General features: G+C 74.8%; 53 protein-coding genes (2 of these 53 cut by a window edge). 34 read left to right on the forward strand and 19 right to left on the reverse strand.

Annotated features, from left to right (window positions below):
• The 3 genes in view from OG618_RS20110 to OG618_RS20120 are tightly spaced (at most 38 nt apart) and all read left to right on the forward strand, a layout consistent with a single transcriptional unit that may run on beyond the window.
• Positions 1-509: the end of a substrate-binding domain-containing protein gene (locus OG618_RS20110; protein ID WP_329488913.1), read on the forward strand. It extends 1,321 nt beyond the left edge of the window; only the last 509 of its 1,830 coding nucleotides appear in the window; the start codon falls outside the window, past its left edge; the stop codon is at positions 507-509.
• Positions 506-1,438 carry a class E sortase gene (locus OG618_RS20115; protein WP_329488914.1) on the forward strand — a complete coding sequence of 311 codons (933 nt, stop codon included), beginning with the start codon at positions 506-508 and terminating at the stop codon, positions 1,436-1,438. Before OG618_RS20110 ends, OG618_RS20115 begins: the two co-directional genes overlap by 4 nt.
• Before the next feature lie 38 nt (positions 1,439-1,476).
• Positions 1,477-2,364 (forward strand): phosphate ABC transporter ATP-binding protein, encoded by an 888-nt coding sequence (locus tag OG618_RS20120; protein ID WP_329488915.1) that lies wholly within the window; start codon positions 1,477-1,479, stop codon positions 2,362-2,364.
• 114 nt (positions 2,365-2,478) lie between these two features.
• On the opposite strand, the gene OG618_RS20125 is transcribed toward OG618_RS20120, so the two are convergent.
• From OG618_RS20125 to OG618_RS20135, 3 genes are all read right to left on the reverse strand, one after another.
• Positions 2,479-3,303, reverse strand: coding sequence for an HAD family hydrolase (locus OG618_RS20125; RefSeq protein WP_329488916.1), 825 nt, complete (start codon positions 3,301-3,303; stop codon positions 2,479-2,481).
• Between the two features lie 68 nt (positions 3,304-3,371).
• Positions 3,372-4,301: a hypothetical protein gene (locus OG618_RS20130; protein WP_329488917.1), complete on the reverse strand. Its 930-nt coding sequence runs from the start codon at positions 4,299-4,301 to the stop codon at positions 3,372-3,374.
• Positions 4,302-4,382: 81 nt separating this feature from the next.
• Positions 4,383-4,826, reverse strand: coding sequence for a hypothetical protein (locus OG618_RS20135; RefSeq protein ID WP_329488918.1), 444 nt, complete (start codon positions 4,824-4,826; stop codon positions 4,383-4,385).
• A gap of 168 nt (positions 4,827-4,994) precedes the next feature.
• On the opposite strand from OG618_RS20135, the gene OG618_RS20140 reads away from it, so the two are divergent.
• Positions 4,995-5,177, forward strand: a complete 183-nt coding sequence (locus OG618_RS20140) for a hypothetical protein (RefSeq protein ID WP_329488919.1) — start codon at positions 4,995-4,997, stop codon at positions 5,175-5,177.
• Positions 5,178-5,220: 43 nt separating this feature from the next.
• Here OG618_RS20140 and OG618_RS20145 read toward each other — a convergent pair whose 3' ends face one another.
• Entirely contained in the window at positions 5,221-6,108 is an 888-nt protein-coding gene (locus tag OG618_RS20145; protein WP_329488920.1) for an LLM class flavin-dependent oxidoreductase, read from the reverse strand.
• A 65-nt stretch (positions 6,109-6,173) separates the two neighbouring features.
• Between OG618_RS20145 and OG618_RS20150 the strand changes: the two genes are divergently transcribed.
• From OG618_RS20150 to OG618_RS20180, 7 genes are all read left to right on the forward strand, one after another.
• The gene (locus OG618_RS20150) at positions 6,174-6,455 is read left to right on the forward strand and encodes a hypothetical protein (protein WP_329488921.1); all 282 of its coding nucleotides are present in this window, start codon (positions 6,174-6,176) and stop codon (positions 6,453-6,455) included.
• Positions 6,452-6,844: a type II toxin-antitoxin system VapC family toxin gene (locus OG618_RS20155; protein WP_329488922.1), complete on the forward strand. Its 393-nt coding sequence runs from the start codon at positions 6,452-6,454 to the stop codon at positions 6,842-6,844. Before OG618_RS20150 ends, OG618_RS20155 begins: the two co-directional genes overlap by 4 nt.
• Before the next feature lie 131 nt (positions 6,845-6,975).
• A complete protein-coding gene (locus OG618_RS20160; protein WP_329488923.1) occupies positions 6,976-7,563 on the forward strand; it encodes a hypothetical protein in 588 nt (195 codons plus the stop codon).
• A gap of 381 nt (positions 7,564-7,944) precedes the next feature.
• A complete protein-coding gene (locus OG618_RS20165) occupies positions 7,945-8,739 on the forward strand; it encodes a hypothetical protein (RefSeq protein ID WP_329488924.1) in 795 nt (264 codons plus the stop codon).
• A gap of 52 nt (positions 8,740-8,791) precedes the next feature.
• Positions 8,792-9,664, forward strand: a complete 873-nt coding sequence (locus tag OG618_RS20170; protein WP_329488925.1) for a hypothetical protein — start codon at positions 8,792-8,794, stop codon at positions 9,662-9,664.
• 82 nt (positions 9,665-9,746) lie between these two features.
• Positions 9,747-10,625 (forward strand): hypothetical protein, encoded by an 879-nt coding sequence (locus tag OG618_RS20175; RefSeq protein ID WP_329488926.1) that lies wholly within the window; start codon positions 9,747-9,749, stop codon positions 10,623-10,625.
• Positions 10,622-11,728: a hypothetical protein gene (locus OG618_RS20180; protein WP_329488927.1), complete on the forward strand. Its 1,107-nt coding sequence runs from the start codon at positions 10,622-10,624 to the stop codon at positions 11,726-11,728. The genes OG618_RS20175 and OG618_RS20180 overlap by 4 nt, the downstream gene beginning before the upstream one ends.
• Before the next feature lie 93 nt (positions 11,729-11,821).
• Here OG618_RS20180 and OG618_RS20185 read toward each other — a convergent pair whose 3' ends face one another.
• Complete coding sequence (locus OG618_RS20185; RefSeq protein ID WP_329488928.1) at positions 11,822-14,098, reverse strand: hypothetical protein; 2,277 nt, start codon at positions 14,096-14,098, stop codon at positions 11,822-11,824.
• A 13-nt stretch (positions 14,099-14,111) separates the two neighbouring features.
• Positions 14,112-14,540 carry a hypothetical protein gene (locus tag OG618_RS20190; RefSeq protein ID WP_329488929.1) on the reverse strand — a complete coding sequence of 143 codons (429 nt, stop codon included), beginning with the start codon at positions 14,538-14,540 and terminating at the stop codon, positions 14,112-14,114.
• A gap of 190 nt (positions 14,541-14,730) precedes the next feature.
• Here OG618_RS20190 and OG618_RS20195 point away from each other — a divergent pair, with 190 nt between their 5' ends.
• Genes OG618_RS20195 through OG618_RS20210 form a run of 4 tightly spaced genes read left to right on the forward strand, consistent with a single transcriptional unit; the run spans position 14,731 to position 18,317 of the window.
• Positions 14,731-15,702 (forward strand): ABC transporter ATP-binding protein, encoded by a 972-nt coding sequence (locus OG618_RS20195; RefSeq protein ID WP_329488931.1) that lies wholly within the window; start codon positions 14,731-14,733, stop codon positions 15,700-15,702.
• A complete protein-coding gene (locus OG618_RS20200) occupies positions 15,686-16,588 on the forward strand; it encodes an ABC transporter permease (RefSeq protein ID WP_329488932.1) in 903 nt (300 codons plus the stop codon). Before OG618_RS20195 ends, OG618_RS20200 begins: the two co-directional genes overlap by 17 nt.
• A 24-nt stretch (positions 16,589-16,612) precedes the next feature.
• Positions 16,613-17,560: an ABC transporter ATP-binding protein gene (locus OG618_RS20205; RefSeq protein ID WP_329488933.1), complete on the forward strand. Its 948-nt coding sequence runs from the start codon at positions 16,613-16,615 to the stop codon at positions 17,558-17,560.
• Between the two features lie 40 nt (positions 17,561-17,600).
• Complete coding sequence (locus OG618_RS20210; protein ID WP_329488934.1) at positions 17,601-18,317, forward strand: ABC transporter permease; 717 nt, start codon at positions 17,601-17,603, stop codon at positions 18,315-18,317.
• Positions 18,318-18,341: 24 nt separating this feature from the next.
• Here OG618_RS20210 and OG618_RS20215 read toward each other — a convergent pair whose 3' ends face one another.
• Both OG618_RS20215 and OG618_RS20220 read right to left on the reverse strand, forming a co-directional pair.
• Positions 18,342-19,574: a CynX/NimT family MFS transporter gene (locus OG618_RS20215; RefSeq protein WP_329488935.1), complete on the reverse strand. Its 1,233-nt coding sequence runs from the start codon at positions 19,572-19,574 to the stop codon at positions 18,342-18,344.
• A 62-nt stretch (positions 19,575-19,636) separates the two neighbouring features.
• Positions 19,637-20,377, reverse strand: a complete 741-nt coding sequence (locus tag OG618_RS20220) for a FadR/GntR family transcriptional regulator (protein ID WP_329488936.1) — start codon at positions 20,375-20,377, stop codon at positions 19,637-19,639.
• 165 nt (positions 20,378-20,542) lie between these two features.
• On the opposite strand from OG618_RS20220, the gene OG618_RS20225 reads away from it, so the two are divergent.
• Positions 20,543-21,310 carry a sporulation protein gene (locus tag OG618_RS20225; protein ID WP_329488937.1) on the forward strand — a complete coding sequence of 256 codons (768 nt, stop codon included), beginning with the start codon at positions 20,543-20,545 and terminating at the stop codon, positions 21,308-21,310.
• A 54-nt stretch (positions 21,311-21,364) separates the two neighbouring features.
• Here OG618_RS20225 and OG618_RS20230 read toward each other — a convergent pair whose 3' ends face one another.
• The 10 genes from OG618_RS20230 to OG618_RS20275 form a co-directional block, all read right to left on the reverse strand.
• The gene (locus OG618_RS20230; protein ID WP_329488938.1) at positions 21,365-23,167 is read right to left on the reverse strand and encodes an LCP family protein; all 1,803 of its coding nucleotides are present in this window, start codon (positions 23,165-23,167) and stop codon (positions 21,365-21,367) included.
• Between the two features lie 178 nt (positions 23,168-23,345).
• Complete coding sequence (locus tag OG618_RS20235; RefSeq protein ID WP_329488939.1) at positions 23,346-24,194, reverse strand: HAD family hydrolase; 849 nt, start codon at positions 24,192-24,194, stop codon at positions 23,346-23,348.
• Between the two features lie 49 nt (positions 24,195-24,243).
• Positions 24,244-25,518 carry a serine--tRNA ligase gene (gene serS, locus OG618_RS20240; RefSeq protein ID WP_329488940.1) on the reverse strand — a complete coding sequence of 425 codons (1,275 nt, stop codon included), beginning with the start codon at positions 25,516-25,518 and terminating at the stop codon, positions 24,244-24,246.
• Positions 25,519-26,144: 626 nt separating this feature from the next.
• Entirely contained in the window at positions 26,145-27,080 is a 936-nt protein-coding gene (gene pheA, locus OG618_RS20245) for a prephenate dehydratase (RefSeq protein WP_329488941.1), read from the reverse strand.
• 140 nt (positions 27,081-27,220) lie between these two features.
• Positions 27,221-28,516: an iron uptake transporter deferrochelatase/peroxidase subunit gene (efeB, locus tag OG618_RS20250; RefSeq protein WP_329488942.1), complete on the reverse strand. Its 1,296-nt coding sequence runs from the start codon at positions 28,514-28,516 to the stop codon at positions 27,221-27,223.
• 5 nt (positions 28,517-28,521) lie between these two features.
• Positions 28,522-30,552 carry a copper resistance CopC/CopD family protein gene (locus OG618_RS20255; protein WP_329488943.1) on the reverse strand — a complete coding sequence of 677 codons (2,031 nt, stop codon included), beginning with the start codon at positions 30,550-30,552 and terminating at the stop codon, positions 28,522-28,524.
• Between the two features lie 12 nt (positions 30,553-30,564).
• Positions 30,565-31,065, reverse strand: coding sequence for a copper chaperone PCu(A)C (locus OG618_RS20260; RefSeq protein ID WP_329488944.1), 501 nt, complete (start codon positions 31,063-31,065; stop codon positions 30,565-30,567).
• Complete coding sequence (locus tag OG618_RS20265) at positions 31,062-31,727, reverse strand: SCO family protein (RefSeq protein ID WP_329488945.1); 666 nt, start codon at positions 31,725-31,727, stop codon at positions 31,062-31,064. The genes OG618_RS20260 and OG618_RS20265 overlap by 4 nt, the downstream gene beginning before the upstream one ends.
• A gap of 87 nt (positions 31,728-31,814) precedes the next feature.
• A complete protein-coding gene (locus tag OG618_RS20270) occupies positions 31,815-32,573 on the reverse strand; it encodes a YcnI family copper-binding membrane protein (protein WP_329488946.1) in 759 nt (252 codons plus the stop codon).
• Positions 32,574-32,761: 188 nt separating this feature from the next.
• The gene (locus tag OG618_RS20275) at positions 32,762-33,601 is read right to left on the reverse strand and encodes a hypothetical protein (RefSeq protein WP_329488947.1); all 840 of its coding nucleotides are present in this window, start codon (positions 33,599-33,601) and stop codon (positions 32,762-32,764) included.
• A gap of 228 nt (positions 33,602-33,829) precedes the next feature.
• On the opposite strand from OG618_RS20275, the gene OG618_RS20280 reads away from it, so the two are divergent.
• The 18 genes from OG618_RS20280 (at position 33,830) to OG618_RS20365 (ending at position 53,080) form a co-directional block, all read left to right on the forward strand.
• On the forward strand, positions 33,830-34,480 hold the full coding sequence (locus OG618_RS20280) for an ATP-binding protein (protein ID WP_329488948.1): 651 nt from the start codon (positions 33,830-33,832) through the stop codon (positions 34,478-34,480).
• 84 nt (positions 34,481-34,564) lie between these two features.
• Positions 34,565-35,473: a LysR family transcriptional regulator gene (locus tag OG618_RS20285; RefSeq protein ID WP_329492187.1), complete on the forward strand. Its 909-nt coding sequence runs from the start codon at positions 34,565-34,567 to the stop codon at positions 35,471-35,473.
• A 59-nt stretch (positions 35,474-35,532) separates the two neighbouring features.
• Complete coding sequence (gene alc / locus OG618_RS20290) at positions 35,533-36,645, forward strand: allantoicase (protein ID WP_329488949.1); 1,113 nt, start codon at positions 35,533-35,535, stop codon at positions 36,643-36,645.
• A gap of 74 nt (positions 36,646-36,719) precedes the next feature.
• A complete protein-coding gene (locus OG618_RS20295; RefSeq protein ID WP_329488950.1) occupies positions 36,720-36,950 on the forward strand; it encodes a hypothetical protein in 231 nt (76 codons plus the stop codon).
• 89 nt (positions 36,951-37,039) lie between these two features.
• Positions 37,040-38,368, forward strand: coding sequence for an amidase (locus OG618_RS20300; RefSeq protein ID WP_329488951.1), 1,329 nt, complete (start codon positions 37,040-37,042; stop codon positions 38,366-38,368).
• A 342-nt stretch (positions 38,369-38,710) separates the two neighbouring features.
• A complete protein-coding gene (locus tag OG618_RS20305) occupies positions 38,711-39,532 on the forward strand; it encodes an integrase (RefSeq protein WP_329488952.1) in 822 nt (273 codons plus the stop codon).
• 131 nt (positions 39,533-39,663) lie between these two features.
• Complete coding sequence (locus OG618_RS20310; protein ID WP_329488953.1) at positions 39,664-40,452, forward strand: thioesterase II family protein; 789 nt, start codon at positions 39,664-39,666, stop codon at positions 40,450-40,452.
• A 105-nt stretch (positions 40,453-40,557) separates the two neighbouring features.
• Entirely contained in the window at positions 40,558-42,309 is a 1,752-nt protein-coding gene (locus OG618_RS20315) for a fatty acyl-AMP ligase (RefSeq protein WP_329488954.1), read from the forward strand.
• Complete coding sequence (locus OG618_RS20320; protein ID WP_329488955.1) at positions 42,306-44,069, forward strand: acyl-CoA dehydrogenase family protein; 1,764 nt, start codon at positions 42,306-42,308, stop codon at positions 44,067-44,069. The genes OG618_RS20315 and OG618_RS20320 overlap by 4 nt, the downstream gene beginning before the upstream one ends.
• Complete coding sequence (locus tag OG618_RS20325) at positions 44,066-45,784, forward strand: acyl-CoA dehydrogenase (protein WP_329488956.1); 1,719 nt, start codon at positions 44,066-44,068, stop codon at positions 45,782-45,784. Before OG618_RS20320 ends, OG618_RS20325 begins: the two co-directional genes overlap by 4 nt.
• 77 nt (positions 45,785-45,861) lie before the next feature.
• A complete protein-coding gene (locus OG618_RS20330) occupies positions 45,862-46,635 on the forward strand; it encodes an enoyl-CoA hydratase/isomerase family protein (RefSeq protein WP_329488957.1) in 774 nt (257 codons plus the stop codon).
• 30 nt (positions 46,636-46,665) lie between these two features.
• Complete coding sequence (locus tag OG618_RS20335) at positions 46,666-48,075, forward strand: condensation domain-containing protein (protein ID WP_329488958.1); 1,410 nt, start codon at positions 46,666-46,668, stop codon at positions 48,073-48,075.
• Between the two features lie 37 nt (positions 48,076-48,112).
• Positions 48,113-49,024 (forward strand): alpha/beta fold hydrolase, encoded by a 912-nt coding sequence (locus tag OG618_RS20340; protein ID WP_329492188.1) that lies wholly within the window; start codon positions 48,113-48,115, stop codon positions 49,022-49,024.
• 54 nt (positions 49,025-49,078) lie between these two features.
• Complete coding sequence (locus OG618_RS20345) at positions 49,079-49,351, forward strand: acyl carrier protein (protein ID WP_329488959.1); 273 nt, start codon at positions 49,079-49,081, stop codon at positions 49,349-49,351.
• A gap of 28 nt (positions 49,352-49,379) precedes the next feature.
• Entirely contained in the window at positions 49,380-50,468 is a 1,089-nt protein-coding gene (locus tag OG618_RS20350; RefSeq protein ID WP_329488960.1) for a zinc-binding dehydrogenase, read from the forward strand.
• A gap of 26 nt (positions 50,469-50,494) precedes the next feature.
• On the forward strand, positions 50,495-51,043 hold the full coding sequence (locus OG618_RS20355; RefSeq protein WP_329488961.1) for a YbaK/EbsC family protein: 549 nt from the start codon (positions 50,495-50,497) through the stop codon (positions 51,041-51,043).
• 115 nt (positions 51,044-51,158) lie between these two features.
• A complete protein-coding gene (locus tag OG618_RS20360; RefSeq protein ID WP_329488962.1) occupies positions 51,159-52,445 on the forward strand; it encodes a sensor histidine kinase in 1,287 nt (428 codons plus the stop codon).
• On the forward strand, positions 52,433-53,080 hold the full coding sequence (locus OG618_RS20365; RefSeq protein ID WP_329488963.1) for a response regulator transcription factor: 648 nt from the start codon (positions 52,433-52,435) through the stop codon (positions 53,078-53,080). The genes OG618_RS20360 and OG618_RS20365 overlap by 13 nt, the downstream gene beginning before the upstream one ends.
• A 151-nt stretch (positions 53,081-53,231) precedes the next feature.
• On the opposite strand, the gene OG618_RS20370 is transcribed toward OG618_RS20365, so the two are convergent.
• A protein-coding gene (locus tag OG618_RS20370) for a non-ribosomal peptide synthetase (protein ID WP_329492189.1) crosses the window boundary here: on the reverse strand, positions 53,232-56,318 show its final stretch. Its footprint extends 3,396 nt past the window's final position; the window shows 3,087 of its 6,483 coding nt (coding positions 3,397-6,483); its start codon lies off the right edge, out of view; its stop codon occupies positions 53,232-53,234.

Genomic DNA, 56,318 nt, shown 5'->3' on the forward strand with positions numbered 1-56,318 from the left:
AGGGCGGCCAGGCGGTCAAGTCCGGGTCCGGCTCGGGCTCCGGCACCGGCGGCTCCGCCACCGGGGGCTCCGGCTCCGCCACCGGCGGGACGGGCGGCGGCGCGAGCGGCGGGGCGGGGAAGACCCCCTCGGCGAGCGGCACCGGCAGCGGATCGTCCGGCACCGGGGGCACCGGTGGCGCGGCGGGGGCCGGGGGGACCGCCGGGGGCGGCACCGGCGGCACGGCCGACCAGCCCGGCGCGGTCGACCCGGCCGCGGGCACCGGCACCGAGGGCGACCAGGCCGCGGCCGAGGACGTCGTCGACCCGCAGACCGGCCAGGTGGTCGCGCGCGGCCGCGCCGCCGCCGCCGGCGAGGTCACGGCCAACGTGGTCGCCGTCGACGGGCGGCCGGACGACTGGATGCTGTCCACCCTGACCGCGCTCGAACTGCTCGCCGTCGTGCTCGTCCCGCCGCTGCTCGGCCGCCGTCTGATGCGGCGCCGCAACTCCGCCGGCGGCCGGTCGTGACCGCCCCGGCGCTGGAGAAGCCGGCGCCCCCCGCCCCCGGCACCCCGGCCGCGCCGGCCGCCGCGACGCCCGCCCCGGACCCGAGGGCGGCCGGGGCGGGCCCCGGCGCCGCCCGGCCGGCCCGGCGGCGGTTCCTCCAGGGGGCCTGGGCGGTCAGCCTGCTGGCGGCGCTCACGATGGGATTCGTCGGGTACCTCTTCACGCTCTCGCACCTCCAGCAGCGGCACTACCAGTCGACCGCGTACAAGACCTTCCGGGACCAGCTGGCCAAGGCGGTCGCGCCGACCGGCGGCGCCGCCGACGGGGACCCGGTCGCGCTGCTCGACATCCCGGCGATCGGCCTGCACGGGGCCGTCGTGGTGGAGGGCACCACCGGCCGGGACCTGATGCGCGGGCCCGGCCACCGCCGGGACACCGCGCTGCCCGGGCAGAGCGGGGTCGCGGTGGTGTTCGGCCGCGGGGCGACCTTCGGGGCGCCGTTCGCCGAGCTGTCCAGGCTCCGGGTCGGCGACCGGATCGAGGCGACCACCGGGCAGGGCAGGTTCACCTACACCGTCAACGTCTACGGGGACGGCGACCACCCGATCAGCGACCCGGTCCGCAACCGGCTGGTGCTGGTCACCGGGGACTCCGACTGGATCCCCGGCTCGACGGTGATGATCGGCGCCCGGCTGGACGGCGACCCGGAGGTCAATCCCGGCGGGCGCCCCGCCACCGTGCCGTACGACAAGGCGCTGGCCGCCGACAAGGGCGCGCTGGCCACGCTGCAGCTGTGGTCGCTCGGGCTGCTGGGCGCGGTGGTCGCCGCGATCCTGCTGGCCCGGATCTGGCGCCGCTCGGCCGCCTGGCTCAGCATCGCGCCGGTGATCGCCGCGATCCTCTGGGCCGTGTACGAGAACGCCGCCGCCCTGCTGCCCAACCTCTACTGAAGCGCGCCCGGAGGACCGTACCGATGACGGATGCACCGATGACCGACGTACCCCCGCTCGACCCGTTCGCCCCGCTCGACCGGGGCGGCTCCGCGAGCGAGACCACGCTGACCCTGCCGCCCGTCCACCCGGCGGACGCCGCCGGCGCCCCGCTGGCCGGCCTGGAGACCAGGGACGTCTCCGCCTGGTTCGGCTCGCACAAGGTGCTGGAGCGGGTCTCGCTCGGCATGCCCGCCGGGGAGGTCACCGCGCTGATCGGCCCCTCCGGCTGCGGCAAGTCCACCTACCTGCGGATCCTCAACCGGATGCACGAGATGGTCCGCGGCGCGCAGCTCGCCGGGGAGGTGCTGCTGGACGGCGACGACGTGTACCGGCCCGGCCGGCGGCCCGCCGAGGTCCGGCGGCGGATCGGGATGGTGTTCCAGCGGCCCAACCCGTTCCCGGCGATGTCCATCCAGGACAACGTCTCCAGCGGGCTGAAGCTGGCCGGCATCAAGGTCTCCAAGGAGGAGCGCGAGCACCTGGTGGAGAGCAGCCTGCGGCGGGCCGGCCTCTGGGACGAGGTCGCCACCCGGCTGCACACCCCGGGCGGCGCGCTCTCCGGTGGGCAGCAGCAACGCCTGTGCATCGCCCGGTCGTTGGCCGTCTCGCCGGACATCCTGCTGATGGACGAGCCGTGCTCGGCGCTCGACCCCACCTCGACCCGCCGGGTGGAGGAGACCATCGCGGAGCTGCGGGGGCGGCTCACCATCGTGATCGTGACCCACAACATGCAGCAGGCGCAGCGCGTTTCGCAGTCCTGCGCGTTCTTCCTGGCCACCCACGACACCCCGGGGCGGATCGTCGAGGCCGGACCGACCGAGCAGCTGTTCACCGATCCGCGGGACCAGCGGACCGCGGACTACGTCAACGGCCGCTTCGGGTAGCCGGACCGCCCGGCCGGGCCCGGCCGGGTCGGAGCGGCGGGAGGCCGGTCCGGCCCGGCCTCCGCGCGTTCCCGGCCTCCTCGCGGCCCCTTCGCGGCGCCTTCGTGTTTCGGCTCAGTGGCCGAGCAGCCGCTCCAGCACCGCCGCGACGCCGTCCAGCTCATTGCTCACCGTGTGCAGCGGCACCGCCGCCAGCACCTGCGGGTGCGCGTTGGCCACGGCGTACGCGGTACCGGCCCAGGCCAGCATCTCCAGGTCGTTCGGCATGTCGCCGAAGGCCACCACCTCGCTCCGGTCGATCCCGCGCCCGGCGCACCAGCGGGCCAGCGTGCTCGCCTTGGTGACGCCGGGCGCGCTGATCTCCAGCAGCGGGATCGGCGCGGACCGGGTGATCTCGGCGAGGTGCCCGGCCGCCTCGCGGGCCACCGAGAGCAGCTTGTCGGGGTCGAGGTCCGGGTGCTTCGCCAGCAGCTTGAACAGGCCCGTGACCGGCCCCCCGGCGCCGAGCAGCTCCTCGGCCGGGCCGATCGGGTGGTTCTCGTCCTGGCCCCACATCCGCACCTCGTAGCCGGGCTCGCGGGCGAACCCGGCCGGGTACTCGAAGGCGAAGGCGGTACCGGGCAGCTTCGCCCGCAGCGCCGTCACCACCGCCAGCGCGGCCTCCGCGCCGAGCGGGAAAGACTCCAGCAGCTCGCCGCGCCGCACGTCGACCACCGCGCCGCCGTTGGAGCAGATCGCCACGCCGTGGCCGCCGATGTGGCTGCTGACCTGCTGCATCCAGCGCGGCGGCCGACCGGTCACGAAGACCACCTGGACCCCGGCCGCCTCGGCGGCGGCCAGCGCGGCGGCGGTCCGCTCGGAGACGGTGCCGCCGGCGCACAGCAGCGTGCCGTCCAGGTCGGTGGCGATCAGGCGGGGGGCGGTGCGGGGAGTGGTCACCGCTCCATCTTCGCCTACCGCCGTCGGGAGGTCACCGCCGCGACGGCGACCTCCCGACGGCAGCACCCTTAGCCGACCCGCAGGGTCAGCGCGGCGGTGTGCAGCGTGCCGCCGGTCATGAACTGGAGGAAGAGCCGCCAGTCCCCGCCGGCCGGCAGTTCGGCGTGGAAGGACAGCGTCGGGCCGCCGGTGCTGCCCGCCTCGGCCCGCGCCTGCGGGTGCAGGTGCGCGAAGGCCTGGTCGCCGGCGTGGAAGGCGGTCAGGTGGGCGAAGGTCTCCAGGTACGGCTGGAGGTCGGTGACCGGCCTGCCGTCCCTGGCGACGGTGACCTTCAGCTCGCCCGCCCGCCCGGCCGCCGGGGCGCCCTCGACGGTGACGGTGTACCCGTCCACGGTCGTGGTGCCGGTGGCGGCGGGCAGCGGTGCGTCGGCCGCCGCACCCTCGCCCGGGACGTCCACCGTCCGGCTGAGCACCAGGCCGGCGCCCTTTCCGGCGCCGCTGTCCGGGACGAACGAGGCGTAGACCCGCCAGGTGCCGGCGGCGGGCGCGGCCAGCGGGGCGGTCCAGGTGCCGTCGGCGGCCATCTCGGGGTGCAGGTGCTGGAACCCGGTCAGGTCGGAGCGGATCGCGTAGAAGTGCATCCGCTTGGTCTGGTCGGTCTCGTACGCGGTGACCGGGGCGCCGTCCGGGCCGGTCACGGTGAACCGGTACTCGGCGGGAGCCCCGGCCGGGAGCGTGTCGACGGCCGAGGTGAGGCGGTAGCCGTTGCGCTCGGCGGCGGGGGCCCCGGCGGCGGGGGCGGCCGTGGTGGCCGCGGCGCTCGCGGCGCCGTGGTCCATCCCGGCCATGCCGTGGCCGCCGGTCATGCCGTCGGCGCGGTCCGTGCCGCCCGTGCCGCCCGTCGCGGCGGAGCCGCAGGCGGTCAGGGCGAGGGCGAGGACGGCGGCGCCTGCGGTGAGCGCCAGGGTGCGGGTACGGGTACGGGTGCTGAGGGACATCTGGTCGGTTCTCTTCCGGTGGGTGCGAGCAGGACGCGGCGCGCCCGGAGCCCCTGCCCGGGGTCTCCGGCGCGGGCCCGGTCACGTCCGTGCGACGCACACCCGGAGCAGCAGCCGGCGTCCGGCGTCGGGCGGTGCCCGCGGCCCGGTGGTCCGCCGCTCCCGCGGGGCCGAGGGCATCCGGACGGCGGGGAGCACGGCCGCGGCCCCGGCCGCGAGCGGGGCGGCCGCCGGGAGGCCGGCGCCCTCCCGGTCCCGGGCCGACACGCAGGGGACGGCCTGCGGAGCCGCGTCCGGCGCCGGCCGCCCGTCCAGCCTCGGGGCGTCCGCGGGGGCGGCGTGGTGGGTGACCGGTGCGCGGTGGCCCGCCGAGCCCGCGACCGCGACGGCCGCGGGCCGGTGGCAACTGCCCGGCGCCGTGGGCGAGCCGTGCATCAGGAAGAGTCCGGCGAGCAGCGCGCAGAGCAGCAGCGGCCGGGCCGCCGCCCGGCCGCGTCCCCCGCTGCGCTGTTCGCCCGCCGCCACGGGCGAGACAATACCCCCGGCCGGTATCCGATCGGCGTAAGCGCCCGCCGCCGCACCGTATTTCGGCCCCCGAGCCGTTCTTTCCGGCCGTTCCCGCACCGTGCCGGGTGTCCTGCTTCCTCTTCCCGGGCATGACTGATCCCGGCCACCCCGTCGGCAGGAAGAGCCATGCGAACTCGCCACGCCCGAGACGAGCGCCCACCGACCACCCCGCCGGACGCCCCGCGCGAGACGCGCGACCCGGTCCTGATCGGCGACTTCATCTTCGACACCCTCGCCGAGCTGGCCCGGCGCACCACCCCGGACGCGACCCCGCACGTCCCCACCCAGCGCACCCGCCCGCACCCGTGACGGCCACCGGCCGGCCACCGCACCCGCGGTGGCCGGCTCCGGTTCACCCCAGCTGGGCGAGGCCCTCGGTGGCGATCTTCTCGAAGACGGCCAGGTCGTTCTCGAAGATCGAGCCCGGCACCGGCCAGTGGATCACCAGCTCGGTGATCCCCAGCTCCCGGTAGGTGCCCGCCCAGTCCACGAACGCGTCCAGCGAGGCGAGCGGCTTCTCCGCCGTCGAGCCCTGGAGCAGCACCTTCTCCAGCTCCGCCGCGTCCCGGCCGCGCGCCTCGCAGGCGGCGGTCAGCTTCGCGATCTGCGCGGCGATCACGGCGGGCGCCTGCGCCACCGGCACGTCCGCCGGCCCCTTCGGATCCCCGTACGTCACCCAGCCCTGCCCGTGCTCCGCCGCCAGCCGCAGCCCGCGCGGTCCGGTCGCGGCGACGTAGAACGGCACCCGCGGCCGCTGCACGCAGCCGGGGATGTTCCGTGCCTCGACCGCGGAGTAGTACGTGCCCTCGCGGGTCGTGGCGTCCTCGCGCAGCAGCTCGTCCAGCAGCGGCAGGAACTCCCCGAACCGGTCCGCCCGCTCCTTCGGCGACCAGGCCTCCTGGCCCATCGCCGTCGCGTCGAACCCCGTCCCGCCGGCCCCGATCCCGAGGGTGAGGCGCCCGCCGGACACGTCGTCCAGCGACACGATCTCCTTCGCCAGCGTGACCGGGTGCCGGAAGTTGGGCGAGGTCACCAGCGTGCCCAGCCGCAGGCGTTCGGTCGCCGTCGCGGCCGCCGTCAGCGTCGGCACCGCCCCGAACCACGGCTCGTCCCGGAACGACCGCCAGGACAGGTGGTCGTAGGTGTAGGCGGCATGGAACCCGAGGTCCTCGGCCCGCCGCCAGATCTTCTGCCCCTCGCTCCACCGGTGGATGGGGAGGATCACCGTGCTCAGTCGCATACGGGCGACCCTACGCGCAGGGCCGATCGCCAGCAGCCTCACACACTATGTACTACAGTTTTCCCATGACTACACCGCGTCCCGGCAAGACACGAGTCACCAGCGTTTCCCTGCGCGCTGAGACGCTGGAAGCCATTCGCGTCCGCGCCGGCAAGCAGGGCATCTCCTCCTACATCGAGGAGGCCGTGCAACGCCAGCTCCAACGCGAAGCCATCGACGAGTGCATCGAGGCCGCCGAAGCCGATCACGGGCCGGTGGATCCGGCGGAGGTCACGGCCAAGGCCGAGCGCGTCCGCGCGCACCATGCCGCTCATCGCGCAGACTCCGCCCCGGCGAACGCCGCGTGAGCGGCACGCTTGTTCTCGACAGCGAGGCTCTCTCCAAGCTGTCCCGGCGGCACCGCGACATGACTGTGTGGCTGGACGTCGCCCGCACGCTGGATCTTCTGGTGGTGACGAGTGCGGCCACTCTGGTGGAGGCGCGTGACCCCGAGGTGCCGCAGACGGCGTTCGACCACGCGGTCTCCCTCGCCAAAGTGCGGCCAGTCACCGAGGAGATCGCACGTGGGGCGAGCAGGTTGCTGGCAGCCGAGGGACTTCCCGGCCACAAGTACGCCATCGACGCGATGCTCGCAGCCACCGCGCACGCGGAACACGGCGACGTGACCGTGGTAACCGGCGATGTCGATGATCTGCGCCGCCTGTGTCACCGCCGCGTCGCAGTCGAACCGATCTGACCCACCCGGCACGGTGGCGCCGGCCCTGTGGCGCGTTCTCGCAGGCTCCCCGGAGTAGTCCGTGGGAGGGGCTAGTCTTTCCGCCGCACGCCTCACAATCTGATCATGCGTCAAACGGGGGTTCTTTCGGCATGCCCATTTTCCGGAGAGTATGCGGCGTCGGCCTGGTCGCGGTCGCCGCGCTGGGGCTCACGGCCTGCGGGCCCGACAACGCGTCGGACCAGGCGGGCGGCGGCCCGGTGGCCACCTCGCCCGCCGTCGCGCCCGCCACCTCGTCCGCCGCCGCGCCGACGGGTGCCGCGCCGACGGGCGGCAAGAGCGCCAAGCCGTCGGCCGGTGCGAGTGACGAGCCGGAGGGGTTCTGCGACGCCGCGCCGCTGCCCGCCGGGCAGAAGTGGGTCTACCCGGTCAAGGGGACCACCACGACCACGCTGGTCTACAAGGACACCAAGACCGCGTGCGGGGTCAACGACGTGGTCTTCGAGCCGGTCGGTGCCGAGAAGAGCGCGCCGTTCGCGCCCGCCGCCAAGGGCCACCTGAACTCGGTCCTGGCCCCGTCCAAGGACGTCAACGTCGCCGATCTGGTGAAGCACATCGGTGAGTGCCTCACCGATCCCACCAGCACCAAGGGCTTCTACCCGTGCTCCGCCGGGGACTACAAGGTCGCGATCGACTCCGCCGGCAAGGTCGTCGAGCTGACCGAGCGCGCCCACTCCTGATCCGTCCCGCCGATCGGCCCGCCCGGTGGTCTCCCACCGGGCGGGCCGACGCGGTCTCCGGGTGCCGATTGCGGTTCGGTCACGGGATGTCCGATTGATTGATCATTGGGTGGGAGTGCGGTGATTGATTTTGTTGGCACACCTCCCGGGCGGCTCTCATAATTCCTGGTGATACGCGTGACGGTCGGCCTGGAGAGCCACGGGGGGTGGCCCGCGAGGGGCCCGTGCGCGACATTCCACATTCCCCGGGGGAGCTCCTTGTCCGCGCCCGAAAACGTGCCGTCCGCCGCCGAACCGGCGAACGGTGCGTCGTCCGAAACCCCTGCCGATCCCGCGGCCGAAGCCGCTGCCGTACCCGCGCCCGTACCCGCCGCTGATCCCGTGGCCGCCGCGCCGGTGGCCGCCTCCGGGCGGAAGCTGCCGCGCGCCGTCGGCGTGGCCCTGGCCACCGCCGGGCTGCTCGCCGTGACGGCGACCAGCGCCGCCGTCACCGTGGCCGTCGGGAAGCCCGACGACCGGCCGGCCGTCGTGGCCGCCCCGGCCAAGGCCGCGCCGACCGCGACCGCCGGCGCGAGTGCGAGCACCACCGCGTCGGCCTCGCCCACGGCGGTGCCGACCACCGCCGCGCCGACCACCGTCGCACCCGTCCCCCGGCCGGTGAGCACCCTCAAGGGCACCGTCAGCGGGGGCCGGCACGAAGGCGACCTGCGGTACTTCCTGCTCCCGATCCCCGACGCCGGCGAGTCCTACGGGCCGCCGGACGGGATGAAGCTGACCGACGACGAGGTGGCCGACCTCTTCGACAACCAGGACGGCATCATGCGCATCCTGGGCTCCTACGGGTACAAGGAGGCCGCCGCCCGGACGTACCGCACGGCGGACGGCAAGGCCGAGGTGACGGTCACCCTGATGCGCTTCGGTTCGACCGCGATGGCGAGCGAGTTCGTCCAGGGCTACACGATGAAGCTGGACCCGATCGCGATCGACGGCGATCCCGCCGCCCACGGCTACGTCCGCAAGCCCAAGCAGCAGGCGTACACCGGCTCGATGACCGGCATCTCCAGCCAGGGCGACGTCCAGTACACGCTCGACGTCGAGGTGAAGGGGACCCCGGACAAGGCGCTGCTGAGCGAGCTGATGAAGCGCCAGCGCGAGCGGCTCTCCTCCGGCGGCTGAACCGCTCCGCCGCCCACGCCCGACGTCACCTTTCCCCTCCTGGAGCCACTCCGTGACCACCCGTCCCGTGGAGCCGTCGCCCGCCGACGGCCCCGCGCCCGAGGCGCCCGCCGAACCGGCCGCCCCCGCCGCACCGCCCGCCGAACCGGTCGCCCCCGCTGACGGACCCGCGCCCGACGCGCCGCCCGCCGTGGTCTTCGCCGACGGGTTCGCGCCCACCGCCGCCGTCCTGCCGCCGAACCGCCCGCGTCGGCCCCGGCCGGTGCTGCTGCTGACCTGCGGACTGCTGCTGGGCACCCTGCTCGGCGGCGCCGTCGGCTACGCCGTGCAGGCGAACCGTCCGCCGACCCCGTTGCCGCCGATCCAGGTCGCCCGGCCGTCCTACCCGGCCGAGGTGGTGGACCCGGCGGCCGTCGCCGCGGCGGCGCCCAGGCCGCCGGCCGTCGACGGCGACCTGCGGAAGCTGCTGGTGACGGCGCCGGCCGGCAGCACGGCCTGGGCCGACTTCCCCGACACGCCCAGCTGGATCACCATCGGCGAGCTCGCCGAGCACACCGGCCGGTCGGCGGAGGTCTTCCGCGCCCTGAACGTCGCGGAGTTCCGCCGCGCCGTCGAGGTGGACTGGAAGAAGGACGACCTGAAGGTCCGGGTCTCGCTGATCCAGTACGGCCCCGACCACGCCGCCTCGGCGAAGTACGCCGCCGCCGCCTACCGGCTCCAGCCGTTCGCGGACGACGCCAACGGCGGCTTCCACGTCGACAGCGAGCCCTCGCACTGGGCGGAGTCCACCGAGCAGTACTACCTGGGCACCGCGCTGGCGCAACGCGGCACGCTGGTGATGAAGGTCGAGGCCTTCGGCACGCGGCCGGTGAACCCCGATGTCGTGAAGGACATCGCCAAGCAGCAGTGGGAGCGGCTGGTATGAGCGACAGCACCGTGACCGTGACAGAGGCCGCGAACCCCGATGTCGTGAAGGACATCGCCAAGCAGCAGTGGGAGCGGCTGGTATGAGCGACAGCACCGTGACCGTGACCGAGGCCGCGAACCCCGCGCCGGTCCCCGTCGAGCCGTTCGGGCCGCCCGGGCCGGTCGAGCAGGCACCCGCGCCCGGGCCGGCCGCCGCCGGCCCGGAGCGGCCCGCGCCCACCGGCCGCCGGCTCCTCCGGGCCACCGGCGCGACCGTGGCGGCCGCGCTGGTCGGCGTGGTCATCGGCGTCGGCGTCATCGAGACCCGGTACGACGACCCCGCGCCCGCCAGCGCCGCCGCCGCACCGACGGCGGCGGCGCCCGCCCCGACCGCCACGCCCACCCCCTTCGGCGCCAAGGCCAACGGCAACCACTTCGGTTCGCTGCGCGACCTGCTGCTGCCCGTCCCGGCCGGCTACGCGCTCGGCCCGGACGACGGCGGCTACGGCAACGACGTCGAGCTGTCGGCGGACCAGCTCTCCGCCGAGATGGACAGCGACCTCCAGCAGATCCCCAAGGAGAAGCGGGACAAGCTCCGCCAGTACTGGGAGGGCCTGCACGTCAAGGCCACCGGGGTGCGCACCTACAAGACCGGTACGGACGACCTGGTGATCGGTCTGAGGCTGCGGCAGTTCAACCAGCAGGAGGTGCAGAAGGCCAACGAGTACACGGCCGTCTTCACCGGTGACACCGGGCTCTTCCGGATCGGCCCCGGGATCCCCGGGCACCCCGAGGCGCACTGCTACCTGATGCCCGCTCCGCCGTCCGCGCCGATCGACTACCTGGAGTGCTCGGCCGCCGAGGGCGACCTCCTGGTGATCATGAGCGCCGAGGGTGCGGCACCGCTCCCCAAGGACAAGATCGTCACCCTCTTCAGCCAGCAGCTCGACCGCCTCGCCAGCCCGGGAGCGTCCGCATGACCGACCACGCCACCCCGCACGACAGCGCGGCCCCGGCCGGGGCCGACGCGCCCCCGGCGCCCCCCGCACCGTTCGCGCCCCCCGCCGCTCCGGCCGGCCCGCCCGCCGAGGCGGCCCTGGGGGCCGACCCCTGGGCCGTGGCCCCCGGGGCCGGGACCCTGCCGTCGCTCCCGCCGCCGAGCCCCGAGGAGCTCGCGGCCCGCCGCACCCGCCGGCGCAACGCGGCGCTGCGCTGGGGCGCGGCCGCCCTGGTCTGCGTGCTGGCCGGTACCGGCGCCGCGCTGGCCGTCACCACGCCCGAGCGCACCGACATCCCGGGCCTGGCCACCCGGGGCGACGGCCGCTACACCTTCCCCGCGCTGGCCCTGCCGCCGCTGCCGTCCGGCCAGGCGGCGCCCGGTGAGAACAAGAGCCGGCACGCCGCCGACCTGCGGTACCTGCTCCTGCCCGCCCCGAAGGAAGCCGGCGGTTCGTCGGTCCCGGCGGTCTTCCCGACCCCGACCGCGACCCCGACCGCGACCCCCACTGCGGCATCGACCGCGGCACCGACCGCGAGCCCGGCCGCGTCGTCGCCCGCCGCGCCCGACGGCGCCCCCGCGAGCGCCCCGGCGGCCACCGGCGGGTCGGCCGCCCCGACCCCGGCCGCCGGCACGGCCCCGGCGGACTGGGTCGCCTGTGACGCGATGGCCGCCGAGCAGAAGGAGCCGGCGAAGCTGCGGGCCCTGCTGCTGCGCGACGTCTGCCGCGCCGCCACCGTCCGGGAGTGGACCGCCTCCGACGGCACCCGCACCCAGATCCGGCTGCTCCGCTTCGGCTCCTCCGTCGAGGCCTGGGACGTCTTCGCCGACCTGCGCGGCGACGGCGAACCGAAGGACCTGCCGGGTCTGCGGCCCGCCTCCGTCATCGGCTGGGACAGCGTCTCCGGCGTCGACCTCGCCACCCGCGAGAGCACGACGCTGGCCGGGGAGGGCCGGACCACCGGGTATCTGGCCTACCTGAGCGCCGGCGACATCGTCGGCGTCATCACGATGACCAACGCCCGGGGCGTCCAGCCGCCCGCGTTCCGCCAGGTCGTCACGCTCCAGTCCGACCTGCTGGCCTGATCCGGCGCCACCCGGTGGGCGGTGTGCCTCGCGGCACGCCGCCCACCGGTCGCCCCGCGCCGCGGCGGCGACCGCCGCGGCGCGGGGCGACCCTCAGCCGCCGGAGCTCTGGCTGCCGGAGGAGCCGTCGGTGTAGCCGTCGAGGGCCCGGTCCCCGGCGCTGTCGGCCAGCCGCTGGATGTCCTCCGGGCTGAGCTTGGTGCCGTTGGCGGCGTCGATGACGGCCTGCTTCGCCCCGACCGCCGCGCCCTCGCGCCCCTCGGCGACGAAGTCGCGCCCCTCCTGGTTGCCGTCCTCGGTGGTGTCGCGCTCGTTGGCCTTCACCACGCTGTCGGTGATCTGCTCGACGAGGAAGTCGGCCGCCTCGCCCGCCAGCGGGACCCGCTCGGTGGCCAGGCCGATGGTGGTGCTGAACGCCGTCTGCGCGTACCCGGCGTTCTTCTCCAGGGCCTCGTTGTACTCCTTGTCGGAGGACGCGTGCTCCTGGTGGACCTCGTCGATCCGGGCCTCGTTGAGGATGCCGCTGATGACGCCGCCGGCCCGGGAGGTGGAGTCGATCTCCGACTCCAGCCGGGCGAAGTCGGTCTGCCCGCTGTCGATGTGGCCGCGCACCACCGCGGTCGAGTACGCCTGGTTGGCGTTGACCACGGCGCCGTACGCGTCCGGGTCGCGGCCGAGCGCGTCGAGCAGGCCGCGGACCGGTGCCTCCTTGAGCCCGGCCGGGGCCCCGTTGACCGGCAGGTCGTCCTTGTGCGGGGAGAGCGCGCGCTGGGTGTCGCCCATGTAGTCGGCGGTCATGTGCCCGAGGCTGTCCCGCAGCGGCGCGAACTTGGCGTCCTCGCCCTTGAGGTCGTCGAGCACGCCGCCGTTGCCGTGGGTGCCGAAGGTCTGCACGACCCGGTTCATGACCTCGGCCTGGTCGGCGGTGTGCTTGGGCGCGACCCCCGAGTGGTCGTCGTACGGCCGGCCGGTGGTGGCCGCCTCCAGGGCGTGGCCGAGGGCGTCCGGACCGCTGCGCATGCCCTGCTGACGCAGTTCGTTCTTCTGCGAGACGGTGTCCGGCGTGTACTCCTTGTCGTGCGTGAAGTACGTCAGGTAGTCCGAGGGCTTGACCTTGCCGTTCGGGTTGACCGAGCCGTCGGTGTTGTACGCGGTCGGCTGGTCGTGGAAGAACTTGGTGGCCGCCTCCGGGCTGTGGCCGAGCGCCTCCAGTACGGCGGTGGTCGGCTCCCAGCCCGAACCGCCCTCCTGGCCGAGGAGGTTGTAGCCGCGCCGGTCGCTGCGCGGGCCCATCACCGGGGCCGGCCAGTACTTGTCGTCGGTGTCCAGCTGGGTGATGTGCTCGGCGATCGGGTTGAGGAAGTGCGGGTCGTAGTCGCCGGTCCGCAGGATGCCGGAGAGCACCTGGTAGCCGTAGGGCGAGTAGTCCAGGCCGCTCTGGCGGTACGGCTTGTCCCACATCGTCTCGGAGCCGGCCTTGCGCAGGTCGGCGGCCCACTGGTCGGACAGGTGGGGCTCGTTGGTGGTGCGGGTGGCGGTGGCCAGGTTGAGGCCGAGGTTCTTCTGCAGCTCCTGGTACTGCTTCCACCGGGCGTCGCTGGCGCCGTTGAACTGCTGCTCGTCGCCGACCATGCTGTTCCAGGCCTGCAGCGTCCCCTTCGGGCCGAGGTCCTGGTAGAAGCGGGTGGAGAACTTCGGGTCGTTCGCGTTGGCGGCCAGCAGCGAGTTGAGCTCGGTGAGTTCGGTGTCCGAGATCTTCCCGCCCTTGCCGGCGAGCTGGGCGGCCCGGATGCCGTCCGCCTCCGGTCCGCCGCCGACGGCCTTGGCGTTGAAGGACTTCACCTCGTCGGCGGAGGCGTCCGAGCGCAGCGCCCAGGCGGCGCGCTCGTCGGCGGCGGTGGCCTCCTGGACGGCCGCGTCGATCGCCTTGCGGGCCGCTTCGGCCTTGGTGCGGTTCTCGTCGTTGTAGGCGCGGCTGGCGTCCGGGTCGTGCCGGGTGGCGTTGTCGGCCGGCGGCCAGCTCACGGTGCCGTCGTCGGTGACGGTCAGCCCGGCGCCGCGGGCGTCCGCGACGGCCTTGTCCAGCTTGGCCTTGGCCGCCTGGAAGTCGTTCCCGGCGTCCTTGAGGATCGAGCCGATCGCGGTGGCCTCGGTGACGGCGGCGGTCAGCTGCTCGTTGGCCCGCTGGAGCTTGGGCCGGGCCTGGTCGGCGGTGGGGCCGCTCCAGTTGGCGGAGTTGACCTTGGCGATGACCGTGTTGTCCCAGTCCTCGTCCATCGCCTTCAGCTTCTTGGCGACGTCCTCCCAGGCGGTGGCGGCGGTGCCGAGGACGTCCAGCTTGGCGGTGCTCAGTTCGTGGAAGTCGACCATGTCGTCCGCCCCCTCAGCCCTTCATGTCGTGCTTGACGGCGGTTTCGTTGTTCCGGTAGTTCGTGGCGCTGTCCCGCAGGGCCTGGGTGAGCTCGCCGATGGTGCTGTTCAGGGCGGCGATCTGCTGGTCCCAGGTGGCGGCGGTCTGCGCGGCCGCCTTGCCGGTGCTCCAGTTGGCCAGCGAGGTGGCCACCTGGGTGGTCTCGTCGTCGGCGGCCCGGCCGTCCCCGTTGAGCCGGCCGTGGATCTGGTCCGACGAGTTGGCGGCGGACTCCAGCGCCGCGGGGTCGACCCCGACGGTGCCGCCGTCGCCGGGGGCGTTCGCCGAGTTGATCCGGGTGCGGGCACCCTCCTGCTGCCTGGCCGCGGTGGTCAGGTTCCCGTCGGCGTCGTACGCCCAGGGGTTCATCATCCGGTCAAATGCGGTCGCGCGATCCGACATGGTGCTCTCGTCCCTCCCTGCCGGGCACTCTCCCCGGCGGCCCCCGTGTTAGGAATTCGCAAAGAATACAAGGGCGGTGGAGGGCCGGAACCCCTAGGGGATCATCGGGCGGATGTCATACCGCAGCAGCACGGGGCGTCGTCATTCGAGCTCATGGCCCGGACGGTCCGGCCGCACTACGGTGAGGGACGTGTCCACTGTCATCAAGACGGACGGCCTCACCAAGAGGTTCCCCCGGGTCACCGCCCTCGATCAGCTCACCGTAGAGGTGGAGCCCGGGGTGGTCGGCCTGGTGGGGGCGAATGGCGCGGGCAAGTCCACACTCATCAAGATCCTGCTCGGGCTGGCCCCGGCGACCTCCGGTACGGGGCGGGTCCTCGGCCTCGACATCGCCACCCAGGGCTGGCAGATCCGTGAGCAGGTCGGCTACATGCCCGAGCACGACTGCCTGCCGCCGGACGTCTCGGCGACGGAGTTCGTGGTGCACATGGCGCGGATGGCCGGGCTCCCGGCCGCCGCGGCCCGCGAGCGGACGGCCGACACGCTGCGGCATGTCGGGCTGTACGAGGAGCGGTACCGGCCGATGGGCGGGTACTCGACGGGCATGAAGCAGCGGGTCAAGCTGGCCCAGGCGCTGGTCCACGACCCGAAGCTGGTGCTGCTGGACGAGCCCACCAACGGGCTGGACCCGGTCGGCCGGGACGACATGCTGGCGCTGATCCGCCGGGTGCACACCGACTTCGGCATCTCGGTGCTGGTCACCACCCACCTGCTCGGCGAGCTGGAGCGGACCTGCGACCACCTGGTCATCATCGACGGGGGCAAGCTGCTGCGCTCCTCGTCGACCGCGTCGTTCACCGGAGTGACGGCGACCCTCGCGGTCGAGGTGACGGACTTCCCCGACGACCACACCCGCGACGCGAGCGCCGCCGTACGCGAGCGGCTGACCGCCGCCGGGCTCGCGGTCGAGCCGGAGGGCGCGCGGCTCCTGCTGGTGCGCCTGGCCGGCGACGACACCTACGACACCATCCGCGACGCGGTCGCGGACCTCGGCCTCGGGCTGGTCCGGCTGGAGCAGCGCCGCCACCGGGTCGCCGAGCTGTTCACGGAGACCAGCGGTCAGCAGAGCAAGGGAGGTCCCGCAGATGGCACTGCCCTCTGAGGCCAGGTCGCTCGACACCGGCGTCATCCACGACATCGGGTACCGCGGCTACGCCGGCCCCCGGCTCGGCCGGGCCTACGCCACCCGTTCGCTGTTCACCCAGAGCCTGCGCGCCGCGTACGGCCTCGGGCGCTCGGGCCGGTCCAAGGTGCTGCCGATGCTGCTGCTCGGTCTGGTCACCGCGCCGGCCGCGATCATGGTGGCGATCGCCCTCGTCCAGCGCCAGGACGAACTGCCGGTCGACTACCCGGAGTACCTGGGGATCGTGGGCCTGCTGGTCTCGATCTTCCTGGCCTCGCAGACGCCCGTGCTGCTCTCCCGGGACCTCCGCCACCACACCGTCCCGCTGTACTTCTCCCGCCCGATCACCCGGGCCGACTACGTCCGGGCCAAGTACGCCGCGATGGCCTGCGCCCAGCTGCTGCTGATGACGGCCCCGCTGCTGGTGCTCTACGTCGGCGCGCTGCTCGGCGGGCTGGACTTCGGGCACAACACCGCGCACGTCCTCTACGGCCTGGTCACCGCCGTGCTGTACGCCCTGGTGCCCACCTCGGTCGCGCTGGTGATCGCCGCCACCACGCCGCGCCGCGGCTTCGGGGTGGCCGCGATCATGGGCTACCTGGCGATCAGCACCGCCGTGGTCGGCGTCGTCAGCGGCATCAGCTCGGAAGGCCGGGCCGGCCTGCCGGACTCCGCGCAGTGGACGGCCCTGCTCGCGCCGAACGAGCTGGTGGAGAGCCTGGTGAACCAGCTCTTCGACCTCGGCAGCGGGCCGGACCGGCTGCACGCGCCCGGCGCCCTCGGCGTGGTGGTCTTCGCCGCCACCGCCGCCGCGATGGTGGCCGGCTCGTACGCGCTGCTGCTGCGCCGCTACCGCAACATCTGACAACGCAGGATCTGAGAGGGCGCCATGGCCACCATCACCATCGACAAGGTCTCCCGCTGGTTCGGCAACGTGGTCGCCGTCAACGACGTCAGCATGGCGATCGGTCCCGGCGTCACCGGCCTGCTGGGGCCCAACGGCGCGGGCAAGTCGACCCTCATCCACATGATGAGCGGCTTCCTCGCCCCCTCCACCGGAGCGGTCACCCTGGACGGCGCGCCGATCTGGCGCAACCAGCAGGTGTACCGGCAGATCGGGCTGGTCCCCGAGCGGGAGTCGATGTACGACTACCTGACCGGTTGGGAGTTCGTGCTGGCCAATGCCGAGCTCCACGGCCTCGCCGACCCGGCCGCGGCGGCCCGGCGGGCGCTGTCCCTGGTGGAGATGGAGTACGCCCAGGACCGGAAGACCGGGACGTACTCCAAGGGCATGAAGCAGCGCGTCAAGATGGCCTCGGCGCTGGTCCACGACCCCGCCGTGCTGCTGCTCGACGAGCCGTTCAACGGCATGGACCCGCGCCAGCGGCTGCAGCTGATGGAGCTGCTGCGCCGGTTCGGCGCCGACGGCCGCACGGTGCTCTTCTCCTCGCACATCCTGGAGGAGGTCGAGCAGCTGGCCCGGCACATCGAGGTCGTGGTGGCCGGCCGGCACGCCGCCTCCGGGGACTTCCGCCGGATCCGCCGGCTGATGACCGACCGGCCGCACCGCTACCTGGTCCGCTCCAGCGACGACCGCCGGCTGGCCGCCGCGCTGATCGCGGACCCGTCGACGGCCGGCATCGAGCTGGACGTGCCGGGCCCGGACACCAGGGCGGCGGCGGGCGAGGCGGGCGGGCTGCGGATCCAGGCGGTCAACTTCCAGGGCTTCACCACCCTGCTGCCCAAGGTCGCCCAGCAGGCCGGCGTCCGGCTGTACACCGTCGCCCCGGCCGACGAGTCGCTGGAGAGCGTCTTCTCCTACCTCGTCTCCGCGTAGCCCCACCCCCGGAACCGGACCCCAGGAAGGCCGACCAACCATGAACCCGACCGTCGCCAGGCTGACGCTGCGCGGCCTGCTGGGCCGCCGCCGCGGCATCCTGCTGCTGGTGGTCCCCGCCCTGCTGCTGCTCGTCTCGGCGATCGCCAGCGGCTCCAGCGGGGACAAGCACGACCTGACCGTCAAGATCCTCGGACAGCTGGGCCTCGGCACGCTGCTGCCGATCCTCGGCCTGGTCGTCGGCACCGGCGCCATCGCCACCGAGATCGACGACGGCTCGATCGTCTACCTGCTGGCCAAGCCGCTGCCCCGCTGGAAGATCATCACCACCAAGCTGGCGGTGGCGGTCGGCACCACCTGGGTGTTCTCGGCGGTCCCGATCCTGCTGGCCGGCCTGCTGCTGTACGGCACCGAGGACGGCCTGGCGCTCGGTTACACCGTCGCCGCGCTGGTGGCCGGTGCCGCGTACAGCGCGCTGTTCCTGCTGCTCGGCGTCGTCACCCGGCACGCCGTGGTGGCCGGGCTGGTCTACGCGCTGATCTGGGAGTCCCTGATCGGCAACTTCGTGAAGGGCGCCAAGACGCTCAGCGTCCAGCAGTGGGGGCTGTCGGTGGCCGAGGCGGTGGCCGGCGAGGGCGCGATCACCGCGGACGTCGCGCTCGGGGTGGCCGTCCCGCTGCTGCTGGTCCTCACCGTGGCGGCGACGCTGCTCGCCTCGGTGAAGCTGGCCGGTCTGACCCTGGCCGCCGAGGAGTAGCGGGCCCGCGGCCGGCACCGGGCCTCAGAGCGTCCGGTCGCGGCCCGCGCCCCAGCCGGCCACGGCGGCGACCGCCGCCAGCACCAGCATCAGCAGCAGCGGGACGTTCCAGCCGCCGGTCAGCTGGTGCAGGGCCCCGGCGCCGACCGGTCCGGCCGCGGCCACCAGGTAGCCGACCGCCTGCGACATGCCGCCCAGCTGGGCGGCGCCGGCCGCGCTGTCGGTGCGCAGCACGATGAAGGCGAGCGCGAGGCCGAGCGAGCCGCCCTGGGCGATGCCCAGGATGGTGGCCGACACCCAGGCCCCGGGCACCGGCGAGACCAGCAGGATCGTGATGCCGACCGCGTTCAGCACGGCCATCACCACGGCCAGCGTCCGCTGCCGGGTCATCCGGCCGGCCATCAGCGGCACCAGGAAGGCCCCGGCCACCTGGACCAGGTTGGAGAAGGCGAAGACCAGACCGGCCTCGCTCCGGTCCATCCCGTGGTCGGCCAGGATGGTCGGCATCCAGGCCACCAGGGTGTAGACCAGCAGCGACGAGATGCCCATGAAGAGGCTGATCTGCCAGGCCAGCGGCGAGCGCCAGACCCCCTCGATCGGCCGGCCGGCGGGGGCCGCCGCCACCGCCGCCTTCTCCTGGCGCGAGCGCAGCACCTGCGGCAGCCAGGCGACGGCGGCGATCAGGGCCAGCAGCGACCAGGCGCCCAGCGAGGCCCGCCAGCCGCCGCCGAGGGCGTGCTCCAGGGGCACCGAGGTGCCCGCCGCGAGGGTGGCGCCGACCAGCATGGTGGTCGAGTAGACGCCGGTCATGGTCGCCGCCCGGCCCGGGAACTCGCGCTTGACCAGGCCCGGCATCGAGACGTTCAGCACCGCGATCGCGACCCCGATCACCACGCAGCCGGCGTACAGCGCGGCCACCGAGGGCAGCACCCGCAGCAGCACGCCCGCGCCGAGCACCAGCACCGCGCCCAGCACCACCCGCTCGGTGCCGAACCGCCTGGTCAGCCGGGGGGTGAGCGGGGCGCCGGCGCCCTGGAAGAGCACCGGGACGGTGGTGATCAGACCGCTCGCCGTCGCGGAGAGCCCGAAGGTGTGCTGGATCTCGCCGACCATCGGCGAGATCGCCGCCAGGCAGGCCCGCATGTTGAGGGCGACCAGCACGATGCCGGTCAGCAGCAGGGCGGGGTGGGCCAGCCGGGTGCGGACGGGGAGCGGGGCGGGAACGAGGACCGGCTGCTGGGCACGGGTGACGGCCATGGGACGTGCTGCTCTTTCGTGAAAACGGGGGACGGACGCGGGAGGGCGGCGGCGGGTGCCGCCTACTTCCGGGCCGCGATGGCGGCGAGGAGCTGCTCGACGGCCGCGGTCGGCTCGGCGAGCAGCGTCCGACACGCGGCCTCGGCGCGGTCCGGGTCACCGCTCTCGATCGCGTCCACCAGCGCCGCGTGGGTGGCCACGACCACCTCGGGCATCTCGTGGTCCCCGAAGGCCGTCCGCATCGACTCCCGCACCGAGGCGCCGAAGTAGCGGTACACCTCGGTCAGCGCGGGGTTGTGCGCGGCCTCGACCACGGCGGTGTGGAACTCCAGGTCGTGCTCGACGGTCGCCTCGCGGCCGGCCCGCTCCGGGTGCGCCGCGATCACCTCCGCCTCGCGGGCCAGCGCGGCCCGCATCCGGACGATGTCCTCGGGCGTGTGCCGCAGCGCCGCCAGCCGGGCGCCCTCGGCCTCCAGCGCCGCCCGGACCTCCAGGACGTCCCGGACGCCGGAGCGCTGCACGCCCCGCAGGACGGAGGCCGGGTCGCTGGTGCTGCGCACGAAGGTGCCCTCACCCTGCCGGGTGGCCAGCATCCCGGCGTGCACCAGCACCCGGATGGCCTCCCGCACGGTGTTCCGTCCGACCTGAAGCCGCTCGGCCAGCTCGTGCTCGGTGGGGATCCGCGAGCCGACCGGCCAGCTGCCGGCGGCGAGCTGCTCGCGCAGCTGGTCGATGGCGGTGTCCACCAGGGAGCGCCGGCCGGCGGCCTGCAAGGTGTCCTCGCTGTGGCCGGATGCGGTCATGGCGGAGCTCCCCTCTGCGCGTCGATCTGCGGTCATCGGTCATCCTACAACCGCTTGCCCGGTCATCCTACAACTGGCTCGCACCTGCGTGGGGGAACCGTCCGGGCCGTCCTGGCGTTCCTCCCGACGACTTCGGTCCACCCCTATTTCGAGGAGAGCGCCCCCATGGTGTTCAAGAAGCTGCTCGGTGCCCTGGGCGTCGGCGGTCCCGGCGTCGACACCGTCCTGACCACGCCGGTCGTGCAGCCCGGCGGCACCCTGCACGGAACGGTCGAGCTGACCGGCGGGACGGTCGAGGCGGACATCCGGGGGATCACGCTGACCCTGGTCGCCCGGGTGGAGATCGAGCACGAGGAGGGGGAGAGCACCGGCCTCTACCCGTTCGCGCGGTTCTCCGTCACCGCGCCGCTGGTGCTGGCGCCCGGCGAGAACCGGTCGATCCCGTTCGCCGTCCAGGTGCCGTTCGAGGCCCCGGTCACCGTCGTCGCCGGGCAGCACCTGCACGGCATGCAGCTCGGCGTGCGGACGGAGGTCGACATCGCGGGCGCGCTCGACAAGGGCGACTCCGACCCGCTGGAGATCGAGCCGCTGGCGGTGCAGCGCCGGATCCTGGACTCGCTGCTGCAGCTCGGCTTCCGGTTCCGCTCGGCCGACCTGGAGGCCGGCCACATCCGGGGCACCGGCCAGACGCTGCCGTTCTACCAGGAGATCGAGTTCTCCGCCGCGCCGCAGTACGCGCACGTCTGCAACTCGCTGGAGGTCAGCTTCGTCACCACCGCGCAGCGGGTCGAGGTGGTGCTGGAGGCGGACAAGCGCGGCGGCCTCTTCGGCCACGGCGGCGGCGACGTCATCCGTACCCACGTGGTCGAGCACGGCCAGGCCGACCAGGACCTCACCGCGCTGGTCGACGGCTGGATCCGGGCCGCGCTCTGACGGCCGCGCCGCCGGCCCCGGGGCGTCCGGGGGCCGGCGGCGGGTCCGCGGCGGCTAGCCGTAGGAGACGTTGCTGCAGATGTCGTCGTCGGCCGAGCGGGCCTCGTTGACCACCTCGGTGGGCAGCGGGGCCGGCACGTTGGGCGTGGCGCCGGTCGCGGCCGGGTTGGCCGCGGCGTAGTCCTTGCCGAGGACGAGGCTGATGCCGGCCGCCGAGGTGGGCGTCAGCTGGGCGCCCGGGAACATCGCCGCAATCCGCTCCGCGTTGGCCTTCTGCCCGGAGCCGTACTCCACCGTGGTGGTCGCCTTGTTGGTGTTCTTGGCGGTGGTGGTGCCGGTGACGGTGACCTTGTTGGTCTTGAGCGTCTCGGCCGCCTTGGCGGCCAGCCCGGTGACGGTGGTGCCGTTGTAGACCGCGACCTTCACCGGCGGGCCGTCCACGGCGGTCGGCGAGGGCGCGGCCGGCGTGGTCTCGGCGGGGGCCGGGGTCTGCGGCGCGTCCTCCTGCTTGCCGGTAGCGTCCTCGCCGTCGATGGTGCGGTCGGCCTGGAGGGTCTTCCAGAGGTTGTCGACGGCCGGGTGGACCAGGTCGATCCGGGGGCCGTTGTAGCGCCACGGCGTGGTCAGGAACTTGACGTCGTGCAGGTCGATGTTCTTCATCGACAGCGCGAAGTCCATCAGCTTCTTGGCCGAGTCCAGCCCGGGGTCGACCGTCATCGACTTGGTGGCCGCGTCGGCCAGCGGCAGCAGCGTGGTCGGGTTCAGTCCCTCGCCCTTGACCTTGGCCATCAGCGAGGAAAGGAAGGCCTGCTGGCGCTTCATCCGGCCGACGTCGGACTCGTCGCCGATGCCGTGCCGCAGCCGGACGTAGTCCAGCGCCTTCTGGCCGGAGAGCTTCTGCTTCCCCTTGGGCAGGACGACCTTGCCCTTCTTGCCCAGGTTGGGGTTGAGGTGCCCCTCGTAGATGTCGTTCGGCAGGCAGACGTCGACGCCGCCGACGGCCTCGGTCATCGCCGCGAAGCCCTCGAAGTTCACCTCGATGGTGTGGTCGACCCGGATGCCGGTGAGCTTCTCCACGGTGTTCTGGGTGCAGGCCGGGTTGCCGGCCTCGCTGTTGCCCACCGAGAACGCCGAGTTGAACATCTGCCCCGGCGACTCCTTGGTCCACTTGCCGTTCGGCAGCTTGCAGGCCGGGATGGTCACCAGCGCGTCGCGCGGGATCGAGATGCCCACCGCGTGCTTGTGGTCCGCGTAGACGTGCAACAGGATCGTGGTGTCCGAGCGGGCGCCGTCCTCGTTGCCGCCGCCGAGGTCGCTGTTCTTGCCGGCCCGCGAGTCGGAGCCGATCAGCAGGATGTTGACGGGCTTGTTGCCGTTGGCGTCGGCGACCGCCTCGGGCGGGCGGTCGGTGGAGATCGCGTCCGCGTCGAAGGACTTGATGTTGCCGTTCAGCTTGTAGTAGATCGCGCCGCCGGTGCCCGCCAGCGCCACCAGGACGCCGGCCACCGACCAGGCCACGATCTTCTTGGTGTTCCGCTTCGGCTTGCGGCTGTTGCGCGCGGCCGCGCGGCCGCCCGTCGCGGTGCCCTCGGCCTTCCCGTCCTCGGACCGCCCGCCGTCGCCCTTGCCGCGGCCGCCGCCCTTGCCCTGGGCGGCCCGCCGGGCCTCCGCCCGGCCGCCGGGCCGGGGCGCGGGCACCCGGGCGTCGTCCGCCGGTCCGTCGGTGCCGGCGCCGCCGCGTGAACCGCCGGTCCGCGGGGTGCCGGCCGCGCGTGCGGCGCCGGTGCCGCGGGGGCCGTTCGCGGCGCGCCGCCGGCCTTCCGCCCCCGACGTGCTCTCGTCCCACTGGCCTGACATGCGCGTACCTCTCAGCGGCGGAAGCAGCAATCCTGTACGTGTCCGGCGGGCACGGCCCGGGTGGGCCGGGACAACCGCACAGGAGCACCGCACCGGGAGACGCGGAGCTTCAGCGGAGCATACAAACTCTTTCTTTCACGGTCAGCATCCGGGTGCCGTCGGGCGGCCCGGCCGGTGCTCAGTGCCGCGGGTAGAGCCGCTCCAGGACGACGGCGACGCCGTCCTCGTCGTTGCCGACGGTGACCTCGTCGGCGACCGCCAGCAGCTCCGGGTGCGCGTTGGCCATCGCGACGCCGTGCGCGGCCCAGCCGAACATCGGCACGTCATTGGGCATGTCGCCGAAGGCGATGGTGTCGGCGGCCCGCAGGCCCAGGCGGCGGGCGGCGACGGCCAGGCCGGTGGCCTTGGAGAGGCCCAGCGGGAGCAGTTCGACGATGCCGGCGCCGGACATCACCACGCCGACCAGGTCGCCGGCGACGCGGCGGGCGGTCTCGGCGAGCGCGTCGTCGGTGAGCCCGCGGCACTGGATGTAGAGCTTGCTGAGCGGGGCGGCGAGCAGCTCGCCCTTGTCGACCCGGACCACCGGCAGGTCGGAGCCGATCAGGAGTTCGTAGCCGGGACCGGCCAGGACGTCGCCCTCCAGGCCGTCCTGGTTGGCGGCGACGGCCAGCGGGCCGGTCTCCGCCTCTATCTTGGCGATGGCCAGCGCGGCCAGCCTGCGGTCCAGGGTGAGCGAGGTGAGCAGCTTGTGCGCCCCCGCGTCGTAGACCTGCGCGCCCTGGCCGCAGACCGCTATGCCCCGGTAGCCGATCTCGTCGAAGACCGGCCGGGCCCAGGCGGCCGAGCGGCCGGTGACGACGATGTGCACCGCTCCGGCGCCGGTGGCGGCGGCCAGCGCGGTGCGGGTGCGCGCGGAGACGGTCTCCTCGCTGGTGAGCAGGGTGCCGTCGAGGTCGGTGGCGACCAGCCGGAAGGGCAGGTCGCCACCGGCGCCGGGGGAGACGGGGCTGGGGCTGGTACTGCTCATGGGCCGTGCGTCTCCCGGGAGTTGCATTCGGGCGGTGGTGCGGTGGGCGTTACTTGACCGGGGGCAGGACGGAACGCCCGCCGAGGAACGGCCGCAGCGCCTCCGGGACCACCACCGAGCCGTCGGCCTGCTGGTGGTTCTCCAGGATCGCCACGATGGTGCGCGGAACGGCGACCAGGGTGCCGTTCAGCGTGGCCAGCGGGCGGACCTTGCCCTCCTCGCGCATCCGGATGGAGAGCCGGCGCGACTGGTACTCGGTCGTGTTGGAGGTCGAGGTGACCTCGCGGTACTTGCCCTGGGTCGGGATCCACGCCTCGATGTCGAACTTGCGCGCGGCCGAGGAGCCGAGGTCGCCGGAGGCGACGTCGATCACCCGGTAGGGCAGCTCCAGGGCGTTCAGGAAGTCCTTCTCCCACTGCAGCAGCCGGCGGTGCTCCTGCTCGGCGTCCTCGGGCGTGGTGAAGACGAACATCTCCACCTTCTCGAACTGGTGGACGCGGATGATGCCGCGGGTGTCCTTGCCGTAGGTGCCGGCCTCGCGGCGGAAGCAGGACGAGTAGCCGGCGTAGCGCAGCGGCAGCTTGTCCGCGTCGATGATCTCGTCCATGTGGTACGCCGCGAGCGGGACCTCGCTGGTGCCGACGAGGTAGCGCTCCTCCTCTTCGAGGAAGTACACGTTCTCGGCGGCCTGGCCGAGGAAGCCGGTGCCGTCCATGGCGGCCGGGCGGACCAGGGCCGGGGTGATCATCGGGGTGAAGCCGGCCGCGGTGGCCTGGGTGATCGCCATGTTGACCAGGGCGAGCTCCAGCAGCGCGCCGACACCGGTCAGGTAGTAGGACCGAGCGCCGGCGACCTTGGCGCCGCGCTCGGTGTCGATCGCGCCGAGGATCTGCCCCAGCTCGACGTGGTCACGGGGCTCGAAGCCCTCGGCGGCGAAGTCGCGCGGAGTGCCGATCTCCTCCAGCGTGACGAAGTCCTCCTCGCCGCCGACCGGGGCGGCCGGGTCGATGAGGTTCGCCAGCGAGCGGAGCAGGCGTTCGGCCTCCTCCTTGGCCACGCCCTGTTCGGCGTCGGCGGCCTTGACCTCCTCGGCGAGCGCCTTGGTGCGCTGCAGCAGGGCGGTCTTCTCCTCGCCCTGGGCCTTGGCGACCTGCTTGCCGAGCGTCTTCTGCTCGTTGCGGAGCTCGTCGAAGCGACTGCCCGAGGACCGCCGCCGTTCGTCGGCGGAGAGGAGGGCGTCGACCAGGTCGACGTCCTCGCCACGGACGCGCTGCGAGGCGCGCACTCGGTCAGGGTCCTCACGGAGCAGGCGAAGGTCAATCACGGGGCCAAGCCTACCGGGCGGGGGCCCGTCCACCGGTAGCGGATTTCCCCTGGGGATAACTCACCCCATCCTGTGGATAACTCCTGTGGGCAAGCGCCGGGGGGTGAGTTATCCACAGGTGGATCGGGTGGGCTGTGGATGGCCGGGATCCGGGTGGGGAGAGAGGCCGCAACCTAGGAATTGAGGTTTCAAACCTCATTTGACCTTCCCGGGTGAGGGAATTGAAGCACTCAGACGGGTGATTTGCTGGCACACGGGTGACTCTGGTCCGATTAGTCATCTCTGCGCCGCTAACCGGTGTTCCGACCGAAACGGCCGATGGCTATACCGGTTTGTCGACTCGTCCCCAGGTCTGTGGATAACTTTCGGCTGTGGACAGCCGCCGGGCCTGTGGACAGCCGGTTCCGCCGCTGTGGAGCCTGTGGACGACGGGTGCGGTCACCTGCCCCGGTGGCTGAGTTCAGTCGAAAACAGTCAAGAAAGAACAGGAAAACGAAAGCCGGCGATCAATGTCCGGGCGGCCGGGGTCACCCGGATGCCGCAGCCGGCCGCGCCGCCCCGCAGGCCCGGGACACCCGGAGCCGGGTACCCCGGTCGCCCCATTCGCCCCGGCGGCCCCGCGCGCCTCAGATGTCGCCGCGCCCGTCGAGGCAGCGGGAGAGCCAGTCGGCCGCCGCGCCGAAGTCGGCGTCCGAGGTGCCCGGCCGCCGGTGCTTGGTGACCTGCCGGTCGGCGCGCGGGTAGGAGCCGAGGAAGCGCACCTGCGGGCAGATCCGCTTGAGGCCCATCAGCGCCTCGCTCACCCGGCGGTCGGCGAGGTGGCCCTCGCAGTCGATCAGGAAGCAGTAGCTGCCGAGCCCCTCACCGGTCGGGCGGGACTCGATCCGCATCAGGTTGACCCCGCGCACCGCGAACTCCTGGAGCAGCTCCAGCAGCGCGCCCGGGTGGTCGTCCGGCAGCCAGACCACCATCGAGGTCTTGTCCGCCCCGGTCGGCGAGGAGACCCGACCCGGCCGGCCCACCAGGATGAAGCGGGTGGTCGCGTTCTGCGCGTCGGCGATGTCCTTGACCAGCGGGTCCAGGCCGTAGATCGGCGCCGCGAACTCGCCCGCGAAGGCGCCGTCGAACCGCTCCTCGGCGACCAGCCGGGCGCCGTCGGCGTTGGAGGCCGAGGACTCCCAGCGGGCGTCCGGCAGGTTGGCGGCCAGCCAGCGGCGCACCTGCGGCTGGGCGACGGGGTGGCTGGTGACGGTCTTGATGTCGCCCAGTTCGGTGCCGGGCCGCACCAGCAGCGCGAAGGAGATCGGCAGCAGCACCTCCCGGTAGATCATCAGCGGGGTGCCGGCGGCCAGTTCGTCGTTGGTCGCGGTGACGGCGCCCTCGACGGAGTTCTCGATCGGCACGAACGCGCCCGAGGCCTCGCCCGCGCGCACCGCGTCCAGCACCAGCGGCACCGAGGCCAGCGGCACCAGCTCCCGGGTCGCCGCCTCCGGCAGGGTGCGCAGGGCCGCCTCCGTGAAGGTGCCCGCCGGGCCGAGGTAGGTGTAGCGGGTGGCCGACATGCCGCCTCCATGCGAAAGGGTTACCGAGCAGATCACCTTAGTCACTTCGCCCGCCTCCCACCGCCGCGTTCCGGTCCGTGGGAATCCCGGGCGGGGGGCCGGCCCGGGCGCGGGGAGGTGCCCCGGCCCCCGGCCGGCCGCTACTCCAGCAGCGTCTGCCCCACGTAGCCGCCCTCCGGCGCGCCGGGCGGCACGGCGTACAGCCCGCTCGCCTCGTGCCGCAGGAAGCGGGAGAGGCCGTCGCCCCGGGAGAGCTTGCGCTGCACCGGGGTGAAGCCCCGGCCCGGGTCGGCCTGGAACGCGAGGAAGAGCAGCCCGGCGTCCGGCGAGCCGTCGGCCAGCAGGCCGTCGTGGTAGGAGAAGCCCCGCCGCAGCATCGCCGCCCCGCCGTTGGCGGCCGGTGCGGCGACCCGGATGTGCGCGTCGGCGGGGACGGCCAGCGTGCCGTCCGCCCTCTGCGCCGTGAGGTCCACCGGCGTGGTCTCGCCGGCGGAGGCGGGCGCGGAGAGCGGCGCGCCGTCCGTCTTGCGGCGGCCGATCACCCGCTCCTGGCGGTCCACCGGCAGTGCCTCCCAGGAGTCCAGCAGCATCCGGATCCGCCGGAACACCAGGTACGAGCCGCCGTTCAGCCAGGCGCTCCGCTCGTCACCGGCGGCGCAGAACACCTTGCCGGCGAAGCCGTCGTCACCGGGCCGGGGGTTGTTGGTGCCGTCGATCTGGCCCATCAGGTTGCGCCCGGTCATCGGCCGCGCGGTGGCGCCGGGCGTCCGGGCGAAGCCGGCCGCCTGCCAGCGCAGTGCCGCGGTGCCGGCCGCCCGGCGCTGGAGCACCCGCAGGGCGTGCACCGCGACCAGCGCGTCGTCGGCGCCGATCTGGACGAAGAGGTCGCCGTCACCGCGGGCCGGGTCCAGCGCGTCCGCCGGGAAGGCGGGCAGCGGCTCCAGCGCCGCCGGGCGGCGGTCGGCCAGTCCGGCCCGGTCGAACAGGGTGGCGCCGAAGCCGAAGGTGACGGTCAGCGAGCAGGGGCCGGCGTCCAGCGCCACCTGGTTCTCGAACGCGTCGGCCGGCTCGCCGGCGGCCAGCAGCGCGGCCGTCCGGGACCAGTCGCGCAGCAGCGTCCGCAGCCCGTCCCGGCCGACGCCGGCGGCCAGGTCGAAGGCGGCCAGCTGGACCCGGGCCTGCTGCGGTTCGAGGATGCCGGCCTGGTGCTCGCCGTGGAACGGCACCCGTCCGGCGCCGAGCGCGCCGCTCGGCCCCGCGGCGGCGGGTACGGCCGCGGGCGCCCGGTCCAGGGCGACCGCCCCGGCCGCGCCCGCGCTCGCACCGGCCACCAGCCCGGCCCCGGCGGTGCCCAGCAGGGCCCGCCGGGTGACGCCGGCGCGCGGGCCGGGCTCCGCGCCGCCGGGCGGCCGGCCGGTGTCCGTGGTGCTGCCCATCGCGCTCACCCGATCTTCAGCTGCTTGATCTCGGTGGTCTGGTCGATCTCCGAGGAGCGGACCTGCACCGACACCACCCAGTTCCCGGCCAGCGGGAGCTGCGCGGTACCGCTCCAGCGGCCCGGGCCCTCGGCGGTCAGCGGCACCGGCAGCGGGCCGAGGTCGCGGTCCGGCAGGGTGAAGGCGAGCTCCACCTCGGGGACCTCGACCGGCTTGCCGTCCGCCCCGTCCAGGCTCAGGTGGACTTCGTTGGGGCCGGTCCGGGCCGGGTTGAGGGTGACGGTCGCGGTGCCCTTGGCGTTCGGCGTCCGGCCCTTGGTGTCGTACGGGAGCTTGAGCTCCATGGTCTGGCCGGGCACCGTCTGCGGGGCGGGCACGCCCGGCGCGGGCGCGGTGGCGCCGTTGGCGGTGCCGGCCGCCGCGATCTCGCTCGCCACCCGGCCGGGCGGGGAGTTGGTCAGCATCGTGGTGACCGCCAGCACGGCCACCGCCGCCACCGACTCGATCAGCACCGAGCGGCGCAGCCCGGCCCGGGTCGGGGTGAGTCCGCGGTCGCGGCCGGCGCTCGCCCGGGCGGCCCGCTGGCGGTCCAGCTGGGCCTGCCGGACCGGGTCGTCGGAGTGGGCCGCGACGGCGACCGGCTCCGGTGCCTCGACCGGCCGGGCCGCCTCGGCCTCCGCCGGAGCGGCCCGCAGCCGGGCCAGCCAGGCCCGGGAGATCCAGGCGACGCCGAGCATCGCGACCACGCAGCCGGTCTTCACCAGCAGCAGCCGCCCGTACTCGGTGTCGGTCAGCGCGCTCCAGCTGCCGAGGCCGCGCCAGGACTGGTAGACCCCGGTGGCGGTGAGCACCGCCACCGAGCCGAAGGCGACCTTGGAGAACCGCTCGGCGGCCGCCGCGCCGATCCCGTGCCGCAGCCCGACCGCCATCGCGGCCAGGCCGCCGAGCCAGAGCGCCATCGCGATCAGGTGCAGCATGCCGAGCGGCAGTGCCAGCCAGACCTGGATGCCGACCGAGGCGTGGTCGGCGCCCACCCAGGTCGCCGAGAGGGCGATGGCCAGCACCAGTCCGGCCACCCCGAGGCCCAGCCGGGTCTCGTGCTGCGGGCGCTCGGCGGCGCGCCGCTCCAGCTGCCGCAGCTCGGCCTCCTCCGCCTCCTCGGCGGTCCGTGCGTCGCCGCTCGCCCGCGCGTCGTCCGCCTCCTCCGGGCGGGCGGCCGGCGCGGGCTGTCCGAGCTGGCCGACCAGCAACGACAGGAAGACCCCGCTCGCCGCGAGCAGCAGCAGCCGGGCGGCCAGCGCGGTGCCGATCCGCTCGTCGAGGGTGGCGCGCACCAGCGACAGGTCGAAGGCCTGCCCGACGCCCGAACCGCGCTCGTACGGGCCGCGCAGCATCAGCACCGCGACGGTGGAGACCAGCAGCGCCACCCATCCGGTCATCAGCAGCCGCTGCACGGCGCGCTGCGCCGCCCCGGCCGGCCAGCAGGCCAGCACGAACGCGGCCGCGCCGACGAGCAGCGCGAACGCCCCGTAGGCGACGGTCCGGCCGGTGCCGTACAGCGCGGCGACCACGCCGTCGGCCTCGGCGCCGCTCAGCGCGGTGGTGGAGACGGAGGTGTCCGAGGGCGCGCCGATCGAGAAGGTGAACGCCCCGCCGATCGGGTGCGAGTCCTCGGAGACCGCGCGCCAGGCCACCGTGTAGGTGCCGTTGGCCAGGCCGCTGTTCAGCCCGACCCGGGCGGTGTTGTCCTTGCCGTCCGCGTGCGCGGGGTTGCCGCCGTCGACCGCCTTGCCGGCCGGGTCGAGGACCCGGACCGAGTCCCCGGAGAGCGACACCGACTCGCTGAAGGTCAGCGTGACGGCCTGCGGCGCGGTCGCGACGACCGAGTTCTGCGCGGGGTCGGTCGACTGCAGGGTGGCGTGCGCGGAGGCGGGGCCGGCGCCGGCGAGCAGCAGCGCGAGCACCGCGCCGAGCAGGCCCAGCAGCCCGACGATCCGGCGGCGGGTGGTGGGGTTCGGCAACGCGGCCGTCAGCATCTCCTGGATCCCTTACTGCTGGCCGGGGCGGTAGGTGAGTTCCCGGACCGGCACCTTGACCGAGACGGTGCCGGTCCGGGCGAAGGTCAGGTCGAGTTCGAGCTCGTCACCGAGGGCGGGGGCCTTCCGCCATCCCATGATCATGAGGTGGTTGCCGCCCCGGGCGAGCTCCAACGCGCCGTGCGCGGGGACGTCCAGCCGCTCGACCTGCTCCATGGTGGAGGCGGTGGAGCGGTGCATGGTGACCGACTGCGCGGCCGGGCTGGAGACCTTGACCAGCTGGTCCTCGCCGCCGTCGTTGCGCACGGTGAGGTAGCCGGCCGCCATCCCGCCCGCCGGGGGCAGCGGGATGTAGGAGTCGGCGACGCTCAGCAGGGCCGGACCGTCGGCCCGGGCCTCGCCGTCGCCCGCGCCGCAGGCGACCAGGATGGCGCCGGCGCCCAGTGCCGTCGCCAGCACCGCCCCCGCGAGCGCGGTCCGCCGGAACCCGCGCGGCCCGCCGGCGCCGTTCATGCCGCGACCCCCTGGGCGAGCAGCGGGAGGTCGTGCTCGTAGGTCTTCTCCTCGGTGCCGCTGAGGTAGAGGACGTGCGCCTTGTCGTCCGAGGGCAGGAACGCCAGCACCTGCGCGCCGTGGGTGGAGGTGACCGTGCCGTCCGCGTTGACCACCGGGTCCTCGATCAGGATGCCGAGGGACTTGGCCGCGGCCTTCACCTTGGCCAGGTCCCCGGTGAGGCCTATGAAGTCCTTGCCCATCGAGTCCAGCCAGGTGCGCAGGACCTGCGGGGTGTCGCGCTGGGGGTCGGTGGAGACGAAGACGATGTCGACCTTCTGGCGCTCCTCGGGGGAGAGCTTGGTCATCGCCACGCCGATGTCGCCCATCGTGGTCGGGCAGACGTCCGGGCAGCTGGTGTAGCCGAAGAACAGTAGGGTGCTCCGGCCGTTGGTCTTCTGCCGCAGGTCGAAGGGCTGGCCGGCGGTGTCGGTCAGCTGGAGGTCGGGCTTGTCGAAGTGCTTGCCGAGCACGGTGCCCTGGTACGGGGAGTCGGCCTTCTGCTGGGTGACCTTGGCGGGGCCGGTGGAGCCGTCGGAGCCGCAGGCGGTCAGGGTGAGGGCCGCGGCGAGCGCGACGGCGGCGGCGCCGGCCAGCCGGGCGGTGCGGAGGGTGCGGGACATGGGCGATCCGATCGTGCGCGGTGGATCACCGGCGGGGCCGCGCCCGGGCCCGGGTGCGGTACGGGCGCGGCCCCGCCGGTGCGGGGGTCAGGAGGCGGAGCCGCCGTTCTTGCGGCGCAGGCCGAGCACGCCGAACGCCGCGCCGACCAGGCCGACGACGATGCCGACCACGGCGAGGACGCGGGCGGTGGAGTCGCTGCCCTTGTCCGAGGAGGCGGCGGCCTGGGTGGTGGCGTCGCCGTGCCCGTGGCTGTCGGCGGTGGCCGTGGGGGCGGCGGTCGCGCCGTGCTCGCCGCCGGCCGCGGCCTTGTCGAGGGCCAGCACGGGGGCGGGCTTGGCCGGCTCGGGCTGGCCGTCCTTGGCCTCGTCGATCCAGCGCACGACGTCGCCGTTGTCGTAGCTCTGCAGCGCCTTGAAGACCAGCTTGTCGGTGTCGGTCGGCAGCGGGCCGATCGAGACGCGGAACTCCTGGAACTGGCCGGGGGCGATCTTGGTGCCCGCGTCGGCGGTCCAGGTGATCTTGGAGACGGCCTCGTTGACGTCGTTGCCGTGCACCTTGATCGGCTTGTCGAGCTTGGACTTCTCGACGGTCGTGGTCCAGCCCGGCATCGGCAGGGTGCGGACGGAGGCCAGCGGGTGGTCCAGCGGGAGGTTGACCTCCAGCTTCACCGTGGACGCGTTGTCGTTCTCGTTCGGCACCCGGAAGTCCACGGCGGTGTAGCCGCCCTGCTGGGCGTTGCCCGGGTTCACGGTCACGTGCGCGAAGGCGGGGCCGGCCAGGGCCACGACCGACGCGGCGGCGGTGAGGGCGACGGCGGCGATACGGCGGGTGGGGAGGGAACGCATGATTCGGGTCTCCGTTCGGAGGCTCGGCGGCAGGACCGCTCCCGGACACGGTGATCCGTGCCTCGGCGGGGCCGCGCGGCGTGGGGACGAGTGGGGGCCGCACGCCGCGGGGGTGCGGCGGGTACGGCGCGGTCGCCGCGTACACCCGGACCCGGTACGGGGCCTTGCCGGCACTCCGTCGGGGCGGGTCAGTACGCGAGGGCCCCGAACGGGGGACCGCGCCGCACCACGCTGTGCCGCAGCGCGGCACGGGCCGGCGGCCGGCTGTCCCCGGCCCGCGCGCCGGAGCGGCGGGCGGGACCGGCGGGCGTGCCGAGCAGGCCGCGCAGCAGCGCCACGGCCAGCGCGAACGCCGTTCGCAGCGGGGTGGTCCAGTGCTCCCGGGCGGCCGTGGCGGTGATCCTGACCAGCCGCCAGAGCGCCGCCTCGCCGCGCCGCAGCCACCAGCCGACCGCCAGGGCGGCGGCCAGGTGGCCCGCGAGCATCGACGGCGTCATCCCGAACAGGCCGTCCTGCCACCAGGGCGCGACGGCGAACGCCCGCGGGTCCAGCCCCGCGCCGGCGACCAGCTGCTCGGCCGACGGGCTGCCGGGCAGGCCGGCCAGCGTGCCCGGACTGGCCTCGTTGCAGATCAGCCGGCCGGCCACCTGGGGCAGCGTCAGCGGGCCGGAGCCGCCGTGGTGCATCCCGGCCATCGCGCCGGCCGCCGCGGTGGCGTGCCCGCCGAAGGCGTGGAACAGGCAGTGCAGCCCGAGCTGGCCCGCACCGAGCGCGCCGGCGATGGCACCGAGCGAGCGCTCCCGCCCGCCGAAGGCCACCGCGAGCACCAGGACGGCCGCGAAGCCGGTCGCGAGCGCGGGCAGGGCCACGTTCCCGCCGCCGGCCAGGGCGTGCCCGGCGGCCGCGATCAGCGCGCAGACCAGGCCGAACGGGACGGCCCGCGCAAGCCGCAGGTCCCAGGCGGCGGCCCCCACCGGTGCGTCCGGTACGGGGGCGCCCGGGTGCGGGGCGGCGGCGAGGGCAGTCATGGCCGGGCCATCATCTCATCGCCCCCCGCGCCACCGAGGGCAGGGTGGGAAATCCCTACGAATGCCCCGTTCGGCCCGGCGTGCGGCCCCCGGTGTGCGCCGCTCGGCACACACCCCGGCCCCAGTCCATCCGCCGAACGGGCGGTAGCCGACCCCCTGCACGGTTCACCGCATGATCGCCCGGAGATACCTAGTTGTATGTGGAGCCGCAGCCAGGAGGGACCTCCCGTGGACATCTGGTGGACTCTGCACCTCAAGCGCGACCCGGCCAGCGTTCCGCTGGCCCGGCGCATCCTGCTCGGTGCCATGGCGACGGCGGGCGTCGACCCGCAGATCGCCGACGACCTCGGGGTCGCCCTCAGCGAGGCCTGCGCCAACGCCGTGGAGCACGGCGCCTGCGGCCGCTCGGACGACGGCTTCCAGGTCACCGCGTCGATCAGCGGGGACCTCCTGCGGATCGAGGTCACGGACTCCGGCCCCGGCCTCGCCGCGACCGCCGCCCCCGCCCCGTTCCCGCCGCGCCGGCCGGCCGCCCCGCCGGCCCGCCCGGCCGCGACCGGCCGCGGCGCCCGCCGCCCCCGGCGCGGCCGCGCCAGCGTCCCCGGCCCGGTCCTGACCACCCGCCGCCCCCGCCGCGACGACCGCCCCTACGACACCCACGTGCTGCCCCCCTGCCACGCCGGTGCCCCGGCCCCCACCCTGCGCCCGGTCGACCTGGACACCCTCCCCGACCTCACCGCCGAGTCCGGCCGCGGCCTCTTCCTGATCCACGCCCTGACCGACCACGTCCAGCTCCGCAACCACCCCCTGCGCGGCGCGATCGTCAGCTTCGACAAGATCCTCAAGTGGCAGGACGGTGCCTTGCTGCGGGCCTGCTGACCACCGCGGACACCCCGCCCGGCGCCGGGCCGGGCGCGCCCTCCGGGGCGGCCGGGACGGAACTACGCTGGCGCGATGGGTGCGGTGGGTGAGTGGGATCTGCGGCGGCTGCGGGTGCTGTGGGCGGTCGGTGAGTGCGGGACGGTGACGGCCGCGGCGGAGCGGCTGCGGCTCTCGCCGTCGGCGGTCTCGCAGCAGGTGTCGGCGCTGGCCAGGCAGGTGGGCGCGCCGATGCTGGAGCCGTACGGGCGGCGGGTCCGGCTGACCAGTGCGGCGCGGCTGGTGCTGCGCCACGCCGAGGTGGTGTTCGGGCAGCTGGAGCGGGCCGAGGCGGAGCTGGCGGGGTACCTGCACGGCGAGGCGGGCGAGGTGCGGGTGGGCGCCTTCGCCACCGCGATCGGCGGGCTGCTCGTCCCGGCGATCGCCCGGCTGCGGGCGGACGCGCCGCGGCTGGCGGTGCGGGTGGTGGAGACGGAGGCGGCCGGGGCCTACGGGCTGCTGGCGGCGGGGGACGTCGACCTGGCGCTCTCGCTCGCGGTGCGGCCGGCCGGCGGCGATCCCCGCTTCGTCGAGTCCGTCCTGCTCAGCGACCCGCTGGACGTGGCGCTGCCGCCCGGGCACCCGTGGGCCGACGCCCCGGGCCTGCGGCTCGCGGACCTCGCCGACGAGCCGTGGATCTACGGCGCCGCCGGCCCCTGGCGGGAGATCACCCTGACGGCGTGCGCGGACGCCGGGTTCGTGCCCGAGCGCGCGCACACCGCCGCGGACTGGTCGGCGATCCTGGCGATGGTCGCGGCCGGTCTCGGGGTGGCGCTGGTGCCCCGGCTGGCCTCGGCGGGGCGGGTCGGCGGGGCGGTGGTCCGGGCGCTGCCCGCCGACCTGCCGACCCGCCGGGTGGTCGCCGCGGTCCGCGCGGGGACGGAGGGGACGCCGCCGCTGCGCCGGGTGCTCGCGGCCCTGGCCGAGGCCGCCCGGGACGTTCAGTCCGGCTGAACGTTCTGGTCAGATCTTTGTGATGGACCTGACGGGTGTGCCGGGGTGACCGTGGAGGCATGACCACCGACGCGACCGCCCCCGAGACCGCCGCCCCCGAGACCGCCGCCACCGAGACCGCCGACGCGCTGCCCTACGCGGGCGGCAACCCCTACGCCGACTACCGCTCCGGCAGCTTCGCCTTCACCGCCCTCACCGACCTGGCCGACCGCCGGCTCGGCGGCGCCGTGATCGCCGCCAACGACGAGCTCTTCGCCGAGCGGGAGAACCTGCTGCTGCCCGAGCCCGCCGAGTTCCGCCCGCACACCTTCGGCAACAAGGGCCAGATCATGGACGGCTGGGAGACCCGCCGCCGCCGCGGCGCCGGCACCGACCGTCCGCACCCGACCACCGAGGACCACGACTGGGCGCTGATCCGCCTGGGAGTGCCGGGGGTCGTGCACGGCGTGATCGTCGACACCGCGCACTTCCGCGGCAACTACCCGCAGCGGATCGCCCTGGAGGGCGCCGAACTCCCCGGCACCCCGGGCCCGGAGGAGCTGCTCGCCGACTCCACCGCCTGGCACCCGCTGGTGCCCGCCTCGCCGGTGCGCGGCCACGCCGCCAACGGCTTCGCCGTCGAGGACGGCCGCCGCTTCACCCACCTGCGGCTCAGCCAGTACCCCGACGGCGGCATCGCCCGGCTGCGGGTGCACGGCGAGGCCCGGCCGGACACCGCCTGGCTGGCCGCGCTCGGCACCTTCGACCTGGCGGCGATCGAGCACGGCGGCGCGGTCGAGGACGCCTCCGACCGCTTCTTCTCGCCCCCGGCCAACCTCGCGCTGCCCGGCCGGTCCCGGGCGATGGGCGACGGCTGGGAGAACCGCCGGCGCCGGGACGCCGGCCACGACTGGGTCCTGCTGCGCCTCGCCGGGCGCGGCGCGATCCGCGCGGTGGAGATCGACACCGGCTACTACGTCGGCAACGCGGCCGGCTGGGCCGCGCTCTACGGGCGGGACGAGCGGGCCGCCGACCCGCAGGAGTGGTTCGAGCTGGTGCCCCGCACCCGGCTCCAGCCCGACGCCGTCCACCGTCTGGTGCTGGACGCGCCCCGGCCCGCCACCCACGTCCGGCTCGACGTCTTCCCCGACGGCGGCATCGCCCGGCTGCGGCTGCACGGCAGCCTGGTCTGACCGGGTACGGCCGGGGCGGGCGGCGCCGTCGGCCCCCGGTTGCCGGGGCCGGAGGGCCGCCGGACGATGGGGGAATGATGCACCAGATGCGCGCCGAGTACGGTGACGGCGGTCCGTCCGCCGGGGTGAGGCTCTGGCACATGGTCCGCGGCTCCGAAGCCGTCGCCATGTGCGGCCGGGAGCTGGACGAGGGGGCGCAGCTGCGGGATCCGGCGGACTGGGGCAAGACGCCCGAACTCTGCTGCCACACCTGCGGCGCGTACTTCCTGCGCGAGACCCCGTACCTGGCGACCGAACACCCGTAGCCGGGCGGCGGCCGCCCGTGGCGCGTCCGGCGGCTCCGGCCGCGCGCTGATGCGGCGCGAACCGCCGGGCGGGCCCTAGCGTGGTCGGCATGGAGAAGTCCCTGGTCCGTCCGCGGTCGCTGGCCGACGAGGTCGCGCGGTCGCGGGGCGGTGACGCCGACCTCGCCGGGCGGGTCGACCGGCTCTGCGGCCGGATCGAGCGGCTGGACCCGCTGCTGCACACCTTCGTGCCCGAGGCCGGCCGGCCGGAGCGGCTGCACGCCGAGGCCCGCGCGCTGGCCGCGCGCCACCCCGATCCGGCCACCGCCCCGCCGCTGTACGGGGTGGCGGTCGGGATCAAGGACATCGTCCACGTCGACGGCCTGCCCACGCACGCCGGATCGGCGCTGCCGCCGGGCGTGCTGGCCGGTCCGCAGGCCGCCGTGGTGGACCGGCTGCGGGCCGCGGGCGCGCTGGTGGCGGGCAAGACGGTGACCGCCGAGTTCGCCGGCAGCGCTCCGGGCCCGACCCGGAACCCGCACCACCCCGGGCACACGCCGGGCGGCTCCAGCAGCGGCTCGGCGGCGGCGGTCGCGGCCGGGCTGGTGCCGCTGGCGATCGGCACCCAGACGATCGGCTCGGTGGTCCGGCCCGCCGCCTACTGCGGAGTGGTGGGCTTCCGGCCGACGTACGGGCGGATCCCGCTCGACGGGGTGATCCCCAACGCGCCGAGCTTCGACACCGTCGGCCTGTTCACCGCCGACCTCGCCGGGGCGGCGCTGGCGGCGCCGCTGCTCTGCGACGACTGGCGGGGCGAGCGGCAGGGCGGTCCGCCCGGCGACGGGCCGCCCGTCCTCGGGGTGCCCGCCGGGCCGTACCTGGAGCAGGCCGGACCGGCGGCGCTGGCGGCCTTCCGGGCGCAGCTGGACCGGCTGGCCGCCGCGGGGTCGACGGTGCGCGAGATCGAGTTGCTGCCCGACTTCGCGTGGCTGGTGCGGCAGGTGCGGACGATCAACCGCTTCGAGCAGGCCCGCGGCCACGCCGACTGGTTCGCCCGGTTCGGCGGCCTCTACCGGCCGGAGACGGCGGCCGGCATCCGGCACGGCCAGGCCGTCCGGCCGGAGGACCACGAGACGGCGCTCGGCGTCCGCGAGCACGTCCGCGCCCGGCTCGCCGAGGCCTGGGCGGCCGCGGGGGTGGACCTGGTGGTCGCGCCCTCCGCCACCGGGCCGGCTCCGTCCGGGCTGGGCAGCACCGGGGACGCGGTGATGTCCCTGCCGTGGAGCTACGCCGGGCTGCCCGCCGTCAGCCTGCCCGCCGGGGTGAGCGCGGACGGCCTTCCGCTCGGGCTCCAGGTGGTCGGCGCAGCCGGTGCGGACGAGTCGCTGCTGGCCCTGGCCGCGCCGCTGGAGCGGGCCCTGGGCGGCCCGGCCCGCTGAGCGGCGCGGCGGGCGGGGTCAGCGCCGGTCGCGCTGCTCGTCGGGGAAGCGGGGGCCGCCGATCAGGAACAGCAGGGCCGCGGTCGGAAAGCCGATCGACGCGGCCACCAGCACGATGAACTGCCAGAACATCCGTCGCTCCTCGTCCTCGTCAGTCCCGTGCGGCCCGGCCCCTCGAAGGAGACCGCGAAACCTGACAGGCCCTGATTGGCCGAATTGTCCACTCGATATCCGACGGTATGGCCGAATTACCCCCGCTGCCACCGGACGGTCCGGCGCCGGCGGCGCGCACCGCGTGCACGGGTCTGGGCGCGCGCCCCACCCGGCGTCCACACTGTCGGGATGCAGGTACAGCTGGCAGGGGAAGCACGGCGGCCGGACCGCGAGAGCGAGGACTTCGCGGCGGCCTCGCCGGAGGCGCTCGTACTGCTCGACGGCGCGAGCTCGCCGACCGGGCTGGAGTCGGGGTGCCGGCACGGCACCCCCTGGTACGTACGGCGGTTGGGGGTGCACCTGCTGGCCCGGCTGACCGACCGGGCGGACCGCTCGATCGCCGAGTGCCTGGCCGACGCCATCGTGGAGACGGCGGCGCTGCACGGGGGCCGCTGCGACCTCGCCCACCCCAACACGCCCGCCGCCATGGTGGTCGCCGCCCGGCGGCACGGCAGTGCGCTGGAGTACCTGGTGCTCGGGGACTCGCTGCTGGTGCTGCAGTACAAGGACGGGCCGCTCAAGGTGATCGGCGACAACCAGCGCTTCCCCGCCGGTGAGGAGGTGCGCCGCCAGGTCTGGTCGACGGTGCCCGGCTCCACCGAGCGCGCCGCGCTGCACCTGGAGTACGCGCTGGCCGTCCGGGCCGCCCGGAACTCCGGCACCGGCCCGTGGATCGCCGCCGCCAGCCCCAAGGCCGCGCAGCACGCCGAGACCGGCTTCGTCGAGCTGGAGCGGCTGCACGCGGTGGCCGCGCTGAGCGACGGCGCCTCGCGCTACACCGAGCGCTTCGGACTGGGCAGCTGGGCGGACGCCCTGCGACTGCTCGCCGAGTCGGGGCCGGGCGAGCTGATCGCCCAGGTGCGGGCGGTCGAGCGGTCGGACACGGCCTGCGAGCGGTGGCCGCGCGGCAAGGCGCACGACGACGCCTCGGCCCTCTACGCGCTGCTGTAGCGGACCGGGCGGGGGCGGCGGACTCGCGCGGCCGACCGCCCGATATGGGCGCGGTATAGGAGCGGGCGGCACCGTGGCGGTGCTGATAGATCGGCATCTCCATGGCCGCACCCCTCCCCCGAAGGACGCTCATGACCGACTCCGTGGCGCTGTGGTTCCGCACCTACCACACGGCTCCGGCCCCGCGGCTGCGGCTGGTCTGCTTCCCGCACGCCGGCGGAGCACCCACCGCCTACTGGTCCTGGGCCCGCGAACTGCCCGAGGACATCGAGGTGCTGTCGGCCTGCTACCCGGGGCGGCAGGACCGCCTCGGCGACCCCTACGCGCCCTCCGTCCACGCGATGGCGGACGAGATCGCCGCCGCCCTGGCCGTTCTGGCCGCCGACGGAGTGCCGCTGGCCCTGTTCGGCCACAGCATGGGCTCCGTGGTCGCGCACGAGGTGACGCTGCGGCTCGGCGCCGAGCACGGCGTGCGCCCGGTGCGGCTGTTCGTCTCGGGCTCCGAGGCACCGCACCGCCGTGAGCGCGAGGAGTCGGCGGCCGCGGACGACGCCGACTTCCTGGCCGAGCTGCGCCAGCTCGGCCACAGCTCGCTGGCCGACATGGACCCGGGCCTCCTGGAGCTGGTGCTCCCCAGCATCCGGGCCGACTACCGGCTGTCGGCCGCCTACCGGCCCGACCCCGCGGCCGGTCGCCACCGGGTGCCGGTCGTCGCCTACGTGGGGGCCCGGGACGCCGAGTGCGAGCCCGACAACGTCGCCGCCTGGTCGGACACCACCAGCGCCGGCTTCGAACTGCGGATCTTCCCCGGCGACCACTTCTACCTCCAGGCCCAGGAGAAGCAGCTGCTCGCCCACATCGCCGGGCACCTGCAGTCCGACCTGCGGCTGCGCCAGGTGCTCGGCACCGGTCGCGCCTGAACCCCGCTCCGCCCCGCCCGCGCCGCGCCCGCCCGTCGCCGTCCCCGCGGGCGCCGGCGTCCCGCCCCGCCACCGTCCACCCCCGACCGAAAAGAGGCCGTGCTGATGGCCGATCACCTGGTGACCCGACTGGAGCGGCACGGCCGCGAAACCCCCGACCGCACCGCCCTGGTCTTCGTCGAGGCCGCCTCCGACGGCTGGTCGGAGCAGCCGCTGAGCTTCGGTGACCTCGACCGCGCGGCCCGCTCGGTCGCCTCCTGGCTGCGCGAGCGGTGCGCCGTCGGCGAGCGCGTGATGCTGCTGTACGGGGCCGGACCCGAGTTCGTGACCGCGCTGGCCGGCTGCCTGTACGCGGGCGTGGTGGCCGTTCCGGCGCCCCAGCCCAGCACCCAGCGCGGCCACAGCTCCCGCGTCGACGGCATCGTGCGGGACGCCGACATCCGCCTGGTGCTGACCGACTCGGCCAACCACGGCACGGCCGTCGCCATGCTGGAGCAGGCCGGTGTCACCGAGCTGCCCTGCGTGGCCACCGACCTGCTGGACCTGGCGCCCGCCCCCGACTGGCAGGTGCCGCCGACCGCCGACGACGACCTGGTGTTCATCCAGTACACGTCGGGCTCGACCAGCGCGCCCAAGGGCGTGATGGTCACCCAGCGCTCGCTGCGCCACAACATCGGCCTGATCGCGCGGGCCTTCGCGCTGGAGTACGACAGCCGCGGCGCCTGCTGGCTGCCCCAGCACCACGACATGGGCCTGATCGGCGCCCTGATCGCGCCGCTGTACGTCGGGGCCCTCGGCTACCAGCTCGCCCCGATGGCCTTCCTGCGCCGCCCGCACCTGTGGCTGGAGCTGATCAGCAGCCGGCGCGCCACCCACACGTCGGCCCCGAACTTCGCCTACGACCTGTGCGCCCGCCGGGTGACCGACGCCCAGCTGGCCGGCCTGGACCTGGGCAGCCTGGTCAGCGCGGGCAACGGCGCGGAGCCGGTCAGCGCCGCCACCCTGCGCCGGTTCGTCGAGCGGTTCGCCCCGGCGGGCTTCCGGCTCGACCAGTTCAACCCCTGCTACGGCATGGCGGAGACCACCCTGCTGGTCTCCGGCACGCCGCGCGGCGAGACCCCGGCCCTGACGGCCGTCGACGCCGAGGCGCTCGCCGCCAACGAGCTGCGTCCGGTCGCCCCGGGCGGCGACGGCCCGCTACTGGTGAGCAGCGGCACCGTCCACGACCTCGACGTGCGGATCGTCGACCCGGCCACCGCCGCCACCCTCCCGGACGGCGGGATCGGTGAGATCTGGATCCGCGGCGACAGCGTGGCCGCCGGCTACTGGCGCAACCCCGAGGCCACCGCGACGACCTTCCGCGCCGTCACGGCGGAGGGCGCGGCGGGCTACCTGCGCACCGGCGACACCGGCGCCCTGCACGAGGGCCGGCTGTACGTCACCGGGCGGATCAAGGAAGTCCTGATCGTCAACGGCCGCAACCTCTACCCGCACGACATCGAGCGCGAACTCGCCGAACTGGACGAGGCGTTCAACGGGCTCAGCGGCAGCGTCTGCACGGTGCCGGGCACCGGTGAGCAGATCGTGGTGATGCACGAGGTCCGCCGCCGCCCCGGCGCCCCCGAGGAGCTGGCCGAGTTCGCCCGGCAGCTGCGCGGCCGGCTCGCCGAGCGGGTCGGCGTGCGGATCCCCAACCTGGTGCTGCTGCGGCCCGGCCAGGTCCGCAAGACCACCAGCGGCAAGGTGCAGCGCTCGCTCATGCGCGAGCTGTTCATGACCGGAGCGCTGGAGCCGGTGGTCGAGGACCTCGACCCGGCCACCGCCGCCCGCTACCGCAACGCGGCCGGTGCGCGATGACCCACGCCGCCACCCACCCCTCCCGCCGGATCGCCGGGGAGCTGGACCGCGCCCTCGGCGACCCCGAGGACGGCGGACGGCTGTTCTCCTACGCGCGCTGCGGCGCGCTGGACGACCGGGAGGAGTTCCCGGTCGAGATCTGCCGGGAGCTGGACCTGCTGGGGCTGCCCCGGCACTACGTCCCGGCCGAGTACGGCGGGGCGCTGGAGAGTTACGAGCACGTCCTGCAGCTGATGCGCGCGGTCGCCCGCCGGGACCTCACCGTCGCCATCGCGCACGGCAAGACCTTCCTCGGCGCGGTGTCGGTCTGGGTCGGCGGCAGCCGGGAGCAGGCCGAGCGGCTGGCCGCCCAGGTGCTCGACGGGACGGTGGTCTCCTGGGGCCTGACCGAGCGCGACCACGGCAGCGACCTGCTGGCCGGCGAGGTCGTCGCCGTGCCGACCGGGGACGGTTACCGGGTGAGCGGCGAGAAGTGGCTCATCAACAACGCCAACCGCGGCCGGGCGGTCTGCCTGCTGGCCCGTACCGGCGAGGCCGGCGACGCGCGCGGCTTCAGCCTGCTGATGATCGACAAGTCCGCCGTCGCGCCGCCCGGCTACCGGCCGCTGCCGGCCGTGAAGCTGCACGGCATCCGCGGCGCCGACATCAGCGGGGTGGCCTTCACCGACGCCCGGGTGCCGGCCGACGCGCTGGTCGGTGGCGAGGGCGACGGCGCCGAGATCGTCCTCAAGAGCCTCCAGCTGACCCGCACGATGTGCGCCGCGCTGTCGCTCGGCGCCGCCGACAACGCGCTCACGCTGGCCGCCGGCTACGCCCTGGAGCGGCGGGCCTACGGCCGGCTGCTGGCCGAACTCCCGCAGACCCGCAGGCTGCTGGCGCAGTCGTACGCGGACGTGCTGCTCGCCGAGGCGGTGAGCACGGTCGCCGTCCGCAGCATCCACGCGCTTCCCGGTGAGCTGGCCGTCTCCTCGGCCGTCACCAAGTACCTGGTACCGACCCTGGTCGACCAGGTGATCGACCGGCTCGGGACCGTGCTCGGCTCGCGCTCGCTGCTGGTCGGCGAGACCTACCAGCACGGCCGCTTCCAGAAGGTCCAGCGCGACCACCGGATCGTCGGCATCTTCGACGGCAACGCGCTGGTCAACCTGCACGCGCTGATCAACCACTTCCCCCTGCTGGCCCGCCAGTTGCGCAAGCGGACGGTGGACGCCGCCGGGCTGGCCGAGGCCACCGACCTGGCCGCGCCGCAGGCCCCGCTCGACCGCGAGCGGCTCAGCCTGCTCCCGCGCGGCGGCTCCAGCGTGCTGCAGGCGCTGCCCGCCGCGGTGGCCGAACTCGGCCGGCTGGCCGCGCACGGCGCCGTCCCGGCCTCGCTCGGCCGGCGGGCCGAGGCACTGCTGGCCGCGGTCGACGGCCTGGCGGTCGAACTGGCCGCCCACCGGCCGGTCCCGGTCGAGGCGCCGCGCGCGGCCTTCGACCTGGCCGAGCGGTACGCCCTGCTGTACGCGGCCGCGGCCGCCGTCCAGCTCTGGCTGCGCAACCACGAGGCATCCGAGCACCAGGGCGGCCTGTGGGCCGACGGGCTCTGGCTGGAGGCGGCGCTGGCCCGGGTGCTGACCCGGCTCGGCCACGGCCCGCGGCGCCCGGTGGCCGGCGACGACCTGCTGGAGCGGCTGGTGCCCTTCCTGGAGGAGCAGCAACGCAGCGGCCTCCTCCCGTCCCTGCTGTCCTACCCCCTGGTGAAGGGAAGCAGCCGATGACCACGGCCACCACCCCCGACTGCTACGCCGACCTCGGCAACCCGGCACCGCTGGAGGCCCTGTTCGGCGACCCCGAGTACCAGGACAACCCGCTGGGCTTCGCCGCCTTCGTGGCCGCCGACGAGCGCGGCGACCTGCTCCCGGCCGGTGAGCGCGTCCTGGACGCCTACGGGCTCGGCGCCGAGTTCGTGCCGCGGCGGCTCGGCGGCCGGCTCGACCGGGCCGACCGGCTGGCCCGGGTGCTGCGCCCGCTGTTCCGCCGCGACGCCGCGCTCGGCCTCGGCCACGGCGCCAGCAACCTGGTCGGCGCGGTCAACGTGTGGGCCCAGGGCGGTGACCAGCAGCAGCGGTGGCTCGCGGACGTCCTGTGCCGCAACGGCCGGATCGCCGCCGCCTACACCGACATGTCCACCGGCAACGACGTCTCGAACACCGCCTTCCGCGGCACCCTGCGGCAGGACCACCTCGTCCTCGACGGCCGCAAGGAGATCATCAACAACCTGGCCCGTGCCGAGGCCGTCACCGTGCTGGCCCGCACCAGCCCGGAGCCCGGCAGCCGCAGCCACTCGATGGTGCTGGTCGACATGGCCACCGCGCCGCGCGACCGGCTGCGCTTCCTGCCGCGCTACCGCACCGTCGGGGTGCGCGCGATGTACCTGGGCGGGCTGCAGTTCGACCACTGCCCGGTGCCGGTGACCGCGGTGGCCGGCGAGGTCGGCGCGGCCATGGAGACCATCCTGCGGTCCTTCCAGGTCACCCGGGCGGTGCTGCCCGCCGCCGCGCTCGGCGCGGTGGACCAGCAGCTGCGCACGGTCACCGGCTTCGCGCTGGGCCGGCGGCTGTACCACCGCACGGTGGCCGACCTGCCGCACGCCCGCTCGGTGCTCACCGACGCCTTCGTGGACCTCCAGGCGGCCGACGCCTTCGCCACCACGGTCTGCCGCGCGCTGCACCTGCTGCCCGGGCAGACGAGCGTCTACGCGGCGGCCGTCAAGTACCTGGTGCCGCTGCTCTTCAAGGACACCGTCGACGCCCTGGGCCAGGTGCTGGGCGCCCGCTCGTTCCTGCGCGAGGGGCCGCACGCGGTGTTCCAGAAGCACGCCCGGGACCTGCCGGTCGCCTCGCTGGTGCACGCCGGCGGCACGGTCTGCCAGGCCACCGTCATCCCGCAGCTGCCCCGGCTGGCCCGCGCCGCCTGGCTGGTCGGCGAACCGGCCCCGGCCGGCGTCTTCCACCTGGCGGGGGACCTGCCCGAGCTGGACTTCGACCGGCTGAGCACCACCGCCGGGCGGTACGACCCGCTGCTGGGGAGCCTGGTGGACGCGGCCGCCCGGGTGCGCGACGAACCGGTCCTGGGCCGGCTCACCGCCCAGCTGGTGGACGAGCTGACCGCGCTCAAGCAGGCCTGCCAGGAGCTCGCGCCTCGGGACCGCACCCCGCTGGCCGGCCCGGTGAGCTTCGAACTCACCCACCGCTACGCGGTGCTGCTGGCCGCCGCCTGCTGCCTGGGCGTGTGGCTGAACAACCCGGACCACCCGGGCGCGTACGCGCACCGGCCCGAGTGGGTCGTCGCGGCGCTGGCCCGGCTCACCGCCCGGCTCGGCTGCCCGCCGGTGCCCGGGGCGGAGGCCGTCCGCCCGGCTGTCTTCCGCGAGCTGCTCGACCGCTACGAGAGCGGCGCCGGATTCGACCTCATCGGCCGGCACCTCGCCTGACCGGCCGGCACCTCGCGCACGCGGACCGGTGGCTCCCGGCGGGAGCCGCCGATGACGCCCAGTGACAGGAAGAGAGCATGGGAAAGTACGTACGGGTCGAGGAGGCCGGGCCGGTCGCGACCGTCCGGCTGCTGCGCCCGACCATCAGCGGCGCCGACCCGGTGCTGCCCGCGGAGCTGGCCGAGGCCGCCGAGCGGGTCGGATCGGACCCCTCCGTCCGGGCCGTGATCCTCACCGGGGGCCGGCGCGTCTTCGGCTCCGGCGCGGACCTCGCGGCGATGGCCGAGCGCACCCCCGCCGAGGTGGACGCGTACACCGCCCGGCTGCACGCCGGGTTCGCCGCGATCGCCGCGATCCCCAAGCCGGTGGTGGCCGCGATCGTGGGCTTCGCCCTGGGCGGCGGGCTCGAACTCGCGCTCTGCGCCGACTTCCGGGTGGCCGGGTCCGGGGCCGTGCTCGGCCTGCCGGAGATCCGGTTGGGGATCATCCCCGGCACCGGCGGCACCCAGCGGCTGCCCCGGTTGATCGGCCCGGCACGGGCCAAGCGGCTGATCATGACCGGACGGCAGGTGGACGCGGCCGAGGCGCTGGAGCTCGGCCTGGTCGACGAGGTCGTCCCGGACGCCGAGGTGCACGCCTCGGCCCAGCGGCTGGCGGAGCGGTTCGCCGACGGGCCGACAGCCGCCCTGGGCGCCGCCAAGCGGGCCGTCGACGAGGGCCTCGGCCGACCGCTGGCCGAGGGACTGGACCTCGAACGGCACCGGTTCGCCGCCCTGTTCGCCACCGCCGACCAGCGGGAGGGCCTGCGGGCACACCTCGCCGGGGAACCCCCGCGGTTCATCGGCCACTGACCCGCCCACCCACCGCAACGAAGGACGTCGATGTCCAGCCTGCACCCCCTCTCCCACGCGCAGCAGTCGCTCTGGTTCCTCTACCGGCTGGCGCCGGACGCCGCGGTCTACAACACCGGGGTGGCCCTCACCGTCCGCTCCGCCGTCGACCTGCCCGCCCTGGAGCGGGCGATCGAGGCGACCGCCGAGCGGCACGACATGCTCCGCTCGCTCTTCGCCGAGCACGACGGCCGGGCCGCCCGCACCGTCGCCGACCGGCACCCGCTGGGCCTGGAACTGCGCGAGCTGCCGGGGCTGACCGACGAGCGCTTCCGCACCGCGGTGCGGGACGCGCTGCGCGAGCCGTTCCGGCTGGAGCGCGACGGCGCGTTCCGCTTCGTCCTGCTGCGCCGCGGCGCCGAGGACGCCGTCCTGCTGATGGCCGGCCACCACATCGGCACCGACGCCACCTCCAACTGGCTGATCCTGCGCGACCTGCTGCAGAGCTACCGGCGGCTGGTCGACGGGCGGGAGCCCGACCTCGCACCCCTCACCGCGGACTACGACGACTACACGGCCCGGGAGCGCGACCTGCTCGGCTCGCCGCGCGGCGCCCGGATGGAGCAGTACTGGCACGATTTCTGCGCCGGGGCGATCCCGGCCGAGATCCCCACCGACCGCCCCCGGCCGACGAGTCCGGGCTACCGCGGCAGCACCCACCACCTGGACCTGAGCGGCCCGCGGGTGGCCGGGCTGCGCGAGCTGGCGCTGGCCGACGGGGTCTCGCTGTTCTCCCTCCTGCTCGGGATCCTCCAGGGGCTGCTGCACCGCTACACCCGGCAGAACGCCTTCCTGGTCGGCGCGCCGACCACCACCCGGCTGAGCCCGGCGACCCGCGAGGTGGTCGGGAACTTCATCAACACCCTGCTGTTCCGGGCCGACCTGGCGCCGGGGGCGAGCTTCCGCGACGCGGCCCGGGCCGCCGACGCGCAGGTCAAGGCGGGCCTCGGCCGGGTCGGTTACCCGTTCGAGCTGCTCACCCGGACGGTCAACCGGCCGCGGACCGGCGCCGGCTCCGCGCTCTGCCGGATCACCTTCAACATGATCGGCACCAGCAGTCCCGACCCGCTGCTGAGGCTGCTCCTGGACGCGGCCGACGGCGCACCGGCCGAGTTCGCCGGACTGCGCATCGCGCCGTTCGAACTCCCTCAGGCAGAAGGTCAGTTGGACCTCGCGGTGAATGTGCGGCAGAGCGTGGACTCGCTGGCCGTCGACTTCCGCTACGACGTCGACCTGTTCGACGAGGCCACCGTCGAGCGGTTCGCCGGCTACTTCGTCCGGGCCGTCGACGCGGCCCTGGCCGACCCGGACGCCGCCGTCGCGCGCCTCACCCTGGTGGACGCGGCCGCGATGGACCGGATGTTCGGCTTCGCCACCGGGGGAGGGCGGCGCGTTGGCTGAGACCGTCCACCGGACCCTGCGGGTGGCCGGCCGGCGGATGCACGTCGCCGAGGCCGGCGAGGGGCCGCTGATCGTGCTGGTGCACGGCTTCCCCGAACTCTGGTACTCCTGGCGCCACCAGCTCACCGGGCTGGCCGAGGCCGGCTACCGGGTGGTCGCCCCCGACATGCGCGGCTACGGCCTCAGCGAGTGCCCCGCCGAGGCCGACCAGTACACCATCCACCACCTGGTCGGCGACGTCGTCGCGCTGATCGGCGCGCTCGGCGCCGACCGGGCGGTGGTGGCCGGGCACGACTGGGGCGCCCAGGTCGCCTGGCACACCGCGCTGATGCGCCCGGACCTGGTCCGCGGCGTGGCCGGGCTGAGCATCCCCTACCGGCCGCGGGCCGGCCTGCCGCCGCTGCCCGCGATGCGGCGCGCCATGGGCGAACGCTTCTACATGCTGTACTTCCAGGAACCCGGCGCGGCCGAGCGGGAGCTGGAACGCGACGTGCCCGCCGCACTGCGCCGGCTGCTGGCCGGTACCAGCGGCGGCGCGCCGCCCTTCGACCCGGTCGTGCCGGACGGCGGCGGCTTCCTCGACCTGTACCCGGAGCCCGACCGGCTGCCCGGCTGGCTGACCGAGCCGGACCTCGCCGTCTACGCCGAGGCGCTCGGCGCCACCGGCTTCACCGGCGGCCTGAACTGGTACCGGAACCTGCACCGCAACTGGGAGCTCACCGCGCCGCTCAACAAGGCCGCGATCCAGGTCCCGGCGCTCTACCTGGCCGGTACGGACGACTTCGTGGTCCGCGGCCAGGACCCCGACCGGCTGGCGGACGAGCTGCGGCGCTGGGCGCCCCGGCTGCACCGCAGCGTGCTGCTGCCCGGCTGCGGCCACTGGACCCAGCAGGAGCGCCCCGCCGAAGTCACCGCCGCGCTGGCCGAGTTCGCCGCCTCGCTGGACTGACCGGCACCCCGTCACCACCCCCACGATTTCCGACCCTCCCGAGGAGTTACCACCATGACCACGTCCATCGAGCAGACCCACGACCTCACCGAGCTGCGCGCCTGGCTCACCGAGCGGGTGGCCTTCTACCTGGAGATCCCGGTCGAGCAGATCCGGCCCGACGTCAAGCTCGTCGAGTACGGCCTGGAGTCGGTCTACGCCCTCGCCCTGTGCGGCGACGCGGAGGACGAGTTCGAGGTCGAGCTGGAGCCCACCCTGGCCTGGGACTACCCCACCATCGACGCCCTCTCCGGCCTGCTCGCCGAGAAGATCGCCGAGCGGGCCTGACCCCGCACCGGCAGAGAGGAGGACGACCATGCGTGCCGCCATCACCCGTGGGGGCGCACTCGTCGTCGAGGAGGTCCCGGACCCGGTGCCGCAGGCCGGACAGGTGCTGGTCCGCACCTTGGCCTGCGGCATCTGCGGCTCGGACCTGCACGCCCTCGACGACCCCGAAGCGTTCGGCGACGTCATGCGCCGCACGGGCGGGAGCACCCACGACATCCGCGAGGGACTCGTGCTCGGCCACGAGTTCGCCGCCGAGATCGTCGACTACGGCCCGGGCACCGTCCGGGCCCTGCCGACCGGCACCGTGGTGTGCGGCCCGCCGATCGGCTTCGGACCGCAGGGCAGCGGGATCATCGGCTACACACCGGCCTTCCCCGGCGGCTTCGGCGAGTACATGCTGCTCTCCGAGGCCTTCACCATGCCGGTGCCCAACGGGCTCGACCCGAAGACCGCCGCGCTCACCGAGCCGTTCTCGATCGCCGCCCGGGCCGTCCGGCGGGCCGAGGCGGCTCCCGGCTCGGTCGCCGTGGTGATCGGCCTCGGCCCGGTGGGCCTGGGCATCGTCGCGGTGCTCAAGGCCAGGGGCCTCGGCCCGGTCGTCGCGGTGGACTTCTCGCCGCGCCGCCGGGCCTTCGCCGAGCGACTAGGCGCCGACATCCTGATCGACCCGGCCGTCGAGTCCCCGTACGACCGCTGGACCTCGCTCGGGGTGATCCCCGGAATGATGGACCGGATGGCCGCCGAGTACCGGGGCGTGCGAATCAAGGACGCCGTCATCTTCGAGTGCGTCGGCACGCCCGGCATGCTCGCCCGGGTCGTGGACGGGGCACCGGCCGGCGCCCGCATCGTGCTCGTCGGCGTCTGCCTGCGCCCGGACACCTTCGACCCCGGCGTGGCCGTCGGCAAGGAGCTGGACATCCGCGGCTCCTTCGGCGGCAGCCCGACCGAGTACCGCCAGACCCTGCGCGACATCGCGGAGGGCCGGATCGACGCCGGCGCCGTGATCACCGGGGTGACCGGCCTGGACGGACTGGCCGGGGCGATCGCAGAACTGGGCGAGCCGGACCGCCACGCGAAGATCATCGTCGATCCTTCGCTGGACCGGTTCGTCGTCTGACCCAGCCAACCAAGCGTGGAGGACCAATGCTCGTCGACACGTCTGAACAGTCCGCGGCGGTGGGCCTGCTGGAACGCCCCGACCCGGGCGACCTCGCCCCGCCGTCCACCTACCGACGACTCCTCGACCTGTTCCACCGGGGTGACATCGCCTACCGGCTGATGGACCACCCGCCGGAGGGGCAGACCACGCTCGCCAGCGAGCTGCGGGGCCACGAGCTCTCCGCCGCCGCCAAGTGCATGGTGGTCACCGTCACCAAGGGCGGCCGGCCCGCCCGCCACGTGCTGGCCGTGATACCCGGCGACTGCCGGGTCGACCTCAAGCAGGTCGCCCGGGTGGCCGGCGGCGGCAAGGCGCGGTTCGCCGACCAGGGCGTCGCCGAGGCGCTCGGCGCGACGGTGAGCGGGACGATCACCCCGTTCTCCTTCCACCCGGACCTCCAGGTCCTCGCCGACCCGGCCCTCTTCGACCAGCCGGAGCTGTACTTCAACGCCGCCCGGCTGGACCGGTCGGTCGCGATCAAGTCGGCCGACTACCTGCGGCTGGCCCGCCCCCAGGTGGTCCCGATCACCTGATCACCACAGGGCTCCACACCGGTGGCACTCCTTCTCGACAAGGGGTGCCACCTTCCCTTTTCCCCGGAACGGGCGCGACATGACACTCCTTCGGCCTGCCAACTACGGTGGGCGCATGACAACCGGCACAGCCCCGCGGCGGCTGCTCACCCTCGCGCTCCGCCGCGCGCCGTGGTCGGTGCGGGTCTGGCGGGACATCGTGTTCCTCTGCCTGGGCGTCCCGCTCCAGCTGGCCTCCTTCTCCCTGGTGGCGGTGCCCTGGCTGCTGTTCGTCGAACCCGCCGACGACTGGCTCTACTGGCCGCTGGAGACCACCCAGCTGATGCTGACCGTGGTCGGACCGCTCGCCTTCCTGCTGCTCTCGGTCACCGCCCTGAACGAGGCGCAGCACCGCCGGTTCCGCTACCTGCTCGGCGAGTCGATCCCGCGTGCCGCCCACAGCACGATCCGGCTCAGCTGGCGCGGGCTCGCCACCTCGGTCCGCTCGCAGGCCGCCTGGCGCCAGCTCGGCTACCACGTCCTGGTCGGGCCGGTGCTCGGGCTCGCCGGGCTCGCCGTGCTGGCCGGCTGGCTCTACGCCATCGCCCTGGCCGGCGCGTACGGCTGGATCTGGGCCCTGCCCGAGCAGGTCCGCCAGCGCGCCGCCGTGTTCACCGCCGGCGGCCTGCTGCTCGTCCTCGTGATGCCCTGGGTGACGGCGCTGGTGGTCGGCGCGGACGGCTACCTGGCCCGCCGGCTGCTCGGGCCCAGCCGGGCCGAGCGGCTCGCCGAACGCGTCGACGACCTGACCGAGGGCCGGAACGGCCTGGTGGCCGCCGCCGACGCCGAACGGCGCCGGATCGAGCGCGACCTGCACGACGGCACCCAGCAGCGCCTGGTCGCCCTGGCGATGACCCTCGGCCTGGCCCGGGCCACCCTGACCGACGCCGGGCCGAACGCGAAGGGCGTCATCGACAAGGCGCACCGGGAGGCGCTGGAGGCCATCGCCGAGCTGAAGCACCTCGTCCGCGGCCTGCACCCGGCGGTCCTGGACGACCGCGGCCTGGACGCCGCGCTGTCCGGGGTCGCCGCCCGCGCCCCGCTGCCCGTCGACCTGGCGGTCACGGTGGACCGCCGCCCCGCGACGGCCATCGAGTCCGTCGCCTACTTCGTCGTCGCCGAGGCGCTCAACAACGTCGCCAAGCACGCCCGCGCCGAGCGCGCCGTCGTGCGGGTGGACCGCGTCGCCGACCTGCTGCGCGTCGTCGTCACCGACGACGGTGTCGGCGGCGCCGACCAGAGCCGGGGCACCGGCATCGCCGGCCTCAGCCGTCGCGCCCGCTCGGTGGACGGCACCTTCCGGATATCCAGCCCCGTCGGGGGCCCGACCACCATCACCGTGGAGCTGCCGTGCGCGTCGTGATCGCCGAGGACTCCGTCCTCCTGCGAGTCGGCCTGACCAACGTCCTGGAGACGATGGGCTTCGAGGTCGCCGCCGCCGTCGGCGACGCGGAGGAGGTGCTCCTCGCCGTCGAGGAGCACCGGCCGGACGTCGCCATCCTCGACGTCCGGATGCCGCCCTCGCACACCGACGAGGGCGTGCGGGCCGCGCTGGTGATCCGCCGTCGCTGGCCGGAGACCGCCCTGCTGCTGCTCTCCCAGTACGTCGAGGAGCGCTACGCGGCCGACCTGGTCGCCACCAACCCCAGCGGCATCGGCTACCTCCTGAAGGAACGCGTCGCGCACGTCGAGGAGTTCGTGGACGCGCTGCGCAAGGTCGCCGCCGGCGGCACCGCGCTCGACCCCGAGGTCGTCTCGCAGCTCTTGTTGCGCCGGCAGAGCGGCCCGCTCGACCGGCTGACCGAGCGGGAGCGGGAGGTGCTCGCGCTGATGGCCGAGGGCCAGTCGAACTCCTCCATCGCCGCCGCGCTGGTGATCAGCGACAGCGCCGTCGGCAAGCACATCAACAGCATCCTCACCAAGCTCGACCTGCCCCGCGAGGACGCCGGCGGCCACCGCCGGGTCCGCGCCGTGCTGCGCTTCCTGGAAGGGCGCTGACCGGCTGGGTCCCCGAGCCCGGTCGGGCCTGGTCGGGCCGCGCTGTCCGGTCGGGTCCGGTCGGGCCGCGCTGTCCGGCCCGTCCGGACCCGTTCCGCCCCGAGGGCCCCCGCGGTCGTACCGACCGCGGGGGCCCTCGGGCGTTCCGCCGCTAGTGGACGGTGCCGACGCCGGTCACCACCCGCTGGGCGCGGGTCCGCAGCTCGTCGAGCACGTCCTCGGAGTCCGGCGCGGACCCGCCGGACACCAGGGCGGTCACCGCGTGGCTGTCGAAGCCCGCCGCCAGCAGCAGCCGCCAGTCCTCCGGCGTGGCCTGCACGTGGGTGACGCGCTGCGCGTCCACCAGGGCGACCAGCGCCGCCGGGTCCGCGGCCTCGGCCTCGGACGCCAGCACCACCCGGGCGCCGCCGGTGAGCGGCAGGTGCAGCTCCGCCGCCGCCCGCAGGCCCGCCCCCGGAGCGGCCGCCAGCCAGGCGCCGCGCCGGATCCCGCCGAGCTCGGCCCGGACCTTCTCCAGCAGCCGGCCCAGCTCACGGTGGTCGACCGGCACGCCGTCCAGCAGGCAGGCCGCCCCCTCCGGCGAGGCCGCGAGCGGCAGCGCCCCGGCCGGCCGGGCGGCGAGCGGCGCCGCCTCGTCGTCCAGCCGCAGCACCCCGCCGGTGAAGCCCCCGGCCACCGCCCGATCGGTGATCAGGAAGGTGACCCGCGGGTCGACCTGCTCCGCCGCGGCGGCCGGGTCGATCAGCTGGTACGCGGCGCCGGCGCGCCAGACGCCCTGGAGCACCGGGACCAGCTCGGCCCGGCGGCCCAGCGCCACCCCGACCACCGCACCCGGGCCGACCGCGAGCGCGGTCAGGTGGTGCGCGATCCGGTTGGCGTACTCGTCCACCTCGCGGTAGCTCAGCGTGCGCCCGGACGCGACCACGGCCACCGCCTTCGGCGTGCGGGCCGCCTGCTCGGCGATCAGCCCGACCGGCAACGGCTGCTCCAGCTCGGCCGCGGGCGCACCCGCCGACGCCGTGGGGGCCGGCAGGTAGCCGGCGGTCGCGTCCCCGTCCGGGTCGGCGGCCATCGCCTCCAGCACCAGCCGGTACATCGCGACGAGCTGCGCCAGCTGCGCCCGGCCGAGCGCGCCGGCCCCGGTGCTGAGCCCGATCCGGCCGCCGGTGGCGATCACGGTCAGGGCGAACTCGTTGGAGCCGTCGTTCATCGAGGCCCGGACGTCCACCGCGCCGCGGTCGACCTGGTGGAAGTCGAGGAACTCGAACATCACGCTCAGCGCCGCCCGGCCGGGCCCGGCCGCCCGCTGGATGGCGGGCAGCGGGTAGCGGCGGTGCGACCAGAGCTCGGTCTCGGTGCCGAAGACCCGCGCGACCAGCTCGCGCCAGGTCTTCGCGCCCCGGGCGGCCGGGAAGGGCAGGGTGTTGAGGTGCATGCCGAGCACCCGCTCCGCGCCCGGCGCCTCCAGGCGGCCGTGGTAGACCACGCCCGTGTGGAAGGCCGGGGCCGTGCTGAGCGAGCCCATCACCGTGAGGTGCGCGGCGAGCAGCACCGTCTTGAGCGAGGTGTTCGCGCCGACGGCGAGCGCCCGCAGCCGCTCCTCCAGGTCCGCGTACTCGACGTTGAGCAGCAGCGACCCGGCGCTCCGGTCCCGCCAGGTGGCGGGCAGCTCCAGCGGGCTGTGCCGGTCGACCACGTCCTGCCAGAAGGCCTGGTCGGCCGGGTCGGACAGGGCGGTCAGCTCGGCGGCGACGTAGTCCGCGTACCGGACCGCGGGGGCCTGGTAGGCGGTCGGCGTCCCGCCGTCGCGCAGCGTCCGGTAGGTGTCGAGCAGCTCCATCAGCAGCGAGTTGAGCGTCCAGCCGTCGGTGACGGCGTGGATGTGGCTCGCGGTGACCCGCCAGGCCTCGTCCGACTCGACGTGCACGGCGATCCGCAGCAGCGGCGCGGCCGTCAGCTCGAACCCGCGGGCCCGCTCCTCGGCCACGTAGCCGCGCGCCCGCTCGGCCCGCTCGTCCTCGGTCAGGCCGCGCAGGTCGTGCACGGTGACGGGGACCTCGGCGGTGGCGTGCACCAGCTGGAGCGGCCGGCCGAACCCGGTCAGGTGCACCGAGGTGCGCAGCAGCTCGTGGCGGTCCGCCAGCAGTGCCAGGGCCCGCCGCAGCGCCGCTTCGGCGAACGGCCGGGTGTCCGGGATCCGGAAGGAGTTGATGTGGTGGTAGGCCGTGCCGCCCTCGCCCGCCATCAGCTCGACGAGCATGCCGGTCTGGATCTGGGAGAGCGGGTAGGCGTCGACGACGTCGGCGGGCAGGGCCGCCCGGTCCTCCTCGTCGACCAGCGCGAACGGCTCGACGGCGGTGATCAGCGACCGGCCGTCGCCGCCGGGCAGGGCCGCGGCCAGGGCGGCGACGGTCCGCCGCTCGAACACGTCGCGGATGGTCAGGTCGTGGCCGGCCTCGCGCAGCGCGCCGACCAGGCGGACGGCCCGGATCGAGTCGCCGCCGAGGTCGAAGAAGCTGTCCTCGACACCGACCTGCGCCAGGCCCAGCACCTCGGCCCAGACCGCCGCCAGGGCGGCCTCCAGCTCGGTGCGCGGTGCGAGATGGTGCTCGCCCACGACGCTCACCGCCTGCTCCGGCGCGGGCAGCGCCCGGCGGTTCACCTTGCCGTTGGTGGTCAGCGGGATCCCCGCCAGGGTGACGAACGCCGCCGGCACCATGTAGCCGGGCAGCGCCGCCGCCAGGTCCGACCGCACCGCGGCGAGGTCCGGGGCGGCGGAGCCGGCCGGCACCAGGTAGGCGACCAGCGACTTCTCGCCGGCCTCGTTCCGGTGCACGATCACGGTCGCCTCGTCCACCAGCGGGTGCTCGCGCAACCGGGCCTCGATCTCGCCCAGCTCGATCCGGAAGCCGCGGACCTTCACCTGGCCGTCGATCCGGCCCAGCGACTCGTAGCGGCCGTCGGGCAGGCGCCAGGCGAGGTCGCCGGTGCGGTACAGGCGGGAGCCGGCCGGGCCGTACGGGTCCGGCACGAACCGCTCGGCGGTCAGCCCGGGGCGGTTCAGGTAGCCGCGGGCCACGCCCGGGCCGCCCACGTGGATCTCGCCCGGCACGCCGTCCGGCACCAGGTGCCCGTTGGCGTCCAGCAGGTGGATCACGGTGTCGGCGACCGGCAGGCCGATCGGGGACGCCGCCTGGGGCAGGTCCGACTCCGTCACCCGGTGGTAGATCGAGTGCAC

The sequence above is a fragment of the Kitasatospora sp. NBC_01246 genome (genome assembly GCF_036226505.1).
Lineage (GTDB): Bacteria > Actinomycetota > Actinomycetes > Streptomycetales > Streptomycetaceae > Kitasatospora.

What these genes read in the sequence shown, in the direction of transcription:
- OG618_RS20120 (WP_329488915.1), top strand. Translation starts at nt 1,477, where the DNA reads ATGACCGACGTACCCCCGCTCGACCCGTTCGCCCCGCTCGACCGGGGC.
- OG618_RS20130 (WP_329488917.1), bottom strand. Translation starts at nt 4,301, where the DNA reads ATGTCCCTCAGCACCCGTACCCGTACCCGCACCCTGGCGCTCACCGCA.
- OG618_RS20140 (WP_329488919.1), top strand. Translation starts at nt 4,995, where the DNA reads ATGCGAACTCGCCACGCCCGAGACGAGCGCCCACCGACCACCCCGCCG.
- OG618_RS20145 (WP_329488920.1), bottom strand. Translation starts at nt 6,108, where the DNA reads ATGCGACTGAGCACGGTGATCCTCCCCATCCACCGGTGGAGCGAGGGG.
- OG618_RS20150 (WP_329488921.1), top strand. Translation starts at nt 6,174, where the DNA reads ATGACTACACCGCGTCCCGGCAAGACACGAGTCACCAGCGTTTCCCTG.
- OG618_RS20160 (WP_329488923.1), top strand. Translation starts at nt 6,976, where the DNA reads ATGCCCATTTTCCGGAGAGTATGCGGCGTCGGCCTGGTCGCGGTCGCC.
- OG618_RS20175 (WP_329488926.1), top strand. Translation starts at nt 9,747, where the DNA reads ATGAGCGACAGCACCGTGACCGTGACCGAGGCCGCGAACCCCGCGCCG.
- OG618_RS20180 (WP_329488927.1), top strand. Translation starts at nt 10,622, where the DNA reads ATGACCGACCACGCCACCCCGCACGACAGCGCGGCCCCGGCCGGGGCC.
- OG618_RS20185 (WP_329488928.1), bottom strand. Translation starts at nt 14,098, where the DNA reads ATGGTCGACTTCCACGAACTGAGCACCGCCAAGCTGGACGTCCTCGGC.
- OG618_RS20190 (WP_329488929.1), bottom strand. Translation starts at nt 14,540, where the DNA reads ATGTCGGATCGCGCGACCGCATTTGACCGGATGATGAACCCCTGGGCG.
- OG618_RS20200 (WP_329488932.1), top strand. Translation starts at nt 15,686, where the DNA reads ATGGCACTGCCCTCTGAGGCCAGGTCGCTCGACACCGGCGTCATCCAC.
- OG618_RS20205 (WP_329488933.1), top strand. Translation starts at nt 16,613, where the DNA reads ATGGCCACCATCACCATCGACAAGGTCTCCCGCTGGTTCGGCAACGTG.
- OG618_RS20210 (WP_329488934.1), top strand. Translation starts at nt 17,601, where the DNA reads ATGAACCCGACCGTCGCCAGGCTGACGCTGCGCGGCCTGCTGGGCCGC.
- OG618_RS20215 (WP_329488935.1), bottom strand. Translation starts at nt 19,574, where the DNA reads ATGGCCGTCACCCGTGCCCAGCAGCCGGTCCTCGTTCCCGCCCCGCTC.
- OG618_RS20220 (WP_329488936.1), bottom strand. Translation starts at nt 20,377, where the DNA reads ATGACCGCATCCGGCCACAGCGAGGACACCTTGCAGGCCGCCGGCCGG.
- OG618_RS20225 (WP_329488937.1), top strand. Translation starts at nt 20,543, where the DNA reads ATGGTGTTCAAGAAGCTGCTCGGTGCCCTGGGCGTCGGCGGTCCCGGC.
- OG618_RS20230 (WP_329488938.1), bottom strand. Translation starts at nt 23,167, where the DNA reads ATGTCAGGCCAGTGGGACGAGAGCACGTCGGGGGCGGAAGGCCGGCGG.
- OG618_RS20235 (WP_329488939.1), bottom strand. Translation starts at nt 24,194, where the DNA reads ATGAGCAGTACCAGCCCCAGCCCCGTCTCCCCCGGCGCCGGTGGCGAC.
- pheA (WP_329488941.1), bottom strand. Translation starts at nt 27,080, where the DNA reads ATGTCGGCCACCCGCTACACCTACCTCGGCCCGGCGGGCACCTTCACG.
- efeB (WP_329488942.1), bottom strand. Translation starts at nt 28,516, where the DNA reads ATGGGCAGCACCACGGACACCGGCCGGCCGCCCGGCGGCGCGGAGCCC.
- OG618_RS20255 (WP_329488943.1), bottom strand. Translation starts at nt 30,552, where the DNA reads ATGCTGACGGCCGCGTTGCCGAACCCCACCACCCGCCGCCGGATCGTC.
- OG618_RS20260 (WP_329488944.1), bottom strand. Translation starts at nt 31,065, where the DNA reads ATGAACGGCGCCGGCGGGCCGCGCGGGTTCCGGCGGACCGCGCTCGCG.
- OG618_RS20265 (WP_329488945.1), bottom strand. Translation starts at nt 31,727, where the DNA reads ATGTCCCGCACCCTCCGCACCGCCCGGCTGGCCGGCGCCGCCGCCGTC.
- OG618_RS20270 (WP_329488946.1), bottom strand. Translation starts at nt 32,573, where the DNA reads ATGCGTTCCCTCCCCACCCGCCGTATCGCCGCCGTCGCCCTCACCGCC.
- OG618_RS20275 (WP_329488947.1), bottom strand. Translation starts at nt 33,601, where the DNA reads ATGACTGCCCTCGCCGCCGCCCCGCACCCGGGCGCCCCCGTACCGGAC.
- alc (WP_329488949.1), top strand. Translation starts at nt 35,533, where the DNA reads ATGACCACCGACGCGACCGCCCCCGAGACCGCCGCCCCCGAGACCGCC.
- OG618_RS20295 (WP_329488950.1), top strand. Translation starts at nt 36,720, where the DNA reads ATGATGCACCAGATGCGCGCCGAGTACGGTGACGGCGGTCCGTCCGCC.
- OG618_RS20300 (WP_329488951.1), top strand. Translation starts at nt 37,040, where the DNA reads ATGGAGAAGTCCCTGGTCCGTCCGCGGTCGCTGGCCGACGAGGTCGCG.
- OG618_RS20305 (WP_329488952.1), top strand. Translation starts at nt 38,711, where the DNA reads ATGCAGGTACAGCTGGCAGGGGAAGCACGGCGGCCGGACCGCGAGAGC.
- OG618_RS20310 (WP_329488953.1), top strand. Translation starts at nt 39,664, where the DNA reads ATGACCGACTCCGTGGCGCTGTGGTTCCGCACCTACCACACGGCTCCG.
- OG618_RS20315 (WP_329488954.1), top strand. Translation starts at nt 40,558, where the DNA reads ATGGCCGATCACCTGGTGACCCGACTGGAGCGGCACGGCCGCGAAACC.
- OG618_RS20320 (WP_329488955.1), top strand. Translation starts at nt 42,306, where the DNA reads ATGACCCACGCCGCCACCCACCCCTCCCGCCGGATCGCCGGGGAGCTG.
- OG618_RS20325 (WP_329488956.1), top strand. Translation starts at nt 44,066, where the DNA reads ATGACCACGGCCACCACCCCCGACTGCTACGCCGACCTCGGCAACCCG.
- OG618_RS20330 (WP_329488957.1), top strand. Translation starts at nt 45,862, where the DNA reads ATGGGAAAGTACGTACGGGTCGAGGAGGCCGGGCCGGTCGCGACCGTC.
- OG618_RS20335 (WP_329488958.1), top strand. Translation starts at nt 46,666, where the DNA reads ATGTCCAGCCTGCACCCCCTCTCCCACGCGCAGCAGTCGCTCTGGTTC.
- OG618_RS20340 (WP_329492188.1), top strand. Translation starts at nt 48,113, where the DNA reads ATGCACGTCGCCGAGGCCGGCGAGGGGCCGCTGATCGTGCTGGTGCAC.
- OG618_RS20345 (WP_329488959.1), top strand. Translation starts at nt 49,079, where the DNA reads ATGACCACGTCCATCGAGCAGACCCACGACCTCACCGAGCTGCGCGCC.
- OG618_RS20350 (WP_329488960.1), top strand. Translation starts at nt 49,380, where the DNA reads ATGCGTGCCGCCATCACCCGTGGGGGCGCACTCGTCGTCGAGGAGGTC.
- OG618_RS20355 (WP_329488961.1), top strand. Translation starts at nt 50,495, where the DNA reads ATGCTCGTCGACACGTCTGAACAGTCCGCGGCGGTGGGCCTGCTGGAA.
- OG618_RS20360 (WP_329488962.1), top strand. Translation starts at nt 51,159, where the DNA reads ATGACAACCGGCACAGCCCCGCGGCGGCTGCTCACCCTCGCGCTCCGC.